At 59.9% G+C, this 55,393-nt stretch carries 43 protein-coding genes (1 of these 43 cut by a window edge); 29 read left to right on the plus strand and 14 right to left on the minus strand.

The annotated features are described in order from the left end of the window. The 9 genes from DXC99_RS06725 to DXC99_RS06765 form a co-directional block, all read right to left on the minus strand. Positions 1-160, minus strand: the start of a protein-coding gene (locus DXC99_RS06725; RefSeq protein WP_117629695.1) for a hypothetical protein. 227 nt of this gene lie to the left of the window's left edge; 160 of the gene's 387 nt are visible here — the first part of the coding sequence; it begins with the start codon at positions 158-160; the stop codon falls past the left edge of the window. Between the two features lie 9 nt (positions 161-169). Then, positions 170-415: a hypothetical protein gene (locus DXC99_RS06730; protein WP_117629696.1), complete on the minus strand. Its 246-nt coding sequence runs from the start codon at positions 413-415 to the stop codon at positions 170-172. A gap of 218 nt (positions 416-633) precedes the next feature. Beyond that, positions 634-1,881 carry a tyrosine recombinase XerC gene (xerC, locus tag DXC99_RS06735; RefSeq protein WP_117629697.1) on the minus strand — a complete coding sequence of 416 codons (1,248 nt, stop codon included), beginning with the start codon at positions 1,879-1,881 and terminating at the stop codon, positions 634-636. A gap of 537 nt (positions 1,882-2,418) precedes the next feature. After that, positions 2,419-4,368 carry a Stk1 family PASTA domain-containing Ser/Thr kinase gene (pknB, locus tag DXC99_RS06740; RefSeq protein ID WP_117629698.1) on the minus strand — a complete coding sequence of 650 codons (1,950 nt, stop codon included), beginning with the start codon at positions 4,366-4,368 and terminating at the stop codon, positions 2,419-2,421. A gap of 132 nt (positions 4,369-4,500) precedes the next feature. Beyond that, positions 4,501-7,371, minus strand: a complete 2,871-nt coding sequence (locus DXC99_RS06745) for an FtsW/RodA/SpoVE family cell cycle protein (RefSeq protein WP_117629699.1) — start codon at positions 7,369-7,371, stop codon at positions 4,501-4,503. 16 nt (positions 7,372-7,387) lie between these two features. Further along, entirely contained in the window at positions 7,388-9,292 is a 1,905-nt protein-coding gene (locus DXC99_RS06750) for a Stp1/IreP family PP2C-type Ser/Thr phosphatase (RefSeq protein WP_117629700.1), read from the minus strand. Continuing rightward, on the minus strand, positions 9,289-9,705 hold the full coding sequence (locus DXC99_RS06755) for an FHA domain-containing protein (protein WP_006235180.1): 417 nt from the start codon (positions 9,703-9,705) through the stop codon (positions 9,289-9,291). The genes DXC99_RS06750 and DXC99_RS06755 overlap by 4 nt, the downstream gene beginning before the upstream one ends. A gap of 6 nt (positions 9,706-9,711) precedes the next feature. Further along, complete coding sequence (locus DXC99_RS06760; RefSeq protein ID WP_117629701.1) at positions 9,712-10,722, minus strand: FhaA domain-containing protein; 1,011 nt, start codon at positions 10,720-10,722, stop codon at positions 9,712-9,714. After that, a complete protein-coding gene (locus DXC99_RS06765) occupies positions 10,719-12,572 on the minus strand; it encodes a serine/threonine-protein kinase (protein ID WP_117629702.1) in 1,854 nt (617 codons plus the stop codon). Before DXC99_RS06765 ends, DXC99_RS06760 begins: the two co-directional genes overlap by 4 nt. Positions 12,573-12,726: 154 nt before the next feature. On the opposite strand from DXC99_RS06765, the gene DXC99_RS06770 reads away from it, so the two are divergent. The 5 genes from DXC99_RS06770 (at position 12,727) to DXC99_RS06790 (ending at position 18,059) form a co-directional block, all read left to right on the plus strand. Next, entirely contained in the window at positions 12,727-14,883 is a 2,157-nt protein-coding gene (locus DXC99_RS06770; protein ID WP_158551671.1) for a helix-turn-helix transcriptional regulator, read from the plus strand. 242 nt (positions 14,884-15,125) lie between these two features. Continuing rightward, positions 15,126-15,917, plus strand: a complete 792-nt coding sequence (locus DXC99_RS06775) for a hypothetical protein (RefSeq protein WP_147329351.1) — start codon at positions 15,126-15,128, stop codon at positions 15,915-15,917. 38 nt (positions 15,918-15,955) lie between these two features. Then, positions 15,956-16,753 (plus strand): hypothetical protein, encoded by a 798-nt coding sequence (locus tag DXC99_RS06780; RefSeq protein ID WP_147329352.1) that lies wholly within the window; start codon positions 15,956-15,958, stop codon positions 16,751-16,753. After that, positions 16,750-17,394: an ABC transporter ATP-binding protein gene (locus DXC99_RS06785; RefSeq protein WP_117629706.1), complete on the plus strand. Its 645-nt coding sequence runs from the start codon at positions 16,750-16,752 to the stop codon at positions 17,392-17,394. Before DXC99_RS06780 ends, DXC99_RS06785 begins: the two co-directional genes overlap by 4 nt. A gap of 5 nt (positions 17,395-17,399) precedes the next feature. Then, the gene (locus tag DXC99_RS06790; protein WP_117629707.1) at positions 17,400-18,059 is read left to right on the plus strand and encodes a DUF5028 domain-containing protein; all 660 of its coding nucleotides are present in this window, start codon (positions 17,400-17,402) and stop codon (positions 18,057-18,059) included. Positions 18,060-18,162: 103 nt separating this feature from the next. Here DXC99_RS06790 and DXC99_RS06795 read toward each other — a convergent pair whose 3' ends face one another. Further along, a complete protein-coding gene (locus tag DXC99_RS06795) occupies positions 18,163-18,879 on the minus strand; it encodes a hypothetical protein (protein WP_117629708.1) in 717 nt (238 codons plus the stop codon). A 116-nt stretch (positions 18,880-18,995) separates the two neighbouring features. Between DXC99_RS06795 and dnaX the strand changes: the two genes are divergently transcribed. Then, on the plus strand, positions 18,996-21,461 hold the full coding sequence (gene dnaX, locus DXC99_RS06800; RefSeq protein ID WP_158551672.1) for a DNA polymerase III subunit gamma/tau: 2,466 nt from the start codon (positions 18,996-18,998) through the stop codon (positions 21,459-21,461). 21 nt (positions 21,462-21,482) lie between these two features. Here dnaX and DXC99_RS06805 read toward each other — a convergent pair whose 3' ends face one another. Beyond that, positions 21,483-21,956, minus strand: coding sequence for a hypothetical protein (locus DXC99_RS06805; protein ID WP_117629710.1), 474 nt, complete (start codon positions 21,954-21,956; stop codon positions 21,483-21,485). Between the two features lie 184 nt (positions 21,957-22,140). Between DXC99_RS06805 and DXC99_RS06810 the strand changes: the two genes are divergently transcribed. The 7 genes from DXC99_RS06810 (at position 22,141) to nifJ (ending at position 32,549) form a co-directional block, all read left to right on the plus strand. Continuing rightward, entirely contained in the window at positions 22,141-23,547 is a 1,407-nt protein-coding gene (locus DXC99_RS06810; RefSeq protein WP_117629711.1) for an ATP-binding protein, read from the plus strand. A 120-nt stretch (positions 23,548-23,667) separates the two neighbouring features. Beyond that, the gene (locus tag DXC99_RS06815) at positions 23,668-23,988 is read left to right on the plus strand and encodes a YbaB/EbfC family nucleoid-associated protein (RefSeq protein ID WP_006235174.1); all 321 of its coding nucleotides are present in this window, start codon (positions 23,668-23,670) and stop codon (positions 23,986-23,988) included. Between the two features lie 13 nt (positions 23,989-24,001). Further along, positions 24,002-24,598 (plus strand): recombination mediator RecR, encoded by a 597-nt coding sequence (recR, locus tag DXC99_RS06820; RefSeq protein ID WP_006235173.1) that lies wholly within the window; start codon positions 24,002-24,004, stop codon positions 24,596-24,598. Between the two features lie 243 nt (positions 24,599-24,841). Further along, a complete protein-coding gene (locus DXC99_RS06825; RefSeq protein WP_117629712.1) occupies positions 24,842-25,750 on the plus strand; it encodes a hypothetical protein in 909 nt (302 codons plus the stop codon). Next, a complete protein-coding gene (locus DXC99_RS06830) occupies positions 25,747-27,588 on the plus strand; it encodes a hypothetical protein (protein ID WP_117629713.1) in 1,842 nt (613 codons plus the stop codon). The genes DXC99_RS06825 and DXC99_RS06830 overlap by 4 nt, the downstream gene beginning before the upstream one ends. 3 nt (positions 27,589-27,591) lie before the next feature. After that, positions 27,592-28,530, plus strand: coding sequence for an FHA domain-containing protein (locus DXC99_RS10420; protein ID WP_199408884.1), 939 nt, complete (start codon positions 27,592-27,594; stop codon positions 28,528-28,530). A gap of 479 nt (positions 28,531-29,009) precedes the next feature. Continuing rightward, complete coding sequence (gene nifJ, locus DXC99_RS06840; RefSeq protein ID WP_117629714.1) at positions 29,010-32,549, plus strand: pyruvate:ferredoxin (flavodoxin) oxidoreductase; 3,540 nt, start codon at positions 29,010-29,012, stop codon at positions 32,547-32,549. Positions 32,550-32,827: 278 nt separating this feature from the next. On the opposite strand, the gene DXC99_RS06845 is transcribed toward nifJ, so the two are convergent. Beyond that, a complete protein-coding gene (locus DXC99_RS06845) occupies positions 32,828-34,189 on the minus strand; it encodes an ATP-binding protein (RefSeq protein WP_117629715.1) in 1,362 nt (453 codons plus the stop codon). A 107-nt stretch (positions 34,190-34,296) separates the two neighbouring features. Continuing rightward, positions 34,297-34,446 carry a hypothetical protein gene (locus tag DXC99_RS10370; RefSeq protein ID WP_158551673.1) on the minus strand — a complete coding sequence of 50 codons (150 nt, stop codon included), beginning with the start codon at positions 34,444-34,446 and terminating at the stop codon, positions 34,297-34,299. Between the two features lie 435 nt (positions 34,447-34,881). On the opposite strand from DXC99_RS10370, the gene arcC reads away from it, so the two are divergent. The 6 genes from arcC to DXC99_RS06875 all read left to right on the plus strand — a co-directional run bounded on the left by arcC (position 34,882) and on the right by DXC99_RS06875 (position 41,774). Continuing rightward, positions 34,882-35,844, plus strand: coding sequence for a carbamate kinase (gene arcC / locus DXC99_RS06850; protein WP_055310076.1), 963 nt, complete (start codon positions 34,882-34,884; stop codon positions 35,842-35,844). Between the two features lie 433 nt (positions 35,845-36,277). Next, the gene (locus DXC99_RS06855) at positions 36,278-38,173 is read left to right on the plus strand and encodes a BglG family transcription antiterminator (protein ID WP_117629716.1); all 1,896 of its coding nucleotides are present in this window, start codon (positions 36,278-36,280) and stop codon (positions 38,171-38,173) included. 119 nt (positions 38,174-38,292) lie between these two features. After that, on the plus strand, positions 38,293-38,619 hold the full coding sequence (locus DXC99_RS06860; RefSeq protein WP_117629717.1) for a PTS lactose/cellobiose transporter subunit IIA: 327 nt from the start codon (positions 38,293-38,295) through the stop codon (positions 38,617-38,619). Positions 38,620-38,665: 46 nt separating this feature from the next. Next, positions 38,666-38,959, plus strand: coding sequence for a PTS sugar transporter subunit IIB (locus DXC99_RS06865; protein WP_117565033.1), 294 nt, complete (start codon positions 38,666-38,668; stop codon positions 38,957-38,959). Positions 38,960-38,968: 9 nt separating this feature from the next. Continuing rightward, positions 38,969-40,318, plus strand: coding sequence for a PTS sugar transporter subunit IIC (locus DXC99_RS06870; protein ID WP_117565032.1), 1,350 nt, complete (start codon positions 38,969-38,971; stop codon positions 40,316-40,318). 1 nt (position 40,319) lies between these two features. Then, complete coding sequence (locus DXC99_RS06875) at positions 40,320-41,774, plus strand: family 1 glycosylhydrolase (RefSeq protein WP_117565031.1); 1,455 nt, start codon at positions 40,320-40,322, stop codon at positions 41,772-41,774. A 468-nt stretch (positions 41,775-42,242) separates the two neighbouring features. Here DXC99_RS06875 and DXC99_RS10510 read toward each other — a convergent pair whose 3' ends face one another. Next, positions 42,243-43,073 carry a C39 family peptidase gene (locus tag DXC99_RS10510; protein WP_233505690.1) on the minus strand — a complete coding sequence of 277 codons (831 nt, stop codon included), beginning with the start codon at positions 43,071-43,073 and terminating at the stop codon, positions 42,243-42,245. A 565-nt stretch (positions 43,074-43,638) separates the two neighbouring features. On the opposite strand from DXC99_RS10510, the gene DXC99_RS06885 reads away from it, so the two are divergent. From DXC99_RS06885 to DXC99_RS06930, 10 genes are all read left to right on the plus strand, one after another. Then, positions 43,639-45,090 (plus strand): APC family permease, encoded by a 1,452-nt coding sequence (locus tag DXC99_RS06885; protein ID WP_117629718.1) that lies wholly within the window; start codon positions 43,639-43,641, stop codon positions 45,088-45,090. Positions 45,091-45,221: 131 nt separating this feature from the next. Further along, positions 45,222-46,499 (plus strand): amidohydrolase family protein, encoded by a 1,278-nt coding sequence (locus DXC99_RS06890; protein ID WP_117629719.1) that lies wholly within the window; start codon positions 45,222-45,224, stop codon positions 46,497-46,499. Positions 46,500-46,611: 112 nt separating this feature from the next. Then, positions 46,612-48,003 carry a sensor histidine kinase gene (locus DXC99_RS06895; RefSeq protein ID WP_233505691.1) on the plus strand — a complete coding sequence of 464 codons (1,392 nt, stop codon included), beginning with the start codon at positions 46,612-46,614 and terminating at the stop codon, positions 48,001-48,003. A 38-nt stretch (positions 48,004-48,041) separates the two neighbouring features. Beyond that, positions 48,042-48,776 (plus strand): LytTR family DNA-binding domain-containing protein, encoded by a 735-nt coding sequence (locus DXC99_RS06900; protein ID WP_117629721.1) that lies wholly within the window; start codon positions 48,042-48,044, stop codon positions 48,774-48,776. A gap of 91 nt (positions 48,777-48,867) precedes the next feature. Beyond that, entirely contained in the window at positions 48,868-49,812 is a 945-nt protein-coding gene (locus DXC99_RS06905) for a zinc dependent phospholipase C family protein (RefSeq protein WP_117629722.1), read from the plus strand. Positions 49,813-49,913: 101 nt separating this feature from the next. Continuing rightward, positions 49,914-51,164 (plus strand): MFS transporter, encoded by a 1,251-nt coding sequence (locus tag DXC99_RS06910; RefSeq protein ID WP_117629723.1) that lies wholly within the window; start codon positions 49,914-49,916, stop codon positions 51,162-51,164. Positions 51,165-51,346: 182 nt separating this feature from the next. Further along, positions 51,347-52,534 carry a glycosyltransferase gene (locus tag DXC99_RS06915; protein ID WP_117629724.1) on the plus strand — a complete coding sequence of 396 codons (1,188 nt, stop codon included), beginning with the start codon at positions 51,347-51,349 and terminating at the stop codon, positions 52,532-52,534. Continuing rightward, complete coding sequence (locus DXC99_RS06920) at positions 52,531-53,874, plus strand: histidine kinase (RefSeq protein ID WP_006235157.1); 1,344 nt, start codon at positions 52,531-52,533, stop codon at positions 53,872-53,874. The genes DXC99_RS06915 and DXC99_RS06920 overlap by 4 nt, the downstream gene beginning before the upstream one ends. 72 nt (positions 53,875-53,946) lie before the next feature. Then, entirely contained in the window at positions 53,947-54,663 is a 717-nt protein-coding gene (locus DXC99_RS06925) for a LytTR family DNA-binding domain-containing protein (RefSeq protein WP_006235156.1), read from the plus strand. A gap of 96 nt (positions 54,664-54,759) precedes the next feature. Next, positions 54,760-55,227, plus strand: a complete 468-nt coding sequence (locus DXC99_RS06930; protein WP_117629725.1) for a YfcE family phosphodiesterase — start codon at positions 54,760-54,762, stop codon at positions 55,225-55,227. Positions 55,228-55,393: the final 166 nt, after the last annotated feature.

Genomic DNA, 55,393 nt, shown 5'->3' on the forward strand with positions numbered 1-55,393 from the left:
ATACGAGGCCGAGGATGAGACGCTCGGCGGCAACGGTGGTGACGCAGCACGCCCACTCGGGCACTGAAATAAAAATAGCTTTATCCATTTTCTCTATAATCTTTCGTTGCTCGGTAACATCATCGTTGAATATGTCGGAAATTGACGGTAGCTCGCTCATGTTTACCGCCTAGTCAAGGTGGGCGGTACGACCTTCAAGCTGCTTGAAAAGCTCATAGAATGAGCTTTCAAACATGTAATTCGAGCGATGGATTTGGATGAGCTTGCCGGACTCGCGCATAAACTTGCGCGCGGTGTTTTCGCTCCAGCCAGTGAGTTCGCGGATATCGTTAACGCGGAGTAACCGATCGCACTGAGCGGCACCAGTGGGGAAAGTCGGTGTGGACGCCTGAGTGCTAATCTGTGGAGTAGCCATGATGAGCTATCCTTTCAATGAGGGCCCTCCCTGTGCTTGTAAGACTTACCAGGTTCATAAGCACTTGGGGGGCCGGTTTTTATGACTACATGCGTAGCCATCTGACAGCTTTAGAATCTATTAAAACTCATTAGATGTCAATCAAATAAAGCGTCTACCTGCGGAAATAGTAGTATAGTACCGTAATATTATTGATGAAACGATGAATGAATGACATGCTATTTCTCGCTTTTCTGTATATAGGCGTTGATGAAGTCTTCGTAGCCTTTAACTGCTTTTATTTCTGATTGTTGAACGAGGCTTGTATACGTTTTGAGCGTGATATTGGGGTCCGCGTGGCCAAGAATACCTTGCACGCTTCTAACGTCCGATCCGTTCGCCAGCATAAAAGTGCTTACACAATGCCTGAGCTGATGCGGGCAGATGCCCTTATATAGTTTTCCGCCAGTCGAATTGTTCGGCTCATAGATTCCAAGATTACAGCTAACTGCGAAATCGCGAAACCAATGGTTGAAGATGTAGTTTTTCATGTGACAGACAGTAGGGACCCCCTGCTTGACAGCAATATCGCTAATGATGGGAGTGCTGCCAGTCTGGGACAGCCCCAGAGAGGCCAGGAGCTCTTTTTGTATGGCTGACCATGATTGAAGGCGTTCGGCCAAGGTTTCTCCAACGGGGATTTTGCGTTGGCTTTCTTGTGACTTGGGTGCCCTCAGTTCATGGTCGTTGGTGTACTGCCTGTCAATTTTCAAGGTTTTATTGGCAGGGTCCCAATCGCGCCATTCGAGGCCCAGCATCTCGCCTTTCCGCATACCCGTATACACTAGTACTAGCGTACCAACAGCTTCGGCGGTGAGCTCAATGTGTTGAAGATGTGTGCATAGGGTAGCTACTTGGTCGATTGTCAGTGATTCTCTTTTGTTGCGTGGTCTGCGAACATGAACGGTAGCGCAGGGGTTTCGGTCAATTATTCTCTTTGCGACTGCATTCGACAGAATCTGACGCAGTTTTGAATTGATTCGTACAAGCTCTGATGGTTTGTATTTTCCCGTACGACGAGCTTCGGCATATGCTTCTTCGATTAGATCGGGAGTTAGCCCCTCAATTGTCTGAAACGCACCGAATAGGTCTTCGATATGCCTGCAATCGTACGCTTCTCTTTCATAGCTCGTTGGCACAAGCTCGGTGTCCCTATTTTCATGAAAGGCCCAGCAGTAGGACGCAAGCAAAGTGGGCTTTTTAGTTTTAGTGATCGTGCCAGAGGAGTTGATTTCAGCCAGCTTGGCCTGCATTGCAGCCTTAGCTTCTGTTTTAGTCTTGCAACGAACCGTATAAGTTGGGGATCGTTTGTAGCGCCCTGTCTTCGGGTCCTTGACTCCAAGGGAAAAATAATAGCGATAGGTGTTAGGTGATCTCTTGTCTTTCCAACACGTGCCTCTTCCGCTAATGAGTGGCTGTTCTGACATCTTTGCACTCCGTTTCTTTGAATAGTTTTCAACAATTCATTGAGTGCAGTTTAGCTAAAGCCGTTAGTAATATGTTTGTAAAAGCATAGGCGCAGCTACCGGAGGCAAAAGACGCAAACTGCTATGTTTATCTGCGGTTATATGATGTTCAATGATGCTTGATGAATGGTAGGGGGTAGCATTAAATCATATCTCCTAAAGCGGGTGTCGACGGTTCGAATCCGCCCGGGGGCACCAGGGAATATGACGGCGTCGCGAGAGCGGCGCCGTTTCTGGTTTGTGGGGCCGCCGGCGGATTCGGACTGTCGACACCCGCGTCACCAATTTCCCCGCGGGGGGAGTTTTCGAATCCGCCCGGGGGCACCAGAGGAATATCGAGCCCGGTACCACCACGGTGCCGGGCTCTTCTGGTCTAAAGGCATGCCGTAGTTTTCGATGATTCAGCTAAAGCGAAGCGCCCGTTTGCCGGGGGAGCAAACGGGCGCCATTGAGCGAATGTTTTTGCGTCATCAGCCGCTGTGGGCAACGTCTTGATGACTAGTTGGTCGTGCCGGAATCGTCGCCTGAATCAGTACCAGAGCCAGAAATCGAAACCGTCAGCGTGATCGTGCTGTCGGTGGACTGCTTACCGGTGGGGGAGACGCCCGTAACGGTGGCGTTTTCGTTGCCACTCACGGGGTTGCCGTTCTGGTCGCAGAACGCGATGTTGTAGAACCCGGCGTTGTTGAGCGCGGTGACGGCGGCGGAGATGCTCTTGCCGTACAGGTTACCCGGAACGCTGGCCTTGCCGGACTTCTTGGCAATGACGACGGTAATCGTGGCGCCGGGCTTCTGCTTACCGCTGGGGTTCCAGCTGATCACGGTGCCCTCGGTAACCGAGTCGTTCTCCTGGTAGCTCACGTCGACGCCAAAGCCTGCCATATCGAGGGCGTTGCGTGCCTGGGCCTCGGTCATGTCGGTCAGATCGGGCACCGAGGTGGTGTCCGGGCCGCTGGAGACCTTGTACGAGATGGTCGTGCCCTTCTCGACCTCCTTGCCGGCAGCAGTGCTCTGTTCAAAGACCTGACCCTCTTCGGCCTCGTTGGCTTCTTCCGAAGCGCTGCCCTTCAGGCCCACGCTTGCCAGTGCGGCCTCGGCTTGGTCCTTGGTCAGGCCGATGAGCTGCGGAACCTCAACCTTCTCGGAGGGCTTAGGGCCCTTGGAGATTACCAGGTTCACCCTCGTGCCCTTGGCCTTCTTGGTGTTGCCGTTGGGGGTCTGCTCGGCGACCTTTCCCTCGTCGACATCGTCGTTGTAGCTCTGGTCGACGGAGCCAACCTCAAGGCCGGCTTTCTTGATCAGCTCAATAGCGGTTTCCTGGTCCTTGCCCAGCACGTCGGGCACCGTGACCTGTTCGCCACTGAACATGCCCGTGGCAAAGGCCACTACAATGCCAATCACGGCGACGGCGGCAATCACGGCGGCGATGATCTTGTTCTTGTTGGACTTAGGCTTCTCAGCCTCGTAGGAGCCCGTGGAGCCCGAGGCAGCACTGCGGGCGGTATTCTGACCGCTCACGCCCGAGACGGGACGAACCATAGCGCGCGTTGAGTCGGAAAGCTCGCGGGTCTTGGTGGCGCCCAGGTCGCCGGCGGCACCGATGACGCGCGTGGGCTCCGAGACGTTGACAGCACGGCCGGACAGGTAGCTGTTGAGCACCTGACGCAGCTCGTCGGCTGTCTGGAAGCGGTTTGCCGGGTCCTTCTCCATGCACTTGAGGATGATGCGCTCCAGGTCGGCATCGACGCCGGAGTTGATCTGGCTCGGCGGGATGGGGAGCTCGTTGACCTGCTTGAGCGCGACCGAGATGGCGTCGTCGCCGTCAAAGGGTACGCGGCCGGTGGCGCACTCGTACATGACGACACCCAGCGAGTAGATATCCGAGGTGGGGCCGAGGTCCTGGCCGCGGGTCTGCTCGGGGCTTACATAGTGGGCGGTGCCCAGCACGTTGTTGTCCTGCGTGAGATGACTGTTCTTGGCGCGTGCGATGCCAAAATCCATTACCTTGATGTTGCCGTCGGGCAGCACCATGATGTTTTGCGGCTTAATGTCGCGGTGGATGATCTCGTGCTTGTGTGCGACCGAAAGTGCGGAGCTGATCTGCGAGCCGATCTGCGCGACCTTCTTGGGATCGAGGGCGCCGTGGCTCTTGATGCCGCTCTTAAGGTCGGTACCGCGCAGGTACTCCATGACGATGTAATAGGTGTCGCCGTCCTTGCCCCAGTCGTAGACGCCCACGATATAGGGGGAGGACAAGCCGGCAGCTGCCTGGGCTTCCTGCTTAAAGCGAGCGGCGAAGGTGGCGTCGCCGGCATACTGCGGCAGCATGATCTTGACGGCAACCGTGCGGTCGAGGACCTGATCCTGTGCGCGGTAGACGGTCGCCATACCGCCCGTTCCCACCTTATCCTTGAGGAGGTATCTTCCCCCGAGGACCCTCTGTTCCATTCCTGCTCCTAACATAACTATTCGCTCAACGATGTGTGTAGTACCAAATGTGTGGCCGCTGGGGCCGTGTGGCGCGTAGCCGCTAGCTCATCGGCCGTGGCGCGTCCCAAGTATCCGCTTTGATCACGGGCATCACGCCCCCTGTGCGGCGAGCGCCGCGGTCAGGACGATACCGGCAATCTTAGCCGCCTTGACGTCGTGTTTGTCGTAATCCTCCAGGGCCACCGAGATGGCAACCGTGGGTGAATCGTAAGGTGCAAAGCCAACAAACGTAGAGTTGACGTTGGTGCCGCCGGTCTCGGGCGAACCGGTCTTGCCGGCAACCTTGACGCCCGGAATCTGGGCATCGGTGCCGGTACCGGACTGGACGACGGCGAGCATGGCCTGCTTGACCTGGTCGGCCGTGGCAGAGCTGACAGCCTGGCCCAGAGAGCGGGACTGCGTGGTCTTAACCACGGTTCCGTCCGGGGCGAGTATCTGGGACACAAAGAACGGGTCCATGACCACGCCGCTGTTGGCGATAGCGGCGGCGATCACGCAACTCTGCATAACGGTGGTCTGCGGGCCAGGCGTGTGGTCCATGCCGACGGGCTGGCCGGCGCCTGCCCAAGCGGTCTCCCACTCGGTCATAAGCGACGGGTCGGCCATGATGGAGGCGGCGGAGGTCAGATCTTGGCCGAGCTTTTGGCCGTAGCCAAAGGCGTTGGCAAACTGGACGAGCGAGCTGGCGCCAATCTCGTTGGCCACCTGGCCAAAGACGACGTTGGACGACACGGCGAAGGCCTGCTGCAGGCTGATGGTGCCGTAGCTTTCGTTGGCATAGTTGGTGACCGGCGCGTTGCCGATGTCCATGGAGCCGGGCGCCTGGTACGTGCTGGTAAGGCTGGCGGTGCCGGTTTCGAGTGCCGCGGAGAGCGTGACGACCTTAAAGGTCGAGCCCGGGGTGTACAGTGCGTCCATGGCACGGTTGTACATGGAGCCGTCCTCGCCGCCGCCCGACTGGAGCAGCGCATCGATGTTGGTGTTGTCGTAGGTGGGCGAGCTCGCGCACGCAAGGACCGCACCGGTGCGCGGATCCATGACCACCACAGCGCCCTTAAAGCCCTTGAGCGCCTGCTCGGCAGCCGTCTGGATGCGCGAGTCGATGGTGAGCTTGGCGGTATTGCCCGGCTGGGTCTGCCCCGCGAGCGACGCGATGGCGTTGTTCCAGCTGGAGTAATCCTTGGAGCCGGTGAGCGTGTCGTTCATGACGCTCTCGATGCCAGCGGTGCCATACTGCTGGCTCACGTAGCCCACCACGTGCGCGGCCATATTGCCGTTGGGGTAGGAGCGGGCGTAGGTGCCGTCCTCCTGCTGCAGCGACTCGGCCAGCGTCACGCCGTCGGACGTGATGATGGAGCCACGCTGGATGTACTTGGAGCGGGCGATGGCGTGGTTGTTGGTCGGCATGTCCTGGTAGTCCTTCGCCTTGATGACCTGGACATAGGTGAGGTTGCCGATAAGGATGGCGAACAGCGCCGTGAAGGCAAGCACGGCACGAGTCAGACGGTTGGCAAGTGCCACGCGGCCGAGCACGCCGGACTCGGGCGTGTCGAGCAGGCGACGACGCATGCGAGAACCCGCGGAGCGGTTACCGACGCTGTAGGAAGGTGCGTTGGCAAAACGCGTACCGGTCGGGGCAGCGGCGGATGCGACCTGGTCATCGGTGATGGTGGCCATGGTGCCGGTGCCGGTGAGCTCGGCTTCGCGTCCGGTTGCCTCGTCGCCGGCGCGCAGCAGCAGCGCGACGATAATAAAGCTCGCCAGCAGCGAGGAGCCGCCCTGGCTCATAAAGGGCAGGGTGACGCCGGTCAGCGGGATCAGGCGGGTTACGCCGCCAACGATTAAGAATGCCTGGAAGCTGATGGCTGCCGTAAGGCCGGTCGCGCTAAAGGCGGCAAGGTCGGACTTAGCGCGGGCGGCCGTGGTGAGGCCGCGCACGGCAAAAAGCATAAACAGGATGAGCACGGCGCCGCCGCCCAAAAGGCCCATTTCCTCGCCGATGGCCGAGAAGATAAAGTCGGACTCGACGACGGGGATGTTGTTTGCCATGCCGTTGCCAATGCCGACGCCGGCCAGGCCGCCGTCGGCCAGCGAGTAAAGTGACTGTACGATCTGGTAGCCCTGGCCCTGGGCGTCCTTAAACGGATCGGCCCAGACTTGGAAACGCACCTGCACGTGCGACAGGAACTTGTATGCGCCCACGGCTCCAACGGCTAGCAGTGCAAGGCCGATGATGACGTACGAAAGGCGTCCCGTGGCAACATAGAGCATCAGCAAAAAGATGGTATAGAACAGGACGGCCGAGCCCAGGTCGCGTTCGAAGACGACGATGAGCAGGCACACGCCCCACACGGCAAACAGCGGCAACAGCAGGCGGAAGCGCGGAATCTTGAGGCCCAGGATCTTGCGGTTGGAGATGGAGAGCAGCTCGCGGTTCTCGGCCAGATAGCCTGCCAGGAACAGGACGATGAAGACCTTGGCGAACTCGCCGGGCTGGATGGTGAAGCCCGCGATGCGAATCCACAGCTTGGAGCCCGAGATCGTGGTGCCGATAAAGATCGGCAGCATCAGCAGGATGATGCCGATAATGCCAAAGGTGTACTTGTAGCGCATAACCACGTCGAGGTTCTTGACCAGTGCGAGCGTTCCCACCATGAGCGCCACCGAGACAAACAAGATGATGAGCTGCGAGATGGCGAGGTCGGGGGCCAGGCGCGTCACGAATGTGATGCCGATGCCCGAGAGCACAAAGACGATGGGCAGGATGGCGGGGTCGGCGCCGGGCGCCAGGATGCGCACGGCGATATGCGCCGCGGCGAAGGCGGCGAACAGGCCGATCGGCACGGCGAGCGTCTCAAAGGAAATCGTGGCACCCGCGGTGAGCACGTACATCGCATAGAGCAGGATGACGGGGAACGCCGAGGCGATGAGCAAGAGCAGTTCGGTGTTGCGGCGACTCATAAGCGGCACTCCCTTTCTAATTCTTATCGGAGGCTTCGGCCTCGGCTGACTGTTCGGCGGTTTTCTCGGAATCTGACTCGGAGGTGGATTTCTGATCGGTGTTGTCGCGAATCGTTTGCGCGTCAATCACCTGACGGGTCTGCTCCTCGTCAATCTGATGGCGGTACTTGGAAATGGTGTCCTGCGCATCGTCGACACTCGTTTGCGGAATGCCTGCCTTCAGGCGGTTTTGCGTGTCTTCGGGCAGGTCGGACAGCTTGATGCTGGTTTCGCTCTCGAGCCAGTGGAGCTCGACCCCGAGCGTCTTGCCGGGCAGGCCGCGCCAGACGGCGACATTGCCGTGGAAGGTTCCCAAGTAATAGGAGCCGGTGACGCCCGTGTATGCCCAGATGCCTGCTACCAGCACAAAGACAAGGGCCAAGACGGCGGCGATGGTGACATTGCGGCGTCGGAGGCGTTTTGCCTCGCGCACGACGCCGTCGTCGACCAGGTCGACGACCACCACGGTCACATTGTCGTGGCCGCCGGCGGCGAGCGCCGCGTCCACCAAGTTGTCGACACAGATCTGTGCGGTCGAGGACTGCGTAGCGATGTTCTCGATATCGCTATCGGGAATCATGCTCGAAAGACCGTCGGAGCACAGAATCAGGCGGTCGCCTTCCTCGATATGCAGGGTAAAGTGGTCGGCATACATGGCGGGATCCGAGCCCAGCGCGCGGGTGATGACCGAGCGGTTGGGGTGGACACGGGCCTCGTCGGCCGTAATCTCGCCGGCATCCACGAGCTCCTCCACGTAGGAGTGGTCGCGGGTCACGCGGATGAGCGTACCCTCGTGGAGCAGGTAGGCGCGCGAGTCGCCCACGTGGGCGATGGCGAGCGTGTCGTTTTCGATGTAGGCGCAGGTGGCCGTGCATCCCATGCCGGGTTTGCCCAGACCGTTGAGGGCGGCCTCGATCACGGCGGCGTTGGCGGCCTCGACGGCTGCGGCCAGGCGCGCGGCGTCGGCGGACTGCGGCGCCGTCTTGGCGATGGTCTCGACGGCGATGGAGGATGCCACCTCGCCGGCGGCGTGTCCTCCCATGCCGTCGCACACGCAAAAGAGCGGCGACTGCACCAGATAGGAGTCCTCATTGTGCGGGCGTACACACCCGACGTCGGAGCGGGCGCCCCACATAAGCTGCGTGGTGGTGCCGGCGTCGTAGGTCGAGTCGGTCTCGATGCGCTCGTCGGTCAACGGCTCAAAGCTCATGGTCGAGCCGGGATCTTTGAGCTTTGCCTCTACGGCGGCGACATCGATCTCGGCGGTGTCGCCGGGGGAGACGGTGTCGGCATCGTTGCCCGACTCGACGTCGGAGACGTCCGGAAGGCCGAGATCTTCGGTTACGCGGTCGGCGGGATCGCCGTCCTGCTGCGGCTCGACAGCCGTCGGCTCGGGGGTCGCAAAGTGCGACGGCGCGGGCGTGCTCTGGGGTTGAGCGGAGGGCTCGGGAGCTGTGGCGGGCGCGGCAACGGGCTGCTCGACTTCGGCAGGCGTTGCGGGTGCGGGTGCCGCCTCGCTTGCCGGGGCGACGGGGAATACCGGCGCGACGGGCTCGGGGGCTGCAAACACGGCAACGCTCTCGTTAATCGCCTCGGCGACGGGCTCGGCAAAGTGAGCCGGTGCGGGCGTTGCCTCCGGTTCCGCGGGCTGCTCGGCGGTGTGCGCGCCGATGGGGGCGTCGAGCAGCCCGGTGTCGGCGTCCTCGTCATCGTCATCGACGAGTGCCGGATATTCTTGAGTTACATGCGAAAGAGGCAGGGAGAACACGGTGTCCTCGGGCTCTACGGTCGCAGGGCGCGCCGGAGCGGCATGAGCCGGCGCAGCTGCGGGGGCAGTCGGCGTCTCGGGCATGGTTGCGGACTTGTTCTCCTCGTCGATCATCGACGGTTCACCTTCATGACCACGTCGCCAATCTGGACCTCGTCACCCTCGCGCAGCGTTGCGGGCTCCACCAGCTGACGGCCGTTGACGAGTGTGCCGTTCAGCGAGTTGAGGTCCTCGATGATGAGTGCCGGGCCCTGCAGCGAAAAGCGTGCGTGCGAGGCCGAGACAAACGGTTCGTTGATGCAGATGTCCGAGGACGGTGAGCGGCCCACGATGACGGGGCCGAGCATGTCTACATGGATGCCACGGATGCCGCGCGGACCCTTGTCCACATCGATCGTCCAGATAGCGGAGTCGCGGCGCTGGCCGCGTACGAGTCCCACGCCGGTTTTCATGACGGCGAACAGGAAGATGTAGAGCAGGGCGACCAGGACGATGCGGCCTGCAAAAAGGACGATATCGATGTTCATAAGCGACTATCCCCTAAATTCAAAGGTGCTTAGGCCAAACGTCAGCAGGTCGCCGTTGCGCAGCGGGCAGCGCGTGATGCGGCGGTTGTTGACGAGCGTGCCGTTGGTGGAGTTGAGGTCCTCGATCGACCAGTCCGAGCCGGTAAAGGTGAGCTGGGCGTGACGGCGCGAAACGTTGGGGTCGCGCAGGGCGATGTCCGAAACCGAACGCTCGCGACCGATGGTCACCTGCGCGGAAGTGATGCTGTGGCTCTCGCCGCTCACGACGTCGACGAGCTGGGCAAGCGGGCGCTGCGGGGCGCGAGAGCTTGCCATGTTGGAGGCGATGCTGGCTGCGGCGCCCAGGCCCACGGCGGCGCCGGTCGCGGCGGCTCCGCCCATGCCGGCAAGCGCGTCGCGCGAGACGGTTTGTGGCACGGGAATGGGTGCGGCGGCGGGGTCGGGGACGTTGGGCGCAAAGGGATCGGCCACGGCGAGCGGGTCGGGAGCGGCGGCACGGGGCGCCGGCTGCTGGGGCATGGCGGCGGGGTGCTGTTGCTGCGGAGCAGCGAATTGCTGCTTGCCGGCGCGGGGAGCGCTGACGGCGCGGCTTGCGGCCGAGTTGTTCTGGCCCAGGCCATTCTGGTAGGCGCGCTCTTCCTCGTACAGGCGACCGAGCGTGGGGGCGTCGACGTTCTCGGCAAAGACCGAGAACTTACCGGCACGCAGCTGCGGGTCGATCATAAAGCGAACGAGGGGTTCGCCGACAAACACATAGCGGCGCTTTTCGGCCTGTGCCTTCACAAACTCGCGGACTTCGCGCGAAAGCTCGGGGTAGAACGGGGCGAGCATGGGATCGTCATCGACGGCGATCAGGATGGTATAGAGTGCCGGCGCGGTGTTGACGCCGTTGATCACCAGAGTCTGATCCTCCATGTCGCGAGCGGCCTGCTTGGCAAGCTTCTTAAAGGAGAACGGGGCACGGGTGGCACCGAAGATGCCGGCCACGTGGTCCTCGAAGATGTTCAGGAAGTTCACGAAAGATCACTCTCCGTATAGGTTCTTTGGTATCCGAGCAAATATAGGCATATCCCAACGATTATAGAGGATAGGGTTCCCGCAACCGCCGCCTTGACGACGACCGCGGCCGCAAGGCTGGCAATTTCCATATGGTGTGCAAGACAGAACGACGCCGCGGAGCCTATTCCGCAGCCGGCGATGGCAGCGATTGCAGTTAGGTTCGAGCCCTGCTCGGCACGCTTGGCATGGGCGTTGAGCAGCAGAGATGTCAGCGCAGCTGTCGCCGCGACGAGTACGATGGCAGCCCAGGAGAGCATGTCTCCCAGCGCCGCGGCAACATTGCCGAGCCCCAGTACGCCTCCGGCAGAAAGTGCAACCGTAGCCAGGCGGCCAAAAAGCGCGCCCATCCCCGTGGCGGCCGCGGCGCTTGCCGGGCCGAGCCAAAAGGCCGCGATGCCGGCGGCGACCCCGGCGGCAAGGAGGGCGTCGCCCGTTAGACAGCCAAGTGCCACCGCACAGGTGAGCGCAGCGCTCGCGGCTGCCTCGGTGCGGCCCCAGGCGATCCACCAACCGGACATGGTGGCGGCAAAGAGCACCGCGACGGGCAGCATCGACAGGATGCCCTGCGCCCGCATGGTGGCGTTGGCCATAAGTACCAAAAAGCCCACGGCCGAGATAGCCGAGCCAATCTGCGGGGCCAGGCCGGCGGCCGCCCCAATTGCGATGGCCGCGGCAATGAGTCCGGGAAGCGCCGCGACGCCAGCCGTCTGCATGATCAAAAAGCTAAAGGCACCACACGTTAGCGCCGAGATAGCGCGCATGGTGTAGTCGCGCGCGTGGCCCCAGCGCGTGCCGGCCCAGCCGAGTGCGGGGTCGACCTCGATGGCGTCGTCCTCATAGGGCAACGATTCGATATCGTCTGCCGCGCGCTCGTCATCCGAAAGCTCGCCCACCATTTGCTCCAGGCTGCGACGGCCTTCGCGCACATTGCCCAGGCCGGCAAGGAGCTGGTCGCAAAATGCCTCGATGCTGTTGGGGCGGTCCTGCGGCATGGGGGAGAGCGCGCTCATGAGCGCGCTCTCGGCTCCCGGGGGAAAGTGCGGGATGAGCTCGCTGGGATAGGTGGCGCCGCCGATGATGCGGTCGAGCGAGTCGGCGGGCGTGGCCGCCATAAAGGGAGCGCTGCCGCACAAGCCCTCGTAGATCACACAGGCAAGGGCGAAGACATCAGCACGTTCGTCGACCGTGCCGGTCTCGATATCGAGCTGCTCGGACGGCATGTAGCCGATGGTGCCGCCGCGCGAGCCGCCAAAGCCACCGGCGGACGACAGTCGCGCCATGCCAAAGTCGGTGAGCTTTACATTGCCCGAGTGGTCGATGAGCACGTTGGCAGGCTTGATGTCCAGGTGGAGCACGCCATTGCTATGGGCGAAGGTGAGCGCCTGGCCCAGCGCGTCGGCAATGGCCGCGGCCTCGTCAAAGGTGAGCGAATGGCCGTCCACGCGATGCAAAAACTCGGCGAGCGACATGCCGTCGACATATTCCATGACTAGGTAGGCATAGGCGGTATCGTGCGTAAAGTCGATAACCTGCACGATATTGGGATGTTGAAGCATGGCGGCGGTGTGTGCCTCGCGCAGGACATCCATGATGTCGCTGGCGGGCATGCCGGCGCCGTTGATAAGGGGGATGCGCTTAATGGCCACGCGACGGCGCAGGTGCGTGTCGCGGCAAATCTCGATGGAGCCAAAACCGCCGGTCGCAAGTGTCTCGAGCGGTTGGTACCGCTTGAGCAGCTCGCGAGAGCTGGTGCCCTCCAAGGGAACGTCCGGCGAGAACCGGGCGGTATGTTGCGAGAAAAGCGGCATGGCCAACCCTCGTGCGTTTAAAGTTCGTTTGCGAGCGGCGGGCGCGGGCCCGAGCCATTCGCGGCGGCATAGATGCTGCTAGTGTAGCACGCTCGGGCAGATGACGAGGAAAACGAGCGGTCCGGGCGATATAATGTCACGCTATGGAGGCCATATGCTCTTTTCCCGCCGTTCTGCTACATCTGCCTGCGCCATTGCGCTTATCGTAATGGCGGTCACCCCTTATCACCGGTTTTCATCTTCAATCGGCCTGGCATCAGGTGCAATGACCTGGCTCGTTATCCTGGGCGCATGCCTTGCGGCGTTTGTTCATGGTGCTGCGCTCCGCAAGGGGGGAGAAATAAGGCGGCCGGGGTGCCTTGGCGTCATCGGTGTTTTCCTCGGTGTTATTGCAACGGTTCCCGAATGGGCCGACCTGGCCTTCTATGCTCGCGGAGATTCTATTCCATTCGTGTTTGCGCCTATCTGGCTGTTGCATGGCGTTTCGTGCGCCTCGTGCTTTGCTGGGTCGTTGCTCCTCTCATATGTAATTTGGGATACGGCGGGCTCTCCTTTGACGCAGGGGGCGACAGGAACTGACGAAAGAGAAACTCGTCACCCGCAGGACGCGATTTTTACAGAAACAATAGCCGTCCTGTCTTGCCTGCTGTTTTGCTGTCGAGTTTCATGGAGAATTGTTCCTGGGCCATGGGGGATGCCCTCTGTTTCGGCCGCGTCAATTGGTCTTGTGCTTTTAATTCCTCTGGTCTATCTCGTGTTGGCTGTGGCCTCGCCGCTTTGCTGTCCTCGCGCCTTTGGCCGGGGGCAGAGCGACGTGTTTGCCCGTTCTGTGCTCGTGGCAGTCCCTATTGGCCTTGTTCCGGCTGTTGAGGCGGCATACTTCGCAAGCGATGCCGCGATCATTGCATTGCTTGCGATGGGGTCCGCTATTGCTGTTGCCTTCGTGTGCACGTTGCTAAGGGAGAAACCGGACAACAATTCGGATGTTGCCTGCGCGTCCGACCCATTCGATGCGGGGGTGTTTTCCCCTGCCCTGTCGCCTCGAGAGGAGCAGTTTGTTCGATTGCTGCTCAAAGGGAAAACGCCGGCGGAAATTGCCAAGGAGACGGATACGAAGCCATCGACGGTGCGAACAACGCTTCACCGAGCATACGGGAAGGCATCGGTTGCGGGCTCACGCGAGCTCGTGGCGTTGTTTGCGGGTGAGGGTGATACTGTAGGGCAAGAGCCGCCGCAGCGACATGCTGACGATATGTTGTCATCAGCTCGAACGCGCCGGCTGTTTCGATACCTGCTCACATTATTTTTCATCCTCCTGGCGGCAGGCCCCTTGGTAATGGCGGATAGCGATTGGGGGTCCGGTGTTTCGTGGGCTGTCGCCTTTTCTCTCTCAAGCTATGCATTGGGTCTCGGACTGTTTCTGTCGCTGTGCAGCGCGGGTGGAAAACCGAATCGCGGGGACAATCTGGATGGAGCGGATGGAGCGGATGGAGCGGATGGGGCGATTGGGCTCGGAAGCCCGTGCGTGTGGGCGATACTGTCTGCCGTGGAATGGTCTTTTGTTTATATCGCGGCATGGAGGTGCATACGCGATCCGTTGATGGCTGCACCGGTCCTGTTTTGCGGCATAGCGTCTATGGCTTCGCTCGCTGTTAAGCTGCGCCCGTTTAAGGTTCATGCCCATACTCGGGCTATCGTGCCGTTGGCGTTAATAGGTGTATCCGCTTTAATCTATGCAGCAACTAGGGGGCGAATTCATGGACTTGCGGTACTGACGGGGATGCTGCTCACGTATATAGTGCTGCGAAGCTGTCCGCAGCGCAAAATGCTTGGGGTATGGATGCTCTGCTTTGGGGCGATGGCTCCTGTTTGGGTTGTCTTGCTCAACATGGTGCAGGATCTGACGGTTTTCAAGCCGTTGTTCCTCGCGTCGTTGTTGGGGCATAGTTCGGCTGTCAATGTCGTCGTGGCAACGGTGATCGTCTGCTGGTCTGTGCCCATATTCGTCACGCACATCGCGCTCGCCCGCTCGGTTGAGGACGAGAAAGCCGTCTTGGAGTACCGCGCGAACGGGTCCACCGAAACAGCCCGCGTGCGCCAGCTGGCCCTGCTTATGTCTCGCTCCCTTTCTGATGTTCAGTCGCAAATCTTGCTGATGACGGCAGAGGGCGCAACGACAAAGGCTATTGCGGAGGATGTCGGTTACGCTGCATCTACGGTGCAAGCACTGCGGTCTGCATCTTACCGCCAGTTGAGGATCAAGAATAAAGCGGAGCTTATTTCATTGTTATCGCAGGTAGATAACGTGTAAACGCCTGAGCAATCAACTCAATAGCGGGTGTTTACAGACATCTTTCTCTATTCATGCAAAAGTTGCCGTGCGTCGACGCATTGTTAACCGCTTTTGATTAGGGCCGGGCACTGTTGCTCGGCCCCATCCCATCGATGGGAGGATGATGACATTTGAATAGAAATCTAATACGGCACGAGTTATCCAAGATATTTGGAAACCATATATTTGCGTTGGCTCTTATTTTGGCGACTGCCATTTCGATGGCAGCTGCCATCGAGGCGTGGTGGACGCTCGAGACTGAACGCAAGCAGCTGTTATCTTTTGGCTACGGCATTGGCCTGCAGTCTCAGACATACCTCGGCCAAACGCGTGAAAGTAGCTTTGGCAACTGGATTGTTGTGAGCGCGAACGCGCCGTTGTTAGCGTCGGTGTTTTTCTATGCGCTGCCGTTGCTTGCCATGTTGGCCGGGTCGTGGTCATGCCTGTCCGAGCGTTTGAGCGGTTACGAGGCACAGATCTGCACGCGTGTTTCTAGAAATGCATACGTGAACGTGAAGATGCTGTCTGCTTTCCTCTCTGCGTTTGCGGTCACGGCTATTCCGCTACTCGTGAACTTTCTGATTGTCTCCATGCTGTTTCCCGCGTATCTCCCCCGAGTCGACGAATCGACTTACGTCGGGCTCTATATGCATAGCTATTTTTCTGGTCTGTTTTATTCCCGGCCTCTGTTATACGTGCTGGTTTATACGCTGTTCGATGCGGTGACGTTGGGGGTTCTATCCATGGCCGTGACCGGTCTGTCGGTTGTGTTTCGCAGCAGAATCAAGGCGATGGTCGTTCCATATCTGATTATGGTTGCATGGCATTTTGTTAACGACTGGATTTTTCGCGTCCTTTCATGCGTTGGCTTTAACTGCAACATTCTTAACAGCATCAGGTCGGAATCGCTAAATAACTGGCCCGACATCCGAGCGGGGTTTGCAGAAATCATTTTGCTGTTCGTCTTTTCTTTGATTTCCGCGAGATTCTTAAAAAGACGCGAGGTGGTCTGATGCTGTTTAGGCTGGTCGCCGCGGACCTGAGGACCGTTTTGAAGAAGAACATCCTTACTTTTATTGCAATTGCGGCAGTGACCGTTGCGAACTTGGTATACGCCTATGGATTGTCTTCTGTGTATGGGGTTAGAACGGATACCTTGGGGTTTGCGGATAATCTTGCGCTCGTGTTTGCCGGATCTGCTCCGTTTGAGCCTAGGCCCGGGGTCATGTTTGTGCCTCCGCTAGGATGGCTTTTTCTCATTCTGCTTATTCTCTATACAACACTCGATTATCCGACCGAATCGTTACACGGGTTTGGTTTGCAAGCGCTTGTTCGATGTCGGGCAAGAACCCTTTGGTGGGTCTCGCGTTTTATCTTGGTGGCGGCGGTAACGGCATTTTCGCTGCTCGTGGTGGTTTGCTCTGTTGTGATTTGGAGCTTGATGGTGAGCGCCTCGTTCAGCGCGGTCATTCATGGTGAGTCGCTTCAGCTGGCTAATTTGGCGCCGTGGTTTCTCAAAGCTGGCGAGGCAGATGCGCTGCCGTTTTTCGTAGGACTCTTTTTTGCTTTTGAGGCGCTTGCGTTTGCGCAGGCAGCGGTTGGGTTTGTGCTTGGGCCGTCAGTCTCGTTTGTGGTTTTAATGAGCTACCTGATCTGCTCGGCATATGCACGACATTGGGCACTATTGGGTAACGCCTTGATGCTGTTGCGCTGGGGTGGAATTGTCAAAGAGGGAATCGCGGCGGGCTCGAGCGGCTTGTTTTCAATTGTGATTATGTCGTTATGCCTATCGTTGGGCGGACTGTGGTTTCGAAGGGCCGACCTTATCGAAAAGGGGGACAAGATATGAGCGTGATCGTTAGGGACGTATCGAAGCGCATGGGCAAAAACGATGTTCTGCGTAACGTGTCCATCGAGGTTGAACCTGGGACTGTGGTTGGGCTTCAGGGGATAAACGGTTCGGGCAAGACCATGCTCATGCGAGCGGTCTGCGGACTTATTAAACCAACTAAGGGCGAAATTGTTATCGATGGGCAAAGGCTCGGGATGGATATCTCGTTTCCGCCAAGCTTGGGAATGCTGATCGAAACGCCTTCTTTTATGGGCTACCTGTCTGGCTATGACAACTTGGATCTCATTGCCAAGATCAAAGGTGTCGCTACCGATGAGGATATCCGTTCTGCTCTGCGGCTCGTGGGGCTTGATGATGACGATAAGAAGAAGTATCGAAAATATTCCCTCGGCATGAAACAGCGCCTGGGAATAGCTGCGGCAATTATGGAAAAGCCGAAGCTGCTTGTTCTTGATGAGCCAACGAATGCTCTCGACGAAGCGGGCGTTGAAATGCTCAAGCGCGTTGTGGCGATGGCGGCATCAGCGGGCCGTGAGGTCCTTCTGTCCAGCCATGACGGGGAAGTGCTCGAGGAGCTGGCCGATCGGGTTTACTGCATGCGCGACGGTGCCGTTGTGAACGTTCGGGAAAGGTCGTGAGCGCGATGAAGAAGGCCCTGTGGACGAGAAGGTCGGCGCTTGCGCTTTTCGGCTGTGCTGTTACTGGCCTTGCGGGCATGAGGGTGAGCGTCGTTAACGGGAACCGGACGGTCATTCCTGAGAAATACTATGCAGAGGGCGAATGGCTCTCGATGGATGGGGCGTTTCTGGGGTCGAAGGATGTGGCGACTGATGGGTATTCGTTTTGTATAGACGGGGCGGAGCTGCTCACGCCGCGCGAGTATCTCAAGCGTGCGCATGATGATTATTCAAAATATGGCATCGTGGATACGAAAACAAAATTGAAGGACGCCGACACCACATGTGTTATCGCCGTAAAGATGCGTGTCAGGAATAAGGACAATGTCGAAGGCGGCATCAAGACGTATGTTTGGCATTTGGTACCGGAGCACGCGCCAAACTATGACTTTATGGTCAATACCGATCTGATAGCGCAGGCAATGCCGGCTTTAGACGGATTTGCAGCATTTGCCGTGCAGGTTGGAGCGGAAAACGAGTTGCTTGTCCCATTTATGATGCAAAACACCAACGATTACTTTGAAGATTACGAGACCGTCCGTTTTGAGAAGGCTTTTCCTGGGACTTATACGATGAAGATGACCGATCTGCCGGAGCGAAGGCTCTTAAGGTTTGAAGTGAAATAGCTCAAGAGCTAGGCAAAATGGGTCCATCGGCGGCACCCGCGCTCGATCCCAGGCGCCCTGGCCCGGAATGATGCGGGGCGAGGCGTCTTCGGTGTCGGCTGGCCTACCGCTTCTTCTTGTTCTTCTTCTGCTTGCGCTGCTTGCCCTTGGTCTCTTGGGGCTTGTCGCTCTGCTTGGCCTCGGCGGCAGCCTTCTCGGCCTTCATTTTCTTCTTCTTGGTCTCGATGCGGAGTTTTTTGTTGATGCGCGCCTTGAGGAAGGAGCCAAACTGCTCGGCGTCGCCACGCACAAAGGTGTCCTTAGGAATCGTCACGCCCTGGTCGGCGAACATGGCCACAAAGATGCGCTCGCCGTCGAGCACGTGGTCGAGCTTCTCAAACGGGAAGAACTGCGACTTGCCACTCTTGCCCCAGACCATCAGGCCGTCCTCGTTGGCGGCGACGCGGCGATAGCGGCCGCCCATGGACTCGTCGGCCTCGACGGCATCGATAAAGTCGCGCGCGAGCGTATGGTGCAGATTTTTGCTCCACCAGGCCAAAAAGGCGCCGAATACGATCAGCACGACGCCGAACTTGATCCAGTTGCCGCCAGCCACCAGCATGCCAATGCCAAGCAGCGCGGCAATGGCGGCGGCGACATACAGCGAGCCACGGCGCCTGGGCGAGGCGACCAGGCGCGCAAAGTCGGTGACGAGGTCGTTTTCGTACTGATACTCGTTGAGGTACAGAATGCCGTCATCGACCGCTGCCTGCGTCTCGAGCGCGACCTCGACCTGGTCGGCTGCTTCGGAGGGAACGAGGCTGCTCTCTGCGTGTGCCATGCTCTTTGGACTCCTATCGCGGCGGACTCGCCGTACGGGTTATTATGGAATGCAGTATGCCGTGCGACCGCATGGCCGCCGCGGCAACAAGACTCAGTATACCCGGGGGAGCACCCATGGAATCGTTGTACCGAAAGTATCGCCCGCTCACCTTCGACTCCGTGGTGGGCCAGCAGCATATCGTCTCGACGCTCGAGCACGCCATCACCGAGGGACGCCTGTCCCACGCCTACCTGTTCTGCGGACCGCGCGGCACGGGCAAGACCACCATGGCGCGCATTCTGGCCAAGGCGCTGCTGTGCCGCAATGCCGAGGCGGCGTGCGCCGAGGGTGCAAGCGGCTGCATGCCCGACGGTACTTGCGAGGAGTGCGAACTCATCGCCGAGGGCAACCACCCAGACGTCTACGAGCTCGATGCCGCAAGCCGTACCGGCGTGGACAACGTGCGCGAGGAGATCATCAACTCCGTTAACTTTGCCCCGGTGCGTGGCAAGTACAAGATCTATATCATCGACGAGGTCCACATGCTCACGACGGCGGCGTTCAACGCGCTACTCAAGACGCTCGAGGAGCCGCCGGCGCACGTGATCTTTGTGCTGTGCACCACCGACCCGCAAAAGATTCTGGAGACCATCCTCTCGCGCTGCCAGCGCTTCGATTTCCATCGCATCGGTAACGAGGATATCGAGCATCGCCTGGCATACGTGTGCGAGCAGGAGGGCTTCGATTGCGATGACGAGGCGCTTGCCATCGTGGCACGCCATGCCAAGGGCGGCATGCGCGACGCGCTCTCCACACTGGAGCAGCTGAGCGTCTTCGGCAACGGCACCGTGCATGCGGACGATGCCCGCTCGCTTTTGGGCGAGGTTTCGGACCAGATCCTGGGCGAGTTTTCCCGCGCCATTGCCGATCGCGATGTTGCCGAGCTCTATGGGCTGATTCGCGCGCAGGTCGAGGAAGGCAATGACCTGCTGGAGCTGACGCGCGACCTGGTGTCGCACGTGCGCGACGTGTACGTGGCGTGCGTTGCCGGTGCCCGTGCCGAGCTGTTTGAGGGCGGGGCCGAGCAGGCCGAGGCGCTTGCTGCCGAGGCCGCTGCCTTTGGCGAGCATCCTGCCGACCGTCTGGCCCGCGTACTGACGGTGCTCGACGATGCCGCCTTGGAGATGAGGGGTGCGAGCGACGTGCGCCTGGTGCTCGAAATCGCCTGCACCCGCCTGACGCGTCCCGAGGCCGATTTAACGATTGAAGCTTTGGCTGAGCGCGTGGCTCGCTTGGAGGCCATGGTTGCCAACGGCGCCGTGCCGGCGAGCGTGGCTGCTGCTCAGGCCGCCGCGCCTGCAGCATCCGTACCAGTTGCTGCCCAGCAGCCGACGCTCATTTCGGGCGCCCGTGCTGCCGCTCCGGCGGCATCCACTGCCCCCGCTGCTACGTCCGCGCATCAGGGTGGCATGCCTTGGGACCGCGGCACTGCTGTTCCAGCAGCCCAGCCTGCGCCCAGGTCCACGGCTCCGGCTCCCGCGTCCAAACCGGTAACGCCTGCACCTCAACCCGTTGCGGCTCCGGCTCCCGCGCCTGCTGCATCGACCGCGCCGGTGTCCAAGCCCAACAACGCCGCCCAGGTTGCCGCCGCCGGTGCTGCCGAGACCCCCGCGGTCGAGGACGCCGGCGAGCTCCAGCGCAAATGGGTCGAGGTCGTCGAGCGCGTCAAGGCTCGTCAGGCTTCCTATGCAGGGCTTTTGCTCAACGCCCGAGCCACCGCCGACGATGGCTCCAAGCTCACGGTCTCGTTCCCCGCGGGCTCGACTTTTGCCATCAAGATGCTCGGTCGCGCCGACACGCAGTCGGTGGTCCTGCCGACAGTCAGTGCGGTCTTCGGTCGTCGCACCGTCGACTATGTCCTGGATGGGGGTGGCACGCCGGCTCCTCAACATGAGGAGCATTCTCCATCTGCACGGGCTGCGGTATCTGCGGACCCGCAACCCGTGTCCTCGGCGGCCCCTGTATCCTCGAGTGCCAGCGCGCCGCAGCAGCAAGCGACGCCGGTGATGACACCGACTCCGTCGGCGCCTAAGCCCGCCACGCTTAAGCCTGCTGCCCCGGCGTCCGCGCCCAAGCCTGTCGCGCCTGCGTCCAAGTCGTCCGATCTGGGCAAGGCTCCCTGGCTGCGCTCCGACAACCCTGCCGGCGCTCCTGCCACGGGTAAGCTCCCGACCGAGCCCGCACCCCGTGCGCCCGAGCGCGCGTCTGCTCCCAAGGCTCAGCCCGCTGCGCCGTCTGCACCGTGGGAATCCGAGCAGGTGCCCTACGACGACGCTATGGTTGCTGGCTTTGCCGCCGATGCGGGCGGGGACGATCTGCCCCCGTTCGACGTGTCGGCCGCGGCGCCCGCGCCCAAGTCCGCTGCAACTGCCCCCAAAGAGGAGGATGCTCCTGCAGCCCCTTGGGAGTCCAACCCCGGCGCCGGCAGTCCCTTTGGCCATCAGGGTGCAGCCCCGAGTATCCCGCAGACCGAGGATGAGGCCAAAGCCCTCATCCGCAACGTCTTTGGCCAGTCCACCATCTTCAAGCCGGTGGAGTAGCTGCGCAGGCGGGTATACTGCTCAAGAAGAGGGCTCTGTGTCCGGGCGCATCTGTATTTCGGACATGTATAGTGTGGTGCCGCGTATATCGCATTCGAGCAGGCAGGTACGTGACGGTCTGCCTAGGATGCTGAGGTCGATACGATACGTCGCACGGCTGTCTGTGTACTCGACTTGCTCGGCGTTGACGGTTGCTCCGATTGCCGAATAGATGCCTGGCTCGGCATTGACAATCTTGGAGCCCTTTATCTTGACCTTGAACTCTTGGTAGAGGGACGGGCTGTTGTAGTAAACGGTTCGGGTTCCGTCGGCGTACTCATCGGTCGCTTCCCATTTGACGACGGGCTGGTCCGAGCTGGCTACCAGCAGTTCTGCTCCAAGAGCTATGGCATGGGTGATGATGACCAGTAATGCCCAGCCGACAAAGAGATAGAGAAACAAAAAAATTACGGGGTGTTTTGAGCGGATGTTTTGCAGTGCGGCTGGGACATTCACGGGGGCACCTCCACATCATCATTTATGACAATCAAATTATACCCAGCCGCCATGCGTGCCGCCTCGAGCAGCGGCTCGGCATGTAGCCGTGCGGATATATTGTCTGATTCCGGTTCTACTGGATTGAGCTTAAGATATTATGCAAGTGTGAATTATTCGATCTTGCATAATTCTGGGGTGCATAATGTTTGTCGGACGCGAAGCAGAGCTTGCAAAACTCGAATCCCTGTATGAGCAGTGTTCATTTCAGATGGCCGTCGTGTACGGTCGTCGACGCGTGGGAAAGACGACGCTGATTAACGAGTTCTGCCGCGGTAAAAGGACGCTCTCGTTTACCGCTCTCGAGCAAAGCGATGCCGACAACCTTGCGGATTTTAATCGCGCTATCGCCAGCTTTTTCAATCTCCCTACATCGATTGGCGGGTTCTCATCCTGGACTGATGCGCTGTCCTTCATCGCCGACCGGGCGCGCACCGAGCGGTTTGTCTTTGTATTTGACGAGTTTCCCTATGCGGCGATGCGCAACGAGGCACTGCCCTCGATTTTCCAGGTCGCCATCGACCGGGCCTTCAGGGAAACGAACGCATTTCTCATTCTTTGCGGCAGCAATCAGGGTTTTATGGAAAGCAATGTGCTGGGACGCAAAAGCCCCCTGTTTGGCCGGCGCACGGCCCAAATCAAGGTGCGCGATCTTGGATTTAGAGATGCAGCCAAGATGCTTCCGGGCCTGAGCGCTCATGAGGCTTTTACATTCTACGGCTGTTTTGGCGGCGTCCCGTACTATCTGCAGCAGCTGGATTCGAGCATGGGACTCAAGGAGAATCTGGCCCGGCTTTACTTCGATCCCATGGGGTTTCTCTATGGCGAGCCCGAGGGCTTGATTCGTCAGGAGTTTCAGGAGCCGGCAATGTATAACTCGATTTTGCGGGCTGTGGCTGCCGGTGCAAACCGCGCAAAGCAGATCGCAGATCGCGCGGGCGTTGCCCAGACAACGCTGCCCCGCTATCTCAAGGCGCTGGAATCGGTGGGAATTATCGAAAAGGTCGTTCCGTTTGGCGAGAGCGTCGAAACCAGCAAGCGCGGAATCTACCGGCTTTCCGAGCCGTGCTATGCGTTTTGGTTTCGGTTCGTCATGCCATATTCGTCCGATATCGAGGCCGGTTTGGGCCGGGCAGTTGCCAACGCGCTTCCAGAAGAGCAGCTGAACGAATACCTGGGTCATCGGTTTGAGGCGTTGTGTGCCGAGTGGTTGGTTGAGCAGGCGAAACAGGGCAAGTTGCCAATTCCGGCAACGGCGGTGTCATCGTGGTGGGGAACGAATCCCGACAAACGGGCTCAGGATGATATCGATGTTTTAGCTGCCGATCGGGTGTCAAAGCGTTTGGTGATCGGGGAGTGCAAATACAGGGAATCGTTTGACGAGTCGGCAGAGATTGACGACCTCGAAAGTAAGCGAGGCGTGGTAAAAGGGTTCACCGCCTCTCATTTCATGCTGTTTTGCAAGCATGACGTAAGCGCCGCGACAAAACAGAAGCTCGCCGCACGCGAAGATTGGCAAATCGTCACGCTCAAGGACATGTATATCGACTGAGGGAACGTGTCCGCCCCGCTTGCTTGCCCCGCGCCGTGGTACGATTTTCGAGTTTGAAAGACCCGCCGCGCTCCGGCTGCCCTTGCAGCTCGGCGTGCGGCCGCACGTAAAGGAGCCATCATGGCCGGTATGAACATGCAGCAGATGATGAAGCAGGCTCGCAAGATGCAGGAGCAGCTTGCCGCCGCGCAGGAGAACCTCAAGTCCCAGACCGTCGACGCCTCTGCCGGCGGCGGTATGGTCAAGGTGACCGTTAACGGCGAGATGGAGCTCGTCAACCTCACCATCGATCCCGATGCCCTCGACCCCGAGGACGTCGATATGCTGCAGGACATGATCATGGCTGCCGTCAACGAGGCCGTCCGCGGCGTCAACGAGCTCGCCAACAAGCAGATGGGCGCCATCACCGGTGGCCTCAACATCCCGGGCATGCCGTTCTAAGACACGCATATATATGAGTGCGAATCACAGTCTGCAAAAACTGCTCGATGAGCTGGGTCGTCTGCCGGGCATTGGTCCCAAGTCGGCCCAGCGCATCGCCTATTACCTGCTCGAGGCCGATGCCGAGGAGGCCCGCCGCTTGGCCGAGGCCATTCTGGAGGTCAAGCAGGAGGTCCACTTTTGCAGCCGTTGCTTTAACTACGCCACGGCCGACGAGTGCTCCATCTGCCAGGACCCTATGCGCGATACCACTCGCATTTGCGTGGTGGGCGAGCCGCGCGACGTCCAGGCAATCGAGCGCACGGGCAGCTACCATGGCCTGTACCATGTGCTGGGCGGCGTGATCAGCCCCATGGACAAGATCGGTCCCGAGCAGCTGCATATCCGCGAGCTGCTGGCGCGCCTGGGCCACGAGGACATCCACGAGGTCATTATCGCCACCAACCCCAACATTGAGGGCGAGACCACGGCGAGCTACCTTGCTCGCACCATCAAGCCATTGGGCGTTGAGGTATCGCGTCTGGCGAGCGGCCTTCCCGTGGGCGGCGACTTGGAGTATGCCGACGAGCTTACGCTTGGCCGCGCTATCGAGGCCCGCCGCGCGATCTAGGCGGCGCCAGCTTCGCGGCATGTCCCGTCGGCCTGCCGCACGGGGTGCTCATAATTGGGCACACGTTCATGCATTTGTTGTGCAACAAACCTGCTTTTCATCCGCTTATCACGTGTATGGGTCCGCTTGTACCTCGTATTTGCCCATTCGTTGCGCAACCTCTTGGGTTCGCTGATACACTCAAATGTGGATATGAAAGAATGCGCCGCCTTTATGCGGCGTGTTTTTGTTGGAGGAGAACGCATGCGGCCCGGGGGCACTCAGACAAAGCATGGCGCCGCGGTGCGCATGCGACGCCGGCTGGGCCTGGCGCCCCGGGCGTATGTGCTGCTGTCTTGCTCGCTCGTGCTGGTCATAGCCGGTGTTTCGGCTTATGGCATGACGGTGCCGTCCATGGTACAGGCGCATGCTGCGCGCGAGCTGCATATTGGGCGCAAGGCCAAAAGCGACTTGGGAACGACAACTGGATATGCGTGGGCGAGCGTGGTCGGGCGCACCGTGTTTGGCGTCGATCCCGCGGACGAGGGCGAGCAGGCGTCCAACGAGATCACGCTGGCAAACGGCAAGACCATCGTGCTCACCAACACCAAGGTCATCACGAAGCTTTCCAACAACAGCGTGGCTTCTGTCGTTAACAAGGCAGGGCAGCAGAAGGGGCAGGATACGCAGCAGGCGGGTAAGCCCGGCAGCTCGGATGGGTCCGGTTCTGGCGCCGGTTCGGCGGGCTCGGACGGCGGTCCCGGTTCGGGCTCCGCCTCTGGCGGTGGATCTTCGAGTGGTGGCTCGACGGACGGCGGTAACGGCGGCGACACGGGCTCGGGTGGCCTCTCGGCTGCCGAGGAGGAGAGTATCCACAGTTGGCTCGTGAACAAATACAACCTACTCGACGGCTATGTCGCCCGCGCCAATAGCGTGGTGTCGACCTATAACGCCACGGGCGACACCGGACCGTGCGACAGCCTGGTCAATGACATGTTTGTCATCCGTGCCGAGTTTGGCCGGCAGACGTTTCCTCCCCAGTCAACGTGGTATCGACAATTCGCCAACCTTTGGGGTTGCTACACAAACCTGTGTCAATGGGTCGGACATTACGGCGACGATAACGTCGCGCTCAACAACTTCAACACCAATGTGGCGGCGATCGCCCTATGACGAACGACCTTGCTTCTACAGCAGCCCAGTCGCTCAACCGTGATCCCATGGTGGGCCTGCGCCTGGCACGCGTCGACGGGTTCGAGCCGGCCGTCGCCCTGGGCACGGACGAGCTTCCCGTCTACCTACGCCGTTTTACGATGCTGTTTGCCGACGACGCCACCATGCGCCGCGGCGGCATCGGCCGCGTGACGCGTGCCGTTAACGTGCAGGGCGATGCCGTGGCGCTCAAGCAGCTCATCTTGCCAACGCGCGACGAATTTGATGACGATGTCGCCCACGAGGCGCTGGTCACCAAGTTCAAGGCGGCGTTTCGCGAGGAATATGAATGCCATCGTGCCCTTTCGGGCCTTAAGGGCTTTCCCCGCTTATACGGGTGGGGCGAGGTCGACGGCGTGCCCGCGATTGTCATGGAGTGGGTCGAGGGCGAGACGCTCGCTCGCCTGCGCTCGCGCCTTGCCGTGGACGATGCCGGGCGTCTATCGCCGCTCGTGGCGGCGCGCCTGGGTCGCGACCTGTTCGATCTGCTCTGCCGCATGGGCTTGGTAGGCGAGGGGTTCGTCCATCGCGATATCTCACCCGCTAATATTATGGTGCGCACGGCGCGCCTGCCGCTCGACCGACAACTTGCCGAAGGAACCTTCGACCTGTGCTTGATCGACTTTGGGTCGTCGCTGGCGCTCGAGCCCGCCTCTGCGGTGGCCGGCACCGACGGCAAGGCATCGTTTACCGAGCGCTATGCCACGTTGCGCCGCGCGACGGTGGCCTATGCCCCGCCCGAGATGCTCACCGACGATATCCCCGACCTGCGCATGCTTCGCATGTCGCCGGCGATCGATGTCTATGCAGCGGCGAGTACGGTCTACGAGCTCATCGCCGGTGTCGCGCCGTACGAAGTGGCGCTGGGTGCGTCGGGTACTTCGGGCTCGCGCAAAAAGACGCGCGATATCGCCAGCCCTTATCGCCTTAAGATGGATACGCTGCCCGATTATCCCGTCGGCGCCCACGCGCCCGGCTGCAACTTGACGCAACTGCTGCGACGCGAGCCCGATGTGGCACTTGCCGCGGCCGAACAGGCTCAGCAGCTGGGGCTCGATCCAAATTCCGAGGATCTGCGCGATGCGCTGGCGTTTGTCGACGCTCAGCTGTTCGATGTGGTGATGGCCTGTCTGTCCTGCCATCAGGAAGATCGTCCCGAGCCGGCTGCGGTGGAGGCGGCGCTCTCGGCATTTTGCGACCACTATGCGCAAAATGCCGCCCGCTCGCTTCGCGCCGAGCCGCTCATGCCGTGCCCGATGGAGGTATCGGGACACACAGCCCGGCGTGCGGTGATGGCTGGTGCGACGGCGGTATGCGGCGTGCTTTGGGCCGTGGTCGTGGTATCAGCGGCGCTGTTGGCGTCGGGCGCCCATGTGACGCTCGTCGTGGGACCGCTTATATGGTCCGGGAAACTGCCGGCCATGATCGCCGCGCTGGCGTTGGCGCCGCCGGGCATGGTGGGCGTCGCTGCCGGGGCCTTGGCGCGCGACCGCCGTGCGGGATTCCTGCAGGGCGTGTTGGCCCTTTCCGCCTGCGAGGTTCCGGCTCTGGCCGCACTCGCATGTGCCGTGTTTTCCCAGCATGCCGTGGCGGGTGGCCTGGTGGCCGCCATAATTGCAACCTATGCGCTCACGTGGTTTTTGCTGGCGATGGGGTTTGCCTTTGAGCTTCCCGTCGCATCAGCACGACGTGCGAAAATTCCCATGGCAACGCCGCTTGCCGGCGGAGACGCGGCTGCCCGCGCCTTTGGCGGGCCGGCCGAAGTACTCGACACTATCTCTGCGACCAAGGAGGGCTAAGCCATGGCTTCTCAGGCCGAGCTCACCCCGTGCGGGGCAATGTTTGACATCTTTAAGCGCGCAGCGCACCTGAGCCATATCGAACTGTGCGGCCTGGTGCTCTCGAGCCGCCCGCTCGCCGACGGCCGTAGTCCGCAGAGCCGTGCCGCCGATCGCTCCTGGGTTTCGCGCTTTATCGTGCGCGCGCCTGTCGGCACGCTGCAGGAACGTTATTTTGCCGATTACGGCACCTCGGCCGCGCGCATTATGTCGCAGCTGGCCCTGCGCCGTCGCAATCCCATGGACGCCGCGGCCGTGACCAATATGGTGTGCGGCCCCGCTGGCGAGCCCATGGTGCGGGCACTCGGGGAATGCCATCAGGACACGAATCTCTATCGCAATGCGCTCGAGCGCCTGTCGCAGGCGGCTGAGCTTATGCCCGCCGAGCGCGCCGAGACCATCCTGGTGCTGTTTGTCGCTGTGGGTTGCTCGGCAGATGTCCGCTCGTCGGTGACCTATGCCATCGACTACGCTCATGCGACCTGTGGCGGCGCCACGTCGACGCCGCGCTCGCTGAGCACATCTTCGGTCGCGGGCGAGCGCGAGGTCGCGCCGGCGCATCCGCTGGGACTGCTGCGCGTGCAAAACGGCTACGTGGTGAGCGCCCCGCGTTGGATTCAGCCGAGTGAGGAAGGCGTCGAGATCGGCGCGCTGGCAACGGGGGAGGGCGACATCACCGACGTCGGCGACGATGTCTCGGCCCGCCATGCCCATATCTGGTGCGACGAGTCTGGCGCATGGTTTGTCGAGGACCTGTCGTCCACGAACGGCACCGTGGTGGTAAACGGGGCCACGAGTGTGTGTATTCAAGTAGAGCCCGGCCGCTCCGCCCAGCTCAGCCCCAGCGACGAGCTCAAACTCGGTGAATCCACCACCTACGCCATCCTCCTCGGCGCCCTCTAACTCATCTCCTCAATGAGTTGCGGTGAAATAGTTCCTGATGAGGCCCTTGAGGCGGGCATCCAAGAACTATTTCACCGCAACTGCTGCGTCGTCCCCGGGGATTGCGTTCGCTGACATCGGCCGTGTGATAGTCACCCGGGGTAAACCTTAACCGCCCACCTATATTTGCCGAAATTACACTTGACGGCGGGGTACAATGAACCCGCATGCGGATTTCCGTTGCGGGCGCTTCCCATCGCCGGGGCGTGCCCGGGAGCATCCGGCATGCGGCCTTTGCGGCGCTCGGTCATGTGCAAGACGGGTAGCTGGGCCTGTGGAGCGCGTGCAGCCCTCCTCGCCTCGGCATGCCTTCTCTCCACGCCATGTACCTGCTGCTGAGTCCGCCTGCCAGATGATTGGAAGTAACAACGAAAATCCCATCTCGCCAACATCCCGGCGATCGCCGGGGCCTGTATACCTATATGAGAGGAGAGGGGTATATGGCGCGTAAGTTTAAGTCTATGGACGGCAACGAGGCGGCCGCATATGTTTCGTATGCGTACACCGAGGTAGCGGGAATCTATCCCATTACGCCGTCCAGCCCGATGGCCGACCATGTCGACCAGTGGGCGGCCCAGGGTCGCAAGAACATCTTCGGCACCCCGGTCAAGGTCGTCGAGATGGAGTCCGAGGCAGGTGCAGCCGGTACTGTTCACGGTTCGCTGGGCGCCGGTGCTCTGACCACCACCTACACGGCTTCTCAGGGTCTGCTCCTGATGATTCCGAACATGTACAAGATCGCGGGCGAGCAGCTCCCGGGCGTCTTCCACGTCTCCGCGCGTTGCGTCGCTTCCCACGCCCTGAACATCTTCGGCGATCACTCCGACGTCATGGCCTGTCGCCAGACCGGCTTCGCCATGCTCGCCGAGGGCAACGTCCAGGAGGTCATGGACCTCTCGCCGGTGGCTCACCTTGCCGCCATCGAGGGCAAGACCCCGTTCCTTAACTTCTTCGATGGCTTCCGCACCAGCCACGAGATCCAGAAGGTCGCCATGTGGGACTACAAGGATCTGGCCGAGATGTGCGACATGGACGCCGTCCAGGCTTTCCGCGACCACGCGCTCAACCCTGAGCACCCGCACACCCGCGGCAGCCACGAGAACGGCGACATCTTCTTCCAGAACCGCGAGGCCTGCAACAAGGTCTACGACGAGCTCCCCGCCGTCGTCGAGGGCTACATGAAGAAGATCAACGAGAAGCTCGGCACCGATTACGGCCTGTTCAACTACTACGGCGCTCCCGATGCTGATCGCGTCGTCGTGTGCATGGGCTCCTTCTGCGACGTGCTCGAGGAAGTCATCGACTACCTCAACGCTCACGGCGAGAAGGTCGGCCTGGTCAAGGTTCGCCTGTTCCGTCCGTTCTCCATCAAGCACTTTGTCGACGTTCTCCCCGAGACCGTCCAGAAGATCGCCGTCATGGACCGAACCAAGGAGCCGGGTTCCATCGGCGAGCCGCTCTACCAGGACGTCGTCTCTGCTCTCTACGAGGCCGGCAAGACGGGCATCAAGGTCGTCGGCGGCCGTTACGGTTTGGGCAGCAAGGACACGCCTCCCGCGTCCGCGTTCGCTGTCTTCGAGGAGCTTAAGAAGGACGCGCCTAAGCGCGAGTTCACCATCGGCATTGTCGATGACGTGACCAATCTGAGCCTGCCCGAGGCCGAGGATGCGCCCAACACCGCAGCCCCCGGCACCATCGAGTGCAAGTTCTGGGGTCTGGGTGGCGACGGTACCGTCGGCGCCAACAAGAACTCGATCAAGATCATCGGCGACCACACCGACAAGTACGTCCAGGCCTACTTCCAGTACGACTCCAAGAAGACCGGCGGCGTCACCGTTTCGCATCTGCGCTTTGGTGATTCCCCGATCCGTTCGCCGTACTACGTGACCAAGGCCGACTTTGTCGCCTGCCACAATCCCAGCTACATCGTCAAGGGCTTCAAGATGGTCCGCGACGTCAAGCCGGGCGGCACCTTCCTGGTCAACTGCCAGTGGAGCGACGAGGAGTTCGCCGAGCACATGCCCGCCGTGGCCAAGCGCTACATCGCGAACAACAACGTCAACGTCTACCTGATCGATGCTATCGACCTGGCTGCCAAGGTCGGCATGGGCAAGCGCACCAACACGGTGCTCCAGTCCGCCTTCTTCGCACTGGCCAAGGTCCTGCCCGCCGAGGACGCCCTGCAGTACATGAAGGACGCGGCCACCAAGTCCTACATGAAGAAGGGCCAGGCCATCGTCGACGCCAACCACAAGGCCATCGATGCCGGCGCTACCGCCTTCCGTAAGTTCGAGGTTCCGGCCGACTGGGCAACCGCCGAGGATGCCGCCCCCGTCGAGCTCTCCGACGAGACCAAGTCCGCCATCGCCCAGCAGGTCAAGAACCTGCTCGAGCCCATCGATCGCATGGATGGCGACAGCCTGCCTGTTTCCGCCTTCGTCGGTTGCGCCGACGGCCAGTTTGAGCTGGGCGCCTCCGCATACGAGAAGCGCGGCGTCGCCGTCGTCGTTCCCCACTGGGACGAGACCAAGTGCATCCAGTGCAACCAGTGCGCCTATGTGTGCCCGCATGCCACCATCCGTCCGTTCGCGATGACCGAGGACGAGGCTGCCGCCGCGCCCGAGGCTACCCGCATGCTCGACGCTATGGGCCCCAAGGCCAAGGGCATGAAGTTCGCTATCGTCGTGTCCCCGCTCGACTGCATGGGCTGCACCAACTGCGTCAAGGTCTGCCCCAAGGGCGCCCTCGAGATGGTTCCCACCGAGCAGGAGATGGACCAGCAGCCCGTTTGGGACTACATGGTCGAGAACGTCTCCGAGAAGAAGGAGCTCATCGCGGCCAACGTCAAGGGCAGCCAGTTTAAGCAGCCCTACCTGGAGTTCTCCGGCTCCTGCGCCGGCTGCGCCGAGACCGCCTATGCACGTCTGGTGACCCAGGTTGCCGGCGACCGCATGTTCATCTCCAACGCCACCGGCTGCTCCTCCATTTGGGGCAACCCCGCTGCCACCGCTCCTTACTGCAAGGACAAGGACGGTCACGGCCCGGCGTGGAACAACTCCCTGTTCGAGGACAATGCCGAGCATGGTCTGGGCATGGCCGTTGGCTATGAGGCCGTTCAGCACAAGCTGATCGCCGCTACCCAGGACATCATCGCTGCCGATGGTCCGTCCGACGAGCTCAAGGCCGCCGGCCAGGCTTGGATTGACTCCGTCAACGACGCCGAGGCCTCCAAGACCGCTGCCGCTGCCTACGTTGCCGAGCTCGAGAAGTGCGGCTGCGACGCTTCCAAGGCAATCCTCGCCGACAAGGCTTACCTCACCAAGAAGTCCTTCTGGATCTTCGGCGGCGACGGTTGGGCCTACGACATCGGCTTCGGTGGCCTGGACCACGTCCTGGCTTCCGGCCACAACGTCAACGTCTTCGTCTTCGACACCGAGGTTTACTCCAACACCGGTGGTCAGGCCTCCAAGGCCTCGAACCTGGGCCAGGTCGCTCAGTTCGCCGCTGCCGGTAAGGTGACCAAGAAGAAGTCTCTGGCTGAGATTGCCATGAGCTACGGCTACGTCTACGTGGCACAGGTTGCCATGGGCGCCAACCCAGCTCAGACCCTCAAGGCCATCCACGAGGCCGAGGCCTACGACGGCCCGTCCCTCATCATCGGCTACAGCCCCTGCGAGATGCACTCCATCAAGAAGGGCGGCATGCAGAACTGCCAGGCCGAGATGAAGAAGGCTGTCGAGTGCGGTTACTGGAACCTCTTCCGCTTCAACCCCGAGGCTGCTGCCGGCAAGAAGTTTTCGCTCGATTCCAAGGAGCCCGCGGGCGGTTATCAGGAGTTCCTGATGAACGAGGCCCGTTACGCTTCGCTGACGCGTTCCTTCCCCGAGCGCGCCGAGGAGCTCTTCAAGGAGAACGAGCAGGCCGCTATGGACCGCTACGCTCACCTGCTGAAGCTCAAGACGGTGTACAACGAGGCTTAGGTCTCCCACCGCAGGATCTGAGGGCTGACCTTCGCGGACGTCCTCGGACATGAAAGAACCCCCGCTGCGCACTACGTGCGGCGGGGGTTCTTTCGTCCTGCGGAGTGTCCGCGAAGGTCAGCCCTCAGATCCTGCTACGACTACGTCCTCGGATTGTGGGGCTGGATGAAGGACGTGGCTGATGGGGTGCCTTGTCCCGGTCGCTGTTTCGCGGCTTTGCCGCGAAACCACGCGCTGCTTTGGGTATAGAGGGGGACCTGGTCGCGGACCCAGATGGCCTAGAGGGATATGGGTGCAAACGAGAAATCGTTGTTGGGGTCGTCCTTTTCCATAAACTCATCGAGGCAGAATGTCATATAGATTGGAACGTACAGGACCTTGCCCTCTTTGCTGAGGTTCTCGTGGCTTAGCACAACGGCCTCGGGGATTTTGTACTCGCTCACGCTCATCAGACGGTCGAGGGCCGCATGGGCTCGAACCTTCTTGCCCGATTTGACCTCGATTGGGACAACGTGCCCGCGGGTGCCTTCGATCACAAAGTCAACTTCGCCGACCTCGCGTGTCTGGTAGTACCATGCATCAGTTCCAAGGGCGACAAGCTCCTGCGCGACCACGTTCTCATAGAGACCGCCGAGGTTGGGGGTTTTCATATCAAGGTAGACAGCGCGTGCCGTGCTGCCGGGATACCGTGATGCGAGCATGCCTGTATCAGACTCGTATAGTTTAAAGGCGGTCGCCTTCTCTGTCCTCTTAAGAGGACTCCGGGCCTCCGTCACCTGGGCGACCATCAAACCGACGCCCGCGTTCACCAGCCATAGGAAATCCTGCTCGTATTTTTGAAGGCGAGCCCCCTCGCCCAGGGATGAAACAACAAAGCGATGGGACTCCGCCTCAAGCTGAACGGGAATTTGTTCGAAAATCGCGCGAACGTTAAACGCTCGAGTCGATGCATATTTAGAGATATCGCTTTTGTACTGATCGACTAGCTGAATTTGAAGCTCACGCGTTCTCACGAGCGAATAGCCCGAATCGATATAGTTCTGAACGACCTCCGGCATGCCGCCGCAAACGATATAGGCTCTAAAGTTTTTGAGCATCGCCTCATGAATATAGTTTTCGACGGGACGTCTCTCGACAAGGCGGCTGCGAATATCTGCAAGCACATTTTCGCTGACGCTGTTTGCCCAACAAAACTCTTCAAAATCCATCGGCCGCATAACAATGTGCTCGACATACCCTACCGGAAAAGAAGAGATCCCCTTAAACTCAGTCCCAAGCATAGACCCCGAGAAGACATAGCTAAAGCGTCCGTCCTCGACCAGCGCCTTCATAAGTGTAACGATCTGCGGATACTCCTGAATCTCATCGACGAAGATAAGCGTGTCTCCTTCAACAAGCGGTGCATCCGCAAGAAGGGCCACACGGTTGATGAAGTCAATGGAGTTCTTAGCGCCAACAAGTACGTCTCTTGCCTCGGCATCAAGTAGCAGATTGACCTCATAATACGAAGCGTAGTTGCTCTTTCCAAACGCGCGAATCGCATAGCTCTTGCCAATCTGACGCGCACCGGTAACAAGCAGGGCCTTATGGGAGTTATTCTTCCAGCTCAAAAGCCTATCAGTGACCTTGCGGCGTAGCATTAAAACACCTCATTGACAAAAATTGGCAAATAGATTTGCCCCTAATCATACAAAAATTGACAAATAGATTTGACCCAAATCATACAAAAATTGGCAAATAGCAAAGCTCACTTAGGCCTCAAAGCCAGCGAGCCAGCACGGTACTTTGCGAAAAGGCTGGCGGCGCCGTTGTTGAGGGTGGCCAGGTTGGCAGTGGCGCCGTTAGCGTTCTCGGCTGCTTGGGCGCGCAGGAGCGAAAGGGCGTCGGCAGCGTTCATACAGAAGCCGACGGTAAAGTTCCATACTGCGAACTCACAGCCGCTTGCCGCGGGGTGAAGCGCGATTGGCTATCCCTTTTGTTGGATGAAAAGCCCCGTGTTTTTGCAGGGGTGCATACTCGTCTAATAAATGTATAGAATCTCGTATAGTGCGAGTAAGATATTGCGCTGTCCGTTTTGTGTTTAGCAAAGATATAGTTTGCATAATCTGGTCTAATCCCTGCTCTATTTAAATAAAGTTGCACGTAAATGGCGTAGATATGCCTGAACTGGGCTTCTTTACGCTGAGCGGGTAAAATCGACCGTTCGCCGCTTAGGTATTTTCAAAATGAATAAAATGAGCGATAAAGAGAATATAAACCTTAATAAACTCGCGTATCGCACGGACGCGGGTTATTAATGGGTTGTAGGCCTTTTACAGAAAGGATTCCAGCAATGTCTAAGCCTCTTGGCAAGCCCGATCGTATTGTCGTCGCCCTCGGCGGCAACGCCCTCGGCAACAACCCCGTCGAGCAGATCGAGGCCGTGAGCAACACCGCCCACGCTCTCCTTGGTCTTATCGAGCAGGGCAACGAGATCATCATCACCCACGGCAACGGCCCGCAGGTCGGCATGATCCAGAACGCCTTCGCCGCTGCCCACGACGCCATCGGCACCCCCGAGATGCCGCTGCCCGAGTGCGGCGCCATGTCCCAGGGCTACATCGGCTACCACCTGCAGCAGGGCATCGGCCGCGAGATGCACAAGCGCTATAAGCGTTGGCACGCCGCCACCGTCGTCACCCAGATCGAGTGCGACCCGGACGATCCCGCGTTCAAGAACCCGACCAAGCCGATCGGCCCCTTCTACACCGAGGAGCAGGCCAAGGAGTTCATGGCCGAGGATCCTTCCAAGGTCTTCGTCGAGGATTCCGGCCGCGGCTGGCGTCGCGTCGTCGCTTCCCCTGATCCCAAGAAGATCGTCGAGGCTGACTCCATCCTCAACCTGCTCGACAACGAGTTCATCGTCATCGCCTGCGGTGGCGGCGGCATCCCCGTCGTCCGCGACTACGAGAACAAGGGCTGCTACAAGGGCGTTCCCGCCGTCATCGACAAGGACCTGGGCGGCGAGCTGCTGGCCGAGGACTGCGACGCCGACGTCCTGTTCCTGCTGACCGCCGTTGAGCATGTCGCCATCAACTTTGGCAAGCCCAACCAGGAGGAGCTCGAGGACATCACCGCCGACGAGGCCGAGCGCCTGGCCGACGAGGGCCAGTTCGGCAAGGGTTCCATGGAGCCCAAGGTCCGCGCCGCCATCAAGTTCGCCCGCTCCCGCAAGGGCCGCACCTGCATCATCGGCGCCCTGGACAAGGCCGCCGAGACCATGGCCGGTCTCTCCGGTACCCGCATCCACGAGTAGCCTCTACTCTGTTGCCTCTCTCGTGGGCGCCAGGCAAGACGCCCACAAACTAGCCTCTCTTCATGAGCCCCGCAGTCCGCTCCGGCTGCGGGGCTTTTGCTATTCACCTAGTCATTGGGGACAAACCCGGCACTTGGGGACGGTCCTTTCCTGCCGGCAGCTTGGGACAGTCCTTAATAGTCATTGGGGACGTTCTTAAACGACTAGTCAAACAAGAACGTCCCCAATGACTACTCATTTAAGTCTGTCCCCAATGACTGCACAATGGCTGGGAAGGCGCATCCCACACCGACGCATTGCCTTCGGGCCCTTTCCCCAGGCTCTCCATAGCTCAGCTGAACTCCCCGCAACCTGTTCCGGGTTGGCGGAACGAGCGCGACGTGGAGTGTCATTCTTTACCGCGTTAGACTAGACGCAGGGAAAGGAGGAGGACATGGATGCTCGCGTCAAGCAGCTTGTAAATATGATCGAGGACGCTCAGCCTGTCGCTGTCGCGGTACTTGCCAAGCGTCTCGAGGTAAGCGAGCGCGCCGTGAGAAACTATATCCATCGCGCAAACGACAACCTTGCAGGGGTTGCACGCATCGTTGGCAGCAAGGGGCAGTATCGTATCGATGTTGCACGTGCAGATGAGCTTGCTCGCTTGCTAGACGGTGCGGCTCTGGCCCATCCGGGCATTCCTGATACGCGCGACGGCCGTGTGTCCTTCCTTCTTAACGACCTCCTAATGCGGTCCCAGTGGGTGACGATTGAGGAGTATGCGGATTTACTCTACGTTTCGGCGCGGACTCTGTCCAATGACATGCGTCTGGTAGAGCAGAAACTCGCCCAATTTGACTTAGCGCTTGAAAAGCGCCCACGCTACGGAATCCGCGTTGCGGGCGGGGAGTCGCAACGGCGCCTGTGCCTGGCCTCGCTGGTGAGGCCCGTGTTGCCCGACACCGACGATGCAAAGCTCGCCGAGCACCTGCGGGCCATCGCCGCATGTGTGGACGATGCCCTGACGGCCTCGCCCGTCACGGTGAGCTCGCTGGCATCCCGCAATCTCATCATGCATCTTTACATCGCTCTTGGCCGCATCGAGCAGGGCTGCTATGTCCCAGCTGCAGAATCGGACGTTCAAAAACTGGAGGGAACGCGCGAATACGCCGCGGCTTTCCAGATTGCCGCAAACATCAAGGATGCCCTGGGCGTGAGCATGCCCCGAGAAGAGGTTGCCTTTATCGCAATCCATTTGCTCGGCAGGGGCACGGGCGTGCCCGAGAAGGGCTCTGCCGTTATCTCGGACGAGATGTGGGAGATTGCTTCCGAGATGGTACGTGCGGTCAACGATGAGTTTAGGTTTGACTTTAGCAGCGATCTTGAACTTCGCATGAACCTTGCTCGGCATATTGGCCCTCTGGGTTATCGCCTTGAATATCACATGCATATGGATAACCCCATGCTGCCCGATATCAAGACGAGGTTTCCGTTGGCCTATTCGATGGCGGCCGGCACCTCGCAGGTACTCGAGCGTCATTTTGGCAGCCAGCCCTCTGATGAGGAGCTCGGCTACATCGCCATGGCATTTGCCCTGGCCCTCGAGCAGCAAGCCGACCAGCCGCGTCGCAAACGCATCCTGATCGTGTGCGCCTCGGGAGCGGGAAGCGCCCGTATGCTCGAGCACCAGTACCGCAAGCAGTTTGGTATGTATATCGAGTCGATTGAGACATGCGACGTCGCCCGCGTGGGAACGCTCGACTTTTCGCACATCGACTACGTGTTCACAACGGTGCCGCTCAACGTCAAGTTGCCTGTGCCCGTCCGCGAGGCCGATTTCTTCTTGGAGACGAGCGATGTCAACGCTATCCGCAAGGTGCTGAGTGATGACGCTGCGCAATCGGACTCCCTGAGCGCTTTCTTTAGCCGTGCCCTGTTCTTCAACCGCGTTGAGGCGTCGTCGAAGCAGGCCGTTCTCCGATATCTCTCCGAGCGCGCCGTCGAGAGCGGCCGTGTCGATGCCCAGTTTGCCCAAGAGGTTGCCGAGCGCGAGAGCGCGAGTGCCACCTCGTTTGGCAATGGGGTGGCCATGCCCCATGGGATGCATCCTTTGAGCGCCGAGGTCTTTGTTACCGTGGGCCTGCTCGAACATCCCATTCTTTGGGACGAATACGGCCATGAGGTCGATATCGTCTTTATGGTGTCGTTTGCCCGGTCGGGCGGCGATGAGGCGCGGATCTTGAGCTCGCTGCTCGCTGAGATCTTTATGGACCGCCAGGGGGTCGAGCGCTTACGCGAGCGCCGGTCCTGGCATGAGCTGATGGCGCTTGTGCAAGCGCATACGGCTTAAGACTTCTTTTGTCGATGACGCTGTCAGTCTACCTGCAATAAACCTCGAGGATTGCGGGCGGGAGATAGGTGTTTCGAATATTCAAGTACAAACCAGACATCACGGGAGAGGAGACCGTTATGGACGATCAGGGAACCGAGATGGTTTCGTTTCAGCTGGTCGCTGCAGCGGGAGAGGCACGCAGCCTTGCCTTCGAAGCCCTTGAAAAGGCAAAGGCGGGGGATTTTGACGCTGCCACCAAACTCATGAAGCAGTCAAAGGATGCGGGAATCAAGGCTCACCACATCCAAACGCAGCTGCTTTCGACCGAGGCGGCGGGCGAGCATCTGTCGGTGGATGTGTTGCTGGTCCATGCTCAGGACCACCTCATGTGCTCCATGCTTGCTCAGGAGCTCGTGCAGGAGCTGATCTGCCTGTATGAGCGCACTGCAGCCAAGAACGCCTAACGGCGTGCGGCGACTATCCAACCAATCAATGCGAAGGGAATCCCTTATGAAGATCCTTCTTGTTTGCGCAGCTGGCCTGTCTACAAGCATTCTGATGAAGAAACTCGAGAAATACGCGGAGCAAAACGGCATCGAGCTCGATATCGATGCGGTGGGTATCGGCGAGTATCAGGAGACCTGCGCCGATTATGACGTGCTGCTCTTGGGGCCGCAGGTGTCCTACCAGCTCAACACCGTCAAGCAGGGGAGCGGTAAGCCGACCGCGGTCATCCCCGCACAGGACTACGGCATGGGCAACGCCGCCAACGTGCTGGCACTCGCCCAGTCGCTGTTGGGCTAGGAGGCGACCATGGAAAAGTTCATGACCCTGCTTCAGGAAAAACTGACCCCTATTGCCAATTTCTGCGGCACCGAGCGTCACTTTGCCTCCATGCAAAAGGGCTTTATGAGCGCGATCAGCTTCATCTTGGTCTCTGCCGTCTTTATGATCATCGCCAACCCGCCGGTCACGGCCGACCTGGTGGCGCAGGGCGGGTTCTGGTCCGTCTTTGGCCCTTGGCTCGATTTTGCCACGGCCAATAAGCTCACGCTGCTCATCCCGTTCAACATGACGATGGGCATACTGTCGGTGATCGTGACGTTCGCAATCGCCTATAACCTGGCGGGCACCTACAAGATGCCCAAGCTTAACGCCGGTATGACCTCGCTGGTGATGTTCCTGATCGCCGCGGCGCCGTCGTCCTACTACCAGCTTGCTGATGAGTCCGTGCTCCAGGCGGTCCCCTGCACCTATCTGGGTGCGCAGGGCCTGTTTACCGCCATCATCGTTGCCCTGGTCTCCGTCGAGGTCACGCGCTTCTGCCAGACCAAGGGCATCACCATCAAGATGCCCGATGGCGTGCCGCCGTTTTTGTCCGAAACCTTTGGCGCCATCGTGCCTATGCTCGTCAACATCCTCATCTTCTTTGGTGGCAACCTGCTGATCCAGATGATCGATCCCACGCTGTCCATCCCCTCGGTTATCGAGAAGCTGCTCGCTGCCCCGCTTTCCGTCGCAGTTGACTCTGTGCCCGGCGCACTGCTTATCTGCTTCATGACGCTGCTGTTTTGGTGCTTTGGCGTCCACGGCAACATGATCGTGATGCCCATCACCGCCCCGGTCACGCTTGCCGCCTTTGCTGCCAACGCCTCGCTCTACGCTGCTGGGCAGCCGCTTGAGTTCCACCCGGTACTCATGTCGATGGTCATCAACCTCATCGGCGGCACGGGCAATACGTTCTCTTTTGTGGCGCTCTGCGCGTTTAAGGCAAAGTCGCAGCAGCTCAAGGCATTTGGCAAGGCATCGATCGTGCCGAGCTTCTTCCGTATCTCCGAGCCCGCGATCTTTGGCGCACCCATCATCTTCAACCCGATCCTCATGATTCCGTTTGTGCTGGGCGGTATGATTTCGGCCCTGCTGTATTGGGGTGCAATCTCACTGGGTCTTGTCTCTAACTTCTACATCTTGGTGAGCGGCACGTTCCCCATCTTCGTTCAGGGCTTTATCCAGTGCCTCGACCCGCGTATCTGGGTATTTACGATCGTTTTGATCGTGGTCATGGCTGTGGTCTGGTACCCGTTCTTTAAGGTGTACGACAACCAGCTCCTGGCGCAGGAGCAGGAGAACGCCGCGGCAGCTTCTGCCAAGGATACTGAGTAGCATGGGTTACTTTGACAGAACGTCTGCTGCCGGTATGCCCGAGGGCTTTTTGTGGGGCGGCGCGCTCGCTGCCAACCAGGCCGAAGGGGGCTGGAACGAGGGCGGCCGCGGTATGTCGCACTCCGACCTGATTCCACAGGGTCCCGACCGCTGGGATGTGATGTTTGGCAGGCAAAAGCCCGTGGATGATCCGGACAGGCTGTATCCATGCCGTTGGGGCAACGACTTCTTCCATCATTGGCGCGAGGACGTCGAGCTCTTTGCCGAGATGGGCTTTAAGTGCCTGCGTCTTTCAATTTGTTGGAGCCGTATTTTTCCCACAGGGATGGAGGCCGAGCCCAACGGTGAGGGCTTGGAGTTTTACCGTCAGGTATTCGAGGCGCTGCGCGAGCACGGAATCGAGCCGCTCGTGACGCTGTCGCACTACGACTATCCGTTGGCTCTGGTCGAGCGTTATGGTGGATGGCAAAGCCGAGAGATGATCGAGCGGTATGCGCACTACGTCGAGACCGTCGGACGTGCGTACCAGGGCCTCGTGCGTTATTGGCTCACCTTCAACGAGATCAACAGCGTGGCGCTGTCCTATATCAACGCGGGCGTCACGCTCGAGGATGAGCGTGACCGTGCAGCCGTGACCGCGGCGTTCTCGCACCATATGTTTATGGCGAGCGCTCGCGCTGTCGAGATCCTGCACAAGATCGATCCCGCAAACAAGGTGGGTTGCATGATCGCTGCCGGTGCGACCTATCCGTACCGTTGTGCGCCCGAGGACGTATGGCTTGCGTATGAGGAGGACCGCGGCCGCTACTTCTACACTGACGTGATGGCTGCGGGCGCCTATCCTACTTGGAAGCTGCGTGCGCTCGAGAAAGAGGGTGTTCACGTGCCCTTTGAGCCGGGCGATACGGAGTATCTGGCCGAGCATACCGTCGACTTCATTTCGTTCTCGTACTATTGCTCGCGCTTGGTGTGCGCCGATGACCAGGTGATCGCTGAGAAGGCGGAGGGCAACGTGTTCCCGACGCTGCGCAATCCGTACCTCAAGGATAAAGAGACTGCCTGGAAATGGCAGATCGATGCGCTGGGTTTGCGCGTGACGCTTGCCGGCTACCACGATCGTTACCATCTTCCGCTCTTTATCGCCGAGAACGGTGTGGGCGGACTCGATGCGCTGGAAGACGGCAAAGTCCACGATGCATATCATATTGATTACCTGCGCAGGCATATTCTTGCGCTGCGCGATGCAATTGTCGAGGACGGTGTTGACCTGATGGGATACACGCCGTGGGGCTGTATCGATTTGGTGTCTGCCTCGACGGGGCAGATGAAGAAGCGCTATGGCTTTGTTTATGTTGATGCCGATGATACGGGCAAAGGCACGTTCGATCGCTACCGAAAGGACAGCTTCTGCTGGTATCAAAAGGTCATTGCATCAAATGGCGAGGACTTGAGTTAACCCTTGCAAGCCTGCTGCCCCCGTGGCCCGTTTCGGCCGCGGGGGCTTTTGTTATTTACCTAGTCCCCGATGAGACCCTCATTCTGTGGGTAGTCATTGGGGACGTTCTTAAAAGACTAGTCATTTAAGTCTGTCCCCAATGACTGCGGAAACCCGGCACTTGGGGACGTTCCTTTTCTGCTGGCAGCTTGGAACAGTCCTTAAAGCCCGCATCAATCAACTGCGGAAAGCGCATCCCAGAATGAGCGTCCAACATGGGACATAGTTTCCCTTGAGGGCCTCAACCGGAAAATGCATCCCGGAATGTTGCCGGAAAGTGGAACGTAGTTTCCCAAACGGGCCGCTAACGGAAAGTGCATCCCGCTATTGAGCTCCAAAATGGGATGCGCTTTCCGTGTCGGCAGTTCCTGGCAGCCTGGGGCTACTCATTTAAGTCTGTCCCCAATGAGTGCAATGAGTGCCCAATGACTAGTAGTAGGCCCACATGGCTTCGATTTCGTTGAGGACTTCTACGACACCCCAGCGACGGGCGCTGCGGCTGGCCGAGTTGGGGTCGTAGACTCCCACTTGATCGGCATCGTCGATGCCCCAGAGCACGATATAGTGTCCAACACTGGTAAAGGTGCCGGGACGAACCGATGCGATAATGGGCGCACCCGAGCGCAGCGCCTGGGTGATAGAGCTGCGATCGATATGGAGCTCCGTTGCGTTAAGGCCCAGCTGCCATGCGCCGCGCGTCATAAATGACCATTCGGTGGCGCCGGTGGGGGCATAGTTGCCTGCCTCGGAAAGCGCGCACATATCGACGGGAGTCATATCGGTGCGTCCCGTCTTAAAGATATAGACCATGGTGAGGCACGTAGGCCCGCAAGCATTTTGGCGGATGGTACCGCCGGCGTAAGGCAGCTCCGACCATGCAGGGTCGATCTGATAGATATGGGGCATCGTGCCGGCTTGCCATTGCGAGCGCGGGGTCGAAAAGGCGAAAGAATAACCGGGCGCGACGGGGGCCTTGAGCAGCTTGTCCTCGGCGGTGGGCTCGAGACCGGCCGAGCCGTGGGACATACAGGAGCTCATAAGCACAAAGACCAGACAGATGAGGATAGAGCACAGTGCGAGGCAAAGCCGACGAGCCGGCAGGGCGGGGGCATTCACGTACGATGTCGAGCGGTAGGGCTTGCCGTCGCGTCCGCCTTGGGGATGCGAAAAGAAGCGGTTGATATGGCTGCCGGGCTGACGTGCGCCGTTGCGGCGCAGTTGCGGAACCTCGGCTTGGCGCTGTCGAGTGCGCGCGCCCAAGCGGCTATCTTGCTGTGCGCTTGTGCCCGTGCTCGGACGGCCACTCTGCCGTGTTCTGTTTGTCTGCTGCCGAGACGAAGGCCTGGGTTGCTCTTGAGGGCGTTGCGGATTGCTGCTCGTGGCACTTCTGGGCGTCGGCGTGGTGCGGCCAGCAAGGCGAACGCTTTGTCGCCGTTGATCACCGTCGTTGTATCCGTATGCCATTCGTACCGCCTTGTCTCATGTATAACCTGTCTATCCTACAAAAAAGATGTGCAACAAATGGGTCCGCGCGTCAAAAGCTCGGTAAACGGTACGAAAGGCGCAAAACACACGGCCTCAAAAACATCTCTATATGCGTCCGATGAGCGTACGCCCGTCGGACGGGCGACAACAATGAGCGGCAAACCGTGCCGTTCGTCCCAAAAACGGCGCCGCTCGTTTTGCAGTTCTGCCTTCGGTCGAGCCACAAGCGGCGCTGCTGTGCCAAGGCCGTATTGTAAAGTCACGAAATAAAAGCGCGCGGCAAAACAGACCGCGCAAGGGGTGACGCCAAAGAGGCGTCAATAAGGAAAGGAGGGGAACAATGGCGGACAAGAACGCAGAAGTTGCAGTCGAAGGTAACGGCGGCATGAAGAAAACGCTTTCGCTCTGGAACTTCTTCACCATCGGTTTCGGTGCCATCATCGGAACTGGCTGGGTTCTGCAGGTCGGCGACTGGATGGTCGTGGGCGGCGGTCCCGTTCCCGCTATGATCGCATTCCTCTTGGGTGCAATCTTTCTCGTGCCCGTCGGAGCTGTTTTCGGTGAGCTCACGGCTGCTATCCCCATCTCGGGCGGCATCGTCGAGTATGTCGATCGTAGCTTTGGCCGTACGCTGAGCTATATCACCGGTTGGCTCCTGGCCCTGGGCAACGGCATCCTGTGCCCGTGGGAGGCAATCGCTATCTCGACCCTCGTGTCCGAGATGTTCGGCAGCCTGCCCGGTCTTGAGTGGCTGCGTGCCGTCAAGCTCTATACCATCCTGGGCGCCGACGTTTACCTGTTCCCGACGCTGATCGCGCTCGGCTTTGCAGTCTACGTCATCTTCCTCAACTTCCGCGGTGCCAGCTCGGCCGCCAAGCTCCAGGCCTTCCTGACCAAGGCCCTGCTCTGCGGCATGCTGCTCGCCATGGGCGTCTCGCTGTTCACCGGTTCGCCGGAACACGCCATGCCCGTGTTCTCCCAGGTCACCGGCGCTGGTGGCGGCAAGCCCGCTACCGAGGGCACCAGCCTGTTCGCCGGCATCGTGTCGGTCCTGGTTCTGACCCCGTTCTTCTACGCCGGTTTCGACACCATTCCTCAGCAGGCTGAGGAAGCAGCCGAGGGCCTCAACTGGAACAAGTTCGGCAAGATCATCTCCCTAGCCCTGCTGGCCGCAGGCGGCTTCTACATGGTCTGCATCTACTCGTTCGGCACCATCCTCGACTGGCATGAGTTTGTTAAGAGCCCGGTTCCCGCGCTTGCCTGCCTCAAGGGCATCAACATGCTCCTGTACCTGGCCATGCTCGTCATCGCCACGCTTGGACCCATGGGCCCGATGAACTCCTTCTACGGCGCCACGAGCCGCATCATGCTCGCCATGGGCCGCAAGGGCCAGCTGCCCGAGAAGTTCGCCGAGGTCGATCCCAAGTCCGGCGCTCCCAAGCTCGCCTGCGTCGTCCTGGGCGTCATCACCGTCATCGGTCCGTTCCTGGGCAAGAACATGCTCATTCCTCTGACCAACGTGTCGGCCCTCGCCTTCATCTTCTCCTGCGGCATGGTCGCCCTCGCCTGCCTGCGCATGCGCTTCACCGAGCCCGACCTGCCTCGTCCCTACGAGGTGCCCGGCGGCAAGTTTGGCATCTGCCTCGCTGTCGCTGCCTGCGCCGTCATCATCGGGCTGCTCGTGATTCCGTTCTCTCCCGCCTCCCTCAACATGGTGGAGTGGAGCATCGTGATCGGCTGGCTGGCCATTGGCCTGGCTCTTATGGCCTTTACCAATTCCCGCAAAAAGTAGCGCCTAGCCGGGGCGGATCGGGTGCGCGGGATCCTCTCTTCCGCGCACCGAACCCGGCACCACTTGGGTAGTTTTGTGAGGCCTTAACCCAACACGGCCTCGCCCACTATATGGATCCATAAGGAGGAACCATGTCCACTAAGTATGCAATCGTTGGCGGCAAGCTCATCGACGGTACCGGTGCCGAGCCGGTCGAGAACTCCCTCGTTCTCGTCGACGACAACGGCAAGATCGAGTACGCCGGCACTATGCAGGACCTTCCCGAGGGCGTTGAGGTTATCGACGCCGCCGGCAAGACCGTCCTTCCCGGCCTGATCGACACCCACCTGCACTTCTCGGGCAACCTGACCGACGATGACACCGATTGGGTCATGCAGCCGCTCCTCGAGAAGCAGGCCGTTGCCGTCAAGCAGGCCTACGACTGCCTCACCCACGGCCTCACCACCGTCTGCGAGATCGGCCGCTTTGGTATCCAGATCCGTGACTGCATCGACAAGGGCGTCTTTAAGGGGCCGCGCGTTCTGGCCACCGGCCTGGGCTTCTGCCGTGTTGCCGGTCACGGTGACTCCCACCACTGCAGCCAGGAGCTCAACAAGGAATCGCACCCCTGGGGCGATCAGGTCGACGGTCCTTGGGATCTGCGCAAGGCCGTCCGTCGTCGCCTGCGCGAGAACCCCGATGCCATCAAGATCTGGGCTACCGGTGGCGGCATCTGGCGCTGGGACTCCGGTCGCGACCAGCACTATTGCTCCGAGGAGATCCAGGCCGTGATCGAAGAGGCCAAGTTGGTCGGCATCCCCGTGTGGAGCCACTGCTACAACAACCACGCCGCTGCCTACGATTCCGTCCGCTTTGGCTGCGAGCAGCTGATTCACGGCTTCGATATCGATGAGCGCACCATGGACCTCATGGCCGAGCAGGGCACCTTCTTCACGCCGACGATCGCCTTCCTGCCCACCTGGTACGCCACCTATCCGCCCGTCTACGTCCCCGAGCTGCACGACAAGTACGAGGGCACCCTGGTCGAGAAGGAGCTGCAGCGCAACTACGACTGCCTGCGCGAGGCCAAGAAGCGCGGCGTCGTCATGACGATCGGCTCCGACTCCTTCTCCTTCGTCACCCCGTACGGCACCTGCTCCATCGAGGAGATGTACGAGTTCGTCGACAAGATCGGCTTCACCCCGGTCGAGACCATCACCTGCGCTACCCTCAACGGTGCCAAGATGTGCCACATCGAGGACGAGACCGGTTCTATCGAGGTCGGTAAGTGCGCCGACCTGCTGGTCGTCAACGGTGACGTCGCCGCCGACATCCACGTGCTCAACACCGACAACATGGACGTCATCATGAAGGACGGCTGGATCGTCGAGGCTGGCACCTTTGGCGAGGCCAACAAATACAGCGCCTAAGATACCGTTTGTCGATGGCTGGATGTAAAACACAGTTTTTGATTGCATAATGCAATGGAGAGGGTCGCTTGCGGCCCTCTCCATTGCTATGGGGTGCGTCAGTAAGAAGGGGATGACGGTGGATTTAAACAGGCTGATTCTGGGCAAGAGCTACAACTCTACCAAGGTCTTTCGTACGGCCCAGCATGTGGTCCAGGCCATCTTGCTCGGTTTTGTCGTACCGGCCCTTATCCTGCTGCTTATCTGGGATTTAACCGATAATCCCAACCCCGTTCCGGGCGTTGTCGTTATTGCCGGCCTGGTCATGCTGTGCTTCTTTTTCTCGTATGTCTTTGTGGTCCCCGACGACCTCACATCGAGCGCAACCGACCGTACGCTCGCCATCGCATCAAAAATATTCGCCTACACGTCGCGCGGCCTTACGCCCGAAGCGGCCTTGGGCGCCTCCAAGATCATCCTGTCCGAGACCATTGCCTCTGCCATCTGCTTTACCGACGGCAAGCAGGTGCTGGCAAGCTGGGGTGAGGACTCGGCAAAATGCCCTGCCGGCACCCCGGTCGTGCTCAAGACCACGCTCAACGTGATCGAGTCCGGCGAACAGAGTGTATTTTCGCGTGACGCCTCCTATGAGACGGGCGGCTATTTTCCCCGTTTGCGTGCCGGCATTGTTGCGCCGCTTACCGTACGCGGGCATTGCGTGGGTACGCTCGAGCTGTACTATCCCCGCCTGAGCAGCATCGATATGCGCCAGACGGCGTTGGCCTCGGGCTTTGCCGATCTCATTTCCACGCAGCTCGCCAGCTTTGAGCTCGAGCGCCAGGACGAGCTTACGGCCCGCGTTGAGCTTCGCGCCCTGCAGTCGCAGGTCGATCCGCATTTTTTATTCAATACCATTAGCACGATCGTGTCGCTCGTTCGAACCGAGCCCGACAAGGCGCGATCGTTGCTGATCGACTTTTCCAACTACTATCGTCAGACGCTTTCTGACTCCGATACCCTCACCACGCTCGAGCACGAGGTGGAACAGGGCACTCGTTATATCAATCTTATGCAGGCCCGGTATGGCGACGGCCGTCTGCGCGTTTCGGTCGACATCGACTTTGAGGTGCGCGACAGCCTGGTACCGCCGTTTATCTTGCAGCCGTTGCTCGAAAACTGTATCAAGCACGCACAGCGCGAGATCGAGCCGCTTTCTATTCGTGTTAGGGCTTTTGAGACCGATGACGGCTTGGAGATCATCGTCGAAGATGACGGCATCGGTATGAGCGAAGAAGTCTGCGCGCATCTGTTTGAGCAGCATCGCCGAGAGGAGCCCGAGAGCATTACCGCCGACGGCTCCGTCAAGCGAGGTTGCGGCCTGGCGCTCTTCAACGTGCTTCAGCGCATCCATTTCTTTTACGGAGAAGATTCTGGCATGCGCGTGAAGTCCCAGGAGGGCGTGGGAACGCAGGTCATCGTTGAGTTGAACGGCGATCCGCATGAGCCGGCGCCGCTAACGGTGTAGCATGCGGTTGGATTGAGAAAAAAAGAGGGGAAGCGCATATGTCCGAAGGCTGGAACATCCTGGTGGTTGATGACGAGCCTCCCATTAGGGCTGAGCTACGCTATCTGTTGGAACAGGATGCGCGTGTGGGTCAGATTGCCGAGGCGGGCAATGTCGCCGAAGCTGTGGAGTTGATTCTGTCGAACAAGCCCGACGTGCTGTTTTTAGACATTACCATGCCCGGTCGCTCGGGAATTGAGCTTGCCGAGACGCTGCAGAACCTAAAGACGCCGCCGGTCGTGGTGTTTGTGACGGCATTTGCCGAGTATGCGGCCGATGCCTATAACCTCGATGCGGTCGATTACGTCGTCAAACCGGTGGAGGATGCCCGCCTGTCAAAGGCACTCGACAAGATCGAGACTGCCCTGGGTGCTCGCCGTGTCGTCCATGCTCCGCGCCAGCCTTTGCGCCTGACGGTGGATCGCGGGGGCAAAAGGGTGTTCATTCCCGTGGCGGATGTCTGTTACTTTGAGGCGCGCGCCGATTTTTGCAACGCCGTCTGCGCCGAGGGGACATACCTGATCAATGAGTCGATTTCCTCGCTCGAGCGGCGCCTGGCCTCCGAGGGCTTTATCCGCGTCCATCGCAGCTATCTGGTTAATTTGGAAGACGTGCATAATGTCGAGATCGGCTCCACGGGCCTGATGGAGCTCAGGCTCGACCGTGTGAGCTCGACGGTGCCCGTTTCACGCCGTCGCGCTGCCGAGGTTAAAGCGCACCTGGGGCTAGCGTAAGGGTCGGTGCGCCATCGTTTGCCGTTGCAGGTTTGGCATGACTGTGCGGTGGGCATAATGGATTGCATCGAATGAAATCGAAAGGAACAATATGCCCGCGCTCATTACGCATCATCTGTTTGGCGAGGAAAGCATCGACCGTCTTCCGCAGGGCGTTATCACGTCCGACGAGGAGCGCATCGCCTTTATCCTGGGAAACCAAGGTCCCGACCCGTTTTTCTTCCACATACTCACGCCGCGCATTTCCGACTGTACGTCGCTTGCTCAGGTCATGCACCGCTCGCGCATGTCGCGCCAGTTCTCGTGCCTGCGCGACGGCGTGTCGCACCTGCAGCCGCGCGACGCCAATCTGGGTCGCGCCTTTGCGCTGGGCCTGCTGTCGCACTATGTGCTCGACCGCAATGCCCACCCCTTTGTCTACGAGCAGCAGTTTGGCATTGTGGATTCCGATCCCGAGCTCGAGGCTTCGGGCAGCCAAGTTCACGCCGTGCTCGAAAGCGACCTGGACGTGCTGATGCTGCAGCTCAAGCGCGATGGGGCCACGGTCGAGGATTATCCGCCGGCGGGCGAGATCGTTACCACCGACCGCATCAATCGCGTTGCCGGCGTGCTGATGAGCTACGTCGCCGGGCGCGTGTACGGTATCGACATCCCGGCGGGGGAGTACGCCGGCGCCGTTTCGGACATGCAGATGCTCTACCGCACTATCGAGCCGGCCGGTTCGGCCAAGACGCGCGCGATTGCCCTGCTCGAGGGCTTGGTGCACGATTATTCGCTGCTCGACGGCCTTGCGCACCGCGTGACGACCGAACTGCCCGAGCGTACCGGCAACCTGGGCCACTTGGCATGGAAGAACCCCTTTACCGATGAAGTCTCGACCGAGAGCTTCCCCGAGGTCTTTGACCGCGCGCTGCTCGATTACGAGTGCACGGTTGCCCGCTTTATCGAGACCGGCGATATGGAAGCCGTGACCAACCACGTCAATTACAGCGGTCGCGTGCTCGGTGCCGACGAAGAGTTCGACCGCGAGGAGTAGGGATCGTGCGTGCTCCTTTGCCGAATCCTTACCGGCGCCTCTGGACAATTGGGGTACGATGAACTAACTGCATATCGGGCGAATACGAAGGGGCCCTGTCCATGAAATACACCAAGCTCGAGCGTAACTGGGTTATGTACGATGTGGGCAACTCGGCCCTCGTACTGCTCAATACCTCGGTGGTGCCCATCTACTTCAATGCCATCAATACCGGCGCTTCTTCGGCCGACCTCGTGGTCGCCTGGGGCAACGCGCAGACGATCGCCTCGTTGGTCATTGCCATGCTCATGCCCGTTCTGGGTGCACTTGCCGACTACGCCGGCAACAAGATCAAGTTCTTCATGGGCTTTTTCCTTACGGGCCTCGTGCTTTGCTTTGCGCAGGCCATCCCCATGTCCGCGATGGCGTTTTTGACCGTCTACGTGCTGTGCACCATCGGCCTCAACTCGTCCATGACGTTCTACGACGCCATGCTGCCCGACATTACCACCGACGAGCGCATGGACGCCGTGTCCAGTTCGGGCTATGCCTGGGGCTACATCGGTTCCACCGTGCCGTTCATCATCTGCCTGGCGCTTATCATGGGTGGCCCCGCTCTCGGCGTCCCCACCATGCTGGCAACGCGTCTGTCGTTTATCATCATCGGTGCCTGGTGGCTCATCTTTACCCTGCCGCTCATTCGCACCTATAAGCAAAAGTACGGTCGCGAGCGCGGTCCCCAGGACACCATCGGCCACATCGTGGGCGGTGTGTTCTCCGAGGTCGGACACACCATGCGCGAGATCGCCCACAACAAGACCGTGCTGGTCTACATGATCGCGTTCTTCTTCTACATCGACGGTGTGCACACGGTCATTTCCATGGCAACCAGCTACGGCTCGGCTCTGGGTATCGATTCGACCCAGCTGGTGCTGGCGCTGCTCGTCACGCAGTTTGTGGCCTTTCCGTCCGCCATCATCTACGGCAAGCTCGCCGGACGCGTGGGCACGCTCAACATGATTCTGGTGGCGGTCGCCGCCTACATGGGCATTGTGCTGTTCGCCGCGTTCTTCCTAAAGACCGCCTTTGAGTTCTGGGTGCTTGCCATTATGGTCGGCCTGTTCCAGGGCGGCGTGCAAGCGCTCAGCCGTAGCTACTTTGGCCGCATTATCCCTAAAGAAAAATCCAACGAGTACTACGGCTTCTTTGACATCTTTGGTCGTTATGCAAGCGTCATGGGCACCTTTCTAGTGTCGGTCGTCACCTCGCTGACCGGCAACCCGTCGCTGGGCGTCCTTTCCATTGGCGTGCTGCTGGTTGTTGGCTTTATGCTGCTGGTCCGCCTGTCCCGCATGACTCAGGCGGCAGCGTAAGGCAACCGGGCTCAGTACAGCAATTGTGCCTATCTACAGTACTCTTTTGGAAGTAGCCGCATAAATCATTCTGACTTCCGAGCAATGTTTAGCCCAAGTGGGTATGATGGAATCAGCTAGGTCGCGGGGCGTCGCCTGTGTTTGGCGGCGCCCCGTTTTTGTGTTGCAAGGAGGGTAAAGGTATGAACGCCACGGTTGTGATCCCAACATATTGGGCGGGCGATGATACCCAAGCAAACGCTCCCGGCACCTACGATCACTCGACGTCGCTCAACGCCGCCAACCCGGAACTCGATCGCTGCCTGACTTCACTCGAACAGGTGCGCGACATTCCGCGCATCATTCTCTTGGTGGTCTGTCCGGTTTCTGTCACGCCCGACGTATCCCATCGCGTGCACGAAATCGTTAATGCGCATCCCACGCTCAAGGTCACCGTTGTCACCAACACCCAGGCCTCGCGCATCGCAGACCGGGTTGCTCAGATCGCGCCCAAGGGTTCGGGCGAGTGCGTGAGCCTGCGAGGCTACGGTGCCATCCGCAACATGGGGCTAGCCTGTGCCGCTGTGCTGGGGCATGACGCGGTTATCTTTTTGGATGACGATGAGACTGTCATCGACGCCGACTTTATGAAGCGCGCGACCTATGCGTTGGGGCAGCAGACGCGTCAGGGCTTGCCGATCTTGGTCAAGAGCGGCTATTTCTACGATCGCGACGGCTCGCCGCTGGCTCCCACGGACAAGGCGGGCATCTGCCATCGTTGGTGGACCAAGCGCATCGAGTTCAACCGTTGGATGAAAAAGGCGCTCTCGGGCACCCGCATCTCGCGCTCCAACTACGTGTGCGGCGGCCTGATGGCCCTGCACGCCCGCGCCTTTACGCGTGTGGCCTTTGACCCGTTTATCACCCGCGGCGAGGACTTGGATTACCTCTTTAACATGCGTATGTTTGGCTACGACGTGTGGTTTGATAACGAGTGGACCGTGCGCCATCTGCCTCCGGAGTCCGAAAAGCGCTCACCGCGCTTTATGCAGGATGTATACCGTTGGTACTACGAACGGGCCAAGTTGACGTTCGCCGCGCATCAAAAGGAGCTCATCCCCGTTACGGCGGCATCGCTCATGCCCTACCCGGGCCCGTGGATTTCGCGCGAGCTCGACGACCGCGTGCGCAAGACCGCTATGGTCCGCAGCGTGTTTACCCGCGAGCATGAGGGCTACCTGCGCATCTGGCGCCATGGTATCGACGAGGCAAAGGCCTATGCGCGCCAAAACGCTGCAAGCTATCTGCGTTTCCAGAGCTTTTGGCCCAAGATTATGGACGGGCTTTGGCGTGACGCACAACTGATCAGTATTCTGGAGGGGGCCGAATGATCGACCGCCGCGCCCAGCGCGATAGTTCAATATCAATCTTTCGCATCATTGCCGTCGCCTGCGCCATTTGCGTGCTGGTGTACTTTATTTTCGCCTTGGTGACCGGTATCGAGCCGATCGCCACGGTGATTGCCTGCGCGCTGCTGTGCATCTTTCTGTGCATCTTTATCTTTTTGACGCTCAATCCCGATTCGGTGCGCTCCCAGTACACCGAGGAGACGCTCTCGGTGGCCTCGGCCATGCTCGAGGACATTAAGGGCGGTCTGACGCAGGAGTCGGCGCGTTTGGTGTGCCGGCGCATTTTGCCCGAGACGCGCGCCATGACGGTGGCCATCACCGACGAGGACAACGTGCTTGCCTGCGCGGGCGAGTTTGAGGAAAAACTGCTGCCCGATACTCCCATCCACACGCTTGCCACACGCTACGTTATCGAACATGGCATCGTGCAGTCGTTCAACCGTATGGTGGATGTCGTGGGCTCGGACGGCTCGCACAACCAAGTCCCCGCCGGCATTATCGCCCCCATCAAGGTGGGCGATCGTACCGTCGGTACGCTCAAGTTCTACTACAAGACCCCGCGCGCCGTCGACCGTACCCAGTACGCGCTTGCCTCGGGCTTTGCCGAGATCTTGTCCACGCAGCTCGCCATCCACGAGCTCGAGGTGCAAAAGGAGCTCACGGCGCGCGCCGAGGTGCGTGCGCTGCAGGCGCAGATTAACCCGCACTTCCTGTTCAACACGCTGAACACCATTGCATCGTTTACGCGCACCGACCCGCTGCGGGCCCGCGAACTGCTTCGTGAGTTCTCATCGTTCTATCGTGCCACGCTCGACAACTCGGGATCGCTTATTCCGGTCTCGCGCGAGGTCGCACAGACCAAGCGCTACCTTACCTTTGAGAAGGCCCGCTTTGGCGAGGACCGCGTGCTTGCGACGTTCGATGTGTCCGAGGACGTGGAAGATACGCTGGTGCCGGCGTTCGTGATCCAGCCGATTGTCGAGAACGCCGTACGTCATGGTATGGGCGATGACGACGCCCTGAGGATCGACGTGACCGTTCACCAAGACGGCGAGGATGCAATCTTGATTGCCGTGGCCGATAATGGCGTGGGCATGGATGAGGGTACCGCCGCCAGACTGTTTGACGAGCGCTCTGCCCGTCCCGACGCCAGCTCTCCCCAGGGTGGCGGCGCCGGTGTGGCCATGCACAATATTTCGGAGCGCATTCATCGCTTTTATGGGCCGCACTCCTATACGCGTGTCGAATCGGCGCCGGGCAAGGGCACCAAAGTGCTCCTTCATCTTGATTTGTCAGAGAGCATCTTTGACATTCAAGAGTAAAATAAAAAGCTACGGGCTCAACGTCATGCGACGGATGCCCGGCGTAGTTAGTTGACGAAAGGTTTTATCCCTATGCTGCGTGCGATGATTGTGGATGATGAGGCGCCGGCTCGCTCGGAGCTTCGCTTCCTGCTCGAGCAAACGGGCAAGATCGGCACGATCACGGAGGCGTCGAGCGTCCGCTCCGCCATCGAGATGCTTATGGAAAGTCGCGTGGATGTCGTGTTTCTCGATATCTCGATGCCCGGTGCCTCGGGCCTGCAACTTGCCGAGGCGCTGCATAAGCTCAAAAATCCGCCGGCGATTGTGTTTGTGACCGCGTATAGCGATCATGCCGTCGAGGCGTTCGACGTAGATGCTGTCGATTACCTAATGAAACCGGTTGAGGAGGCACGCCTGGATCGCGCGATCGAGAAGGTCATGCAACGCGCCAAGCCGGTTACGGACAGCAAAGTGACCATCGAGCGTATCCCGGTGGAAAAGGGCGGCCGCAAGGTGCTCATTCCCGTGGATGACATCCGCTTTATCATGGCAAAGGACGATTACTCCTGCATCTATACCGTCGATGATCGCTTTTTGTCGACGACCTCGCTGGCGCAGTTTGAGGCCAAGCTCTGCGACTTTGGCTTCTTCCGTGTTCACCGCCGCTATATCGTCAACCTAGCGTGCGTCACGGACGTTGAGACGGTGCCCTCGGGCGCCATCCAGCTGGGCATTACGGGCGTCGACGAACGCGTGCCGGTTTCTCGCCGCCGCGTCGTGCCGCTCAAGAAGGCTCTGAGTCTCTAGCACACTGGCCCCGCAGCCCTGTAGACCCATCGTCTGCGGGGCCGTGGGGCCTTTTTTGTATGTATCTGCCGAATCGTTTTTTGCGGAAGGGATCCCATGAACAGCGCAAGCGCCAAGCGCATCGACATCATCTCGGACACCCACGGCTATTTATCGCCTGCGCTCTTGGATGAGCTTGAGGGCGCAGACCTGATCATCCACGCCGGCGACCTTACGTCAGAGATGGACTACGAGCACCTATGCACCATCGCCCCCGTGCGGGCCGTATTGGGCAACAACGATTACTACCGCGACTACGGCCCCGATGTAGACCGTCTTGCGCTCTTTACCTACGAAGGCCTCAAATTCGCCGTAGCCCACTACCGCGAAGACCTTCCGGTGGGATCCGTAGACGTAGCCATCAACGGCCACACCCACGTAACCAAAGAAGCCCAAGTAGGCCGCTGCTTGGTTCTCAACCCGGGCAGCGCCAGCTACCCAAGGGGCAGCCGAGGCCCCACCATGGCCAGAATGCTCGTCAAAGACGGCCATGTCATAAGTACCAAGTTTATTGACCTAGACTAACCGCAACAAAAACGGGGGATGCACAAGGCATCTCCCGTTTTTCTTTGAGCCAAAGTAAGAAGTCCAACCAGAACAATCAGACCAACCCCGCCGAGGAACACGCGGGCTAGCCGCGCAGCGGCGCACGCCCGCAAAACTGGTTGAATAATGTGACGGCAGGGAGGGT

This window comes from Collinsella sp. TF10-11AT, from assembly GCF_003437565.1.
Classification (GTDB): Bacteria; Actinomycetota; Coriobacteriia; order Coriobacteriales; family Coriobacteriaceae; genus Collinsella.

Bases quoted from the DNA above. Each gene is read 5' to 3' on its own strand.
- DXC99_RS10370 (WP_158551673.1), bottom strand. From the start codon at position 34,446: ATGAACGCTGCCGACGCCCTTTCGCTCCTGCGCGCCCAAGCAGCCGAG.
- DXC99_RS06775 (WP_147329351.1), top strand. From the start codon at position 15,126: ATGGCAGCTGCCATCGAGGCGTGGTGGACGCTCGAGACTGAACGCAAG.
- DXC99_RS06930 (WP_117629725.1), top strand. From the start codon at position 54,760: ATGAACAGCGCAAGCGCCAAGCGCATCGACATCATCTCGGACACCCAC.
- DXC99_RS06860 (WP_117629717.1), top strand. From the start codon at position 38,293: ATGGACGATCAGGGAACCGAGATGGTTTCGTTTCAGCTGGTCGCTGCA.
- DXC99_RS06890 (WP_117629719.1), top strand. From the start codon at position 45,222: ATGTCCACTAAGTATGCAATCGTTGGCGGCAAGCTCATCGACGGTACC.
- DXC99_RS06895 (WP_233505691.1), top strand. From the start codon at position 46,612: ATGACGGTGGATTTAAACAGGCTGATTCTGGGCAAGAGCTACAACTCT.
- DXC99_RS06770 (WP_158551671.1), top strand. From the start codon at position 12,727: ATGCTCTTTTCCCGCCGTTCTGCTACATCTGCCTGCGCCATTGCGCTT.
- DXC99_RS06755 (WP_006235180.1), bottom strand. From the start codon at position 9,705: ATGAACATCGATATCGTCCTTTTTGCAGGCCGCATCGTCCTGGTCGCC.
- DXC99_RS06830 (WP_117629713.1), top strand. From the start codon at position 25,747: ATGACGAACGACCTTGCTTCTACAGCAGCCCAGTCGCTCAACCGTGAT.
- DXC99_RS06750 (WP_117629700.1), bottom strand. From the start codon at position 9,292: ATGATCGACGAGGAGAACAAGTCCGCAACCATGCCCGAGACGCCGACT.
- DXC99_RS06785 (WP_117629706.1), top strand. From the start codon at position 16,750: ATGAGCGTGATCGTTAGGGACGTATCGAAGCGCATGGGCAAAAACGAT.
- DXC99_RS06825 (WP_117629712.1), top strand. From the start codon at position 24,842: ATGCGGCCCGGGGGCACTCAGACAAAGCATGGCGCCGCGGTGCGCATG.
- DXC99_RS06790 (WP_117629707.1), top strand. From the start codon at position 17,400: ATGAAGAAGGCCCTGTGGACGAGAAGGTCGGCGCTTGCGCTTTTCGGC.
- DXC99_RS06925 (WP_006235156.1), top strand. From the start codon at position 53,947: ATGCTGCGTGCGATGATTGTGGATGATGAGGCGCCGGCTCGCTCGGAG.
- xerC (WP_117629697.1), bottom strand. From the start codon at position 1,881: ATGTCAGAACAGCCACTCATTAGCGGAAGAGGCACGTGTTGGAAAGAC.
- DXC99_RS06855 (WP_117629716.1), top strand. From the start codon at position 36,278: ATGGATGCTCGCGTCAAGCAGCTTGTAAATATGATCGAGGACGCTCAG.
- DXC99_RS06845 (WP_117629715.1), bottom strand. From the start codon at position 34,189: ATGCTACGCCGCAAGGTCACTGATAGGCTTTTGAGCTGGAAGAATAAC.
- recR (WP_006235173.1), top strand. From the start codon at position 24,002: ATGAGTGCGAATCACAGTCTGCAAAAACTGCTCGATGAGCTGGGTCGT.
- DXC99_RS06730 (WP_117629696.1), bottom strand. From the start codon at position 415: ATGGCTACTCCACAGATTAGCACTCAGGCGTCCACACCGACTTTCCCC.
- DXC99_RS06745 (WP_117629699.1), bottom strand. From the start codon at position 7,371: ATGAGTCGCCGCAACACCGAACTGCTCTTGCTCATCGCCTCGGCGTTC.
- DXC99_RS06815 (WP_006235174.1), top strand. From the start codon at position 23,668: ATGGCCGGTATGAACATGCAGCAGATGATGAAGCAGGCTCGCAAGATG.
- DXC99_RS10420 (WP_199408884.1), top strand. From the start codon at position 27,592: ATGGCTTCTCAGGCCGAGCTCACCCCGTGCGGGGCAATGTTTGACATC.
- DXC99_RS06810 (WP_117629711.1), top strand. From the start codon at position 22,141: ATGTTTGTCGGACGCGAAGCAGAGCTTGCAAAACTCGAATCCCTGTAT.
- DXC99_RS06910 (WP_117629723.1), top strand. From the start codon at position 49,914: ATGAAATACACCAAGCTCGAGCGTAACTGGGTTATGTACGATGTGGGC.
- DXC99_RS06920 (WP_006235157.1), top strand. From the start codon at position 52,531: ATGATCGACCGCCGCGCCCAGCGCGATAGTTCAATATCAATCTTTCGC.
- DXC99_RS06795 (WP_117629708.1), bottom strand. From the start codon at position 18,879: ATGGCACACGCAGAGAGCAGCCTCGTTCCCTCCGAAGCAGCCGACCAG.
- nifJ (WP_117629714.1), top strand. From the start codon at position 29,010: ATGGCGCGTAAGTTTAAGTCTATGGACGGCAACGAGGCGGCCGCATAT.
- DXC99_RS06870 (WP_117565032.1), top strand. From the start codon at position 38,969: ATGGAAAAGTTCATGACCCTGCTTCAGGAAAAACTGACCCCTATTGCC.
- DXC99_RS06905 (WP_117629722.1), top strand. From the start codon at position 48,868: ATGCCCGCGCTCATTACGCATCATCTGTTTGGCGAGGAAAGCATCGAC.
- DXC99_RS06885 (WP_117629718.1), top strand. From the start codon at position 43,639: ATGGCGGACAAGAACGCAGAAGTTGCAGTCGAAGGTAACGGCGGCATG.
- DXC99_RS06865 (WP_117565033.1), top strand. From the start codon at position 38,666: ATGAAGATCCTTCTTGTTTGCGCAGCTGGCCTGTCTACAAGCATTCTG.
- pknB (WP_117629698.1), bottom strand. From the start codon at position 4,368: ATGGAACAGAGGGTCCTCGGGGGAAGATACCTCCTCAAGGATAAGGTG.
- DXC99_RS06875 (WP_117565031.1), top strand. From the start codon at position 40,320: ATGGGTTACTTTGACAGAACGTCTGCTGCCGGTATGCCCGAGGGCTTT.
- arcC (WP_055310076.1), top strand. From the start codon at position 34,882: ATGTCTAAGCCTCTTGGCAAGCCCGATCGTATTGTCGTCGCCCTCGGC.
- DXC99_RS06915 (WP_117629724.1), top strand. From the start codon at position 51,347: ATGAACGCCACGGTTGTGATCCCAACATATTGGGCGGGCGATGATACC.
- DXC99_RS06765 (WP_117629702.1), bottom strand. From the start codon at position 12,572: ATGCCGCTTTTCTCGCAACATACCGCCCGGTTCTCGCCGGACGTTCCC.
- dnaX (WP_158551672.1), top strand. From the start codon at position 18,996: ATGGAATCGTTGTACCGAAAGTATCGCCCGCTCACCTTCGACTCCGTG.
- DXC99_RS06900 (WP_117629721.1), top strand. From the start codon at position 48,042: ATGTCCGAAGGCTGGAACATCCTGGTGGTTGATGACGAGCCTCCCATT.